Consider the following 56150-nt stretch of genomic DNA (forward strand, 5'->3'; position numbering starts at 1 on the left):
TGCCAAGGCCCGCGGCCCATCGTGCTTTATGCCCACGGGACCTGGTTCACACGCGAGTACACCTTCACCAAGCTCCTCGATTCGACGCAACCTGCAGCGGCAGAAGGCATGCTGGTGGCCGCAGTCTTTGCATCTCGCGGGTACATCGTGGTGGCGTCCAACTACGCGGGTTACGGAAAGTCGAATCTTCCATATCACCCGTATCTCAATGGCGACCAGCAGGGTAAAGACGTGGTCGATGCACTCACGGCCGCACGCAAGGCCTTGCCGCAGATCGGCGGCAAAGACTCCGGCAAGCTGTTGGTGACCGGTATCTCTCAAGGTGGCTATGTCGCGATGGCGGCGCATCGCGAGTTGCAGGCCACGGGTCAGTCGATCACGGCATCGGCGCCCATCTCGGCACCCTCTGCCATCAGCCTGTTGGTCGATCACAACTTTCAGGGGCTGACTTCCAATGGGGCGACCGCCTTCTTCCCGCTCCTGTCGACCCCTTGGCAGAAGCAGTTTGGCGATCTCTACGTCGATCCGAGAGAAATCTACGAAGCGCGATACGCCAGCGGCATCGAAGCGTTGATGCCGAGCAACGAGCCGCTGAACAGCCTGTTCACGAGCGGCAAGCTCCCCGTGACCGAGATGTTTCCGGAAAGCGACAAGCCGTCGGTTGCGAACCCGTGGTTCAAGCAAAGCGGTGACGCGAACTTGATCAAGAGCACCTACATCAAGGCCGCGCTGAAAGACATCAAATCCAACTCTTGCCCCGGCAACACAATGCCGCCCTTGGCAGAGCTTCCCGAACTGGCGGAAAGGAATGTGGACTACAGGCTCTCGGGCGCGAAGGACGTGGTCGATAGAGCCAAGTCCGTCGGTCTCGATCTGGCAGTACCCGGATTGATCGTTGAGTTGTCAAGCCAACGCCGGCTAATCGAGTGGGCGATTTCTCATATATATACGATTCCCGGCGAGGTATCCAAAGCCGCATCTGTCATCACGGAGGCCATTCTTCACCTGGATGCGGGAGAAAAATTCAAACTCCCAAGCGAAGAGGTGAACAAATATGCAACGACCCCTGGTGCAAAAAACCCGCTCGACTGCAAGCCTCAGAACGCATTTCGCAAAGCGGCAGTTGCGAACGACCTTCGCAATTGGACGCCACAACGTCCGGTGATGATGTGCGGCGGTGGTCTGGATCCGACCTTGAACTTTCGCAGCACGCTGGCAACCGCAGCCTACTTTCGTGCCAACGGAATGGCCGATGACAAGTTGAAGGTCATCGATCTGGAGACAACACCCGCTCCGGGCGATCCGTACGCTTTTGCCCACATTGGTTTCCGGATCATGTCGGCCGCCAGTTGGAAAATCTGGAGCCCCACTGCGTCTCGCGACAAGACACGCGACACCTTGCTTTCGTATCACCCAAGTCTTGTGAGCCCACCCTGCCTGCTCGCGGCCCGCAGCTTCTTCGAAAGCCACGCAGGCGAAAACTGAGTGCGAGAGCATCGGGCCACTTTCACTGCGGCCGCGCGTGCAGGCAATCGTCTGCTGCGCGAGCCGCACTGAACGACACCGGTCCGATCTCTCGGTCTTCGTCCTGGCGCACGCCGATGCGGTGCGTTACGGATCCGGCACACGGCCATTTGTCTGGGTGCCGTGCCTCACACCCCATGTGTGAATACCTTGTCGGTGAAGCTGCGGTGGCGTATAGGCTTGCCGCCGGGGACCGAAGCAATCCGGCGAAACGTCACGGCGATGCCGTCGCGTCCTGTGCAAGCCCCCATGCGACATGCTCGCGCACCAGTTCGCTCGGGTGCGAGGCGCGCGTCGCCAGCGCCTCCTTCGCGCCTCCCTCGCCCGCTCTCACCGCATTGCCAAGCGCCACTGCTATGTTGCGCAGCCATCGCTCATGCCCGATGCGGCGTATCGGGCTGCCCTCGGTGCGGCGAAGAAAGTCGTCCTCGGTCCACGCGAAGAGCTCGGCCAGTGTGCGGCCCGTGAGCCCTTCGCGCGCGTCGAAATCCGGCAGCGCGCTCTTCTTCGCAAATTTGTTCCAGGGGCAGATCAACTGGCAGTCGTCGCAGCCGTAGATGCGGTTGGCCATCAAGGGCCGCAGTTCCTCCGGGATGGGCCCGCCGTGTTCGATGGTGAGGTACGAGATGCAGCGCCGCGCATCGAGCCGCCGCGGCGCGACGATGGCCTGCGTCGGGCACACGTCGATGCAGGCACTGCAGCTGCCGCAATGCGCGGTGACGGGCTCGCTCTCGGGCAGCGCCATATCGACATAGATCTCGCCGAGAAAGAACATCGAGCCCGCGTCGCGGTCGAGCACCAGCGTGTGCTTGCCGCGCCAGCCTTGGCCGCTGCGCGATGCGAGCTCGGCTTCGAGCACCGGCGCCGAATCGGTGAAGGCGCGGTGGCCGAACGGGCCGACCTCCTCGGCGATCTTCTCGGCCAGTTTCGCGAGGCGATTGCGCAGCACCTTGTGATAGTCGCGGCCCCGCGCATAGACCGACACGATGGCCTCGCCGGGCCGCGCGAGGCGGTCGAACTCGATCGCTTGCCACTCGGGCGGCGTGTCGCGCGGCAGGTAGTCCATGCGCGCGGTGATCACGCTCACCGTGCCCGGCACCAGCTCGGCGGGACGCGCGCGGCGGGTGCCGTGCGTTTCCATGTATTGCATCTCGCCATGGAACCCATGGGCCAGCCATTGCATCAGACCGTCCTCGGCGCTCGATAAATCGACGCCCGCGATTCCGATTTGGGAGAATCCGAGTTCCCGGGCCAAAGCCTGAATACGAACAACGAGTGGATGGCTGACGATCACTTGCCGATTGTAGAAACGCCCAAGGGCACCCCACGCACCCGCGTCCTGCGCTGGGGCAGCGAAGCCGACACCGACGCCTTCGCGCAATCGCTCGCCGCCTCGCCCGCATTGCGCGATGCCTTCATCGCCCTCGAAGGCGATCTGGGCGCCGGCAAGACAACCTTCGTTCGCCACCTGCTGCGCGCCCTGGGCATCGAGGGCCGCATCAAGAGCCCCACCTATGCGGTGGTCGAGCCCCATGAGGCGCCCGACGGCCTGCAGATTTTCCATTTCGATTTCTACCGCTTCGCCGATCCGCGCGAGTGGGACGACGCCGGCTTCCGCGACATCTTCGCGGGGCCGGGCCTCAAGCTGGCCGAATGGCCGGAAAACGCCGCGGGCCGCACACCGATTGCGGACCTCGCTATTAAAATAGAAGCAATGACCGACGACACACGCAGCGTGACCCTCCTCGCGAACACCCCTCGCGGCAGCGATCTGCTGGCGCGCATTGCCGCATGAAGGCGGGTGGACTGAAACGGCGCGTGCTGCTGCAGGGCGGCAGCATCGCGCTGATGCTCGGCGTGCACCAGATCGCACGCGGCGCCACCATCCTCGCGGTTCGCGTCTGGCCCGCGGCCGACTACACCCGCGTGACCATCGAGTCCGATGCGCGCCTCACCTCGCAGCAACTCGTGGTGGGCAGTCCGCCGCGGCTGGCGGTGGACATCGAAGGCATCGAGCTCAACAGCGAACTGCGCGAACTGGTCGGCAAGATCAAGCCGGGTGATCCGTACATCAACGGCCTGCGCGTCGGGCAGAACGCACCGACGGTCGTGCGCATCGTGTTCGACCTGAAGCAGACGGTGCGCCCGCAGGTCTTCTCGCTCGCGCCCGTGGCGGCCTACAAGCACCGGCTGGTACTCGACCTGTATCCCGAGCAGGCCATCGATCCGATGGAAGCGCTGATTGCCGAGCGGCTGCGCGATGCGCCCAAGCCGGGCAGCGGCATCAACAATGGTTCGTCGGTGGCGGGCATTGCGCCCGCAGCGCCGGTGCGTCCCGCAATGCCCGCGGGCGATCCGCTGGGCGATCTCATGGCACAGCAGTCGATGCGGCCCGGCCCGGCGGCGCCCGCGCCGCCGGTAGTCGCAGGCGTCGACCGTCCTTCCGCACCGCCCGTGCTCGTGGCACCGGCACCGCTGCCGCCCGTGGTGGGCACCGCGCCGGTGAAGCCCGTGCCGCCGCCCGCCGCGGTCGCACGCGGCGGCGCCACCGCGAGCCGCACCGACCGCATCATCATCGTGGCGCTCGACCCCGGCCACGGCGGCGAAGACCCCGGCGCCACCGGCCCCAGCGGCACGCGCGAAAAAGACATCGTGCTGCAGGTCGCCTTTCGCCTGCGCGACCGCATCAACGCGGGCAGCGTCAACGGCAACCCGATGCGCGCCTTTCTCACGCGCGATGCCGACTTTTTCGTGCCTCTGGGCGTGCGCGTGCAGAAGGCGCGGCGCGTGCAGGCCGACCTGTTCGTGAGCATCCACGCCGACGCGTTCACCACGCCCGCCGCGCGCGGCGCCAGCGTGTTCGCGCTGAGCCAGAGCGGCGCATCGAGCAGCGCTGCGCGCTGGCTCGCCAACAAGGAAAACGACGCCGACAAGGTCGGCGGCGTGAACGTCGGCAACCACGAGGCGCAGGTGCAGCGCGCGCTGCTCGACATGAGCACGACGGCGCAGATCAACGACAGCCTGAAGCTCGGCGGCGCGATGCTCGGCGAGATCAAGGGCATCGGTGCGCGGCTGCACAAGGGCCAGGTCGAGCAGGCCGGCTTCGCGGTGCTGAAGGCGCCGGACATTCCGAGCGTGCTGGTGGAGACAGCCTTCATCAGCAACCCCGAGGAAGAAGCCAACCTGCGCCGCGTCGACTACCAGGAAAGCCTGGCCGATGCGCTGATGCGCGGCATCCAGCGTTACTTTGCGCAGAATCCGCCTTTGGCGCGCAGCCGGCAGCTCTGATCCCTCGGGTGCCGCGCTTTGTAAAGCCAAGGCACGCTTTTTTTGTCCCACGCAGACCGGCCCATCACACCGCACAGGCAGGCGCGGCAGGCTCCTACACGAGGCAGGCGGCACTTTTGCGGATGATGAATCCATCACTCCTCGAAAGGTGCACATCATGAAGACACGTCTCTGGATCGCTGCAGCTGCAGCCACTTCGGTCATGACCATTGCGGGCTGCGCGAGCGGCCCCAACCAGAACCTCGGTACTGGTGTCGGTGCGGTCGGCGGTGCGCTGGTGGGCAATGCCATCGGCGGCAACACGGCCAGCACGGTGGGTGGTGCGGCCATCGGCGGCATCATCGGGAATCAGGTCGGCCGCAATGCCGACGAGCGCAACTACAACCAGCAGCGCTATCCGCAGGGCAGCAACTACTACCCGAGCAACGGGCCGCGCTATTGAGCGGTTTCCAGCGATTGGCTGAATGAAAAAAGCGCGCCTCGGCGCGCTTTTTCCTGTCCGCTGAAACGCCTCAGGCCTGGGCGGCGGCCCTCGCCTTTTCGGCCTTCGACGCGCGCCACGCACCGAAGATGGCCAGCAACCCCGGCACGAAGATCAGCGCCCAGATGATCTTGTCCAGATGCTGCCGCACGAACGGCAGGTTGCCGAAGAAATAGCCGGCCGTCGCGATGCCCAGCACCCAGATCAGCGCACCCACCACGTTGTACATGGTGAACTTCGCGCGGCTCATCTCCGCCACGCCCGCCACGAACGGCGCAAACGTGCGAATGAACGGCATGAAGCGCGCGAGGATGATGGTGATGCCGCCATAGCGTTCGTAGAAGCTGTGGGCCTGGTCGAAGGCCTTGCGGTTGAAGAAGCGCGAGTTCTCCCACTGAAAGACCTTCGGCCCGAAGTAGCGGCCGATCGAATAGTTGGTCTGGTCCCCGAGGATAGCCGCCGCGATCAGGATGCCGCACGCCAGCGGAAAATTCATGAGCCCCGCGCCGCACAGCGCGCCGACGATGAAGAGCAATGAATCGCCCGGCAGGAACGGCATCACCACCGCACCGGTTTCCACGAAGACGATCAGGAAGAGCAGCGCATAGACCCAGGGGCCGTAGGCAATGACAAAGGCCTCGAGATGTTTGTCGACGTGAAGGATGAAGTCGACGAGAAAGCTGATGATTTCCATGGCCGCGGATTATCCTTGTTGAGGTCCCGCCTCCTTTTCGAATCCCCCCATGATCCACATACGTGAAGCCCTCGAGGCGGACTGGCCCGCCATCTGGGCCGTGCTCGAGCCGACCTTTCGCCGCGGCGACACCTACACCTTTGCCGCAGACGTGACCGAAGACGAGGCACGCCATGCATGGACGAAAGTTCCCACTGCCACCTTCATCGCGTGCGACGAGCAAGGCGCGGTGCTCGGCACCTACGTCATCAAGCCCAACCAGCCCGGTCAGGGCGCGCATGTGAGCAACTGCGGCTACGTGGTGTCCGAGGCGGCGCGCGGCCTGGGCGTCGCGTCGGCGCTGTGCGAACACTCGCAGCAGCAGGCACGGCGCATGGGCTTTCTGGCGATGCAGTTCAACTTCGTTGTGTCCACCAACGAGCGCGCGGTGCGGCTCTGGCAGAAGATGGGCTTCGACATCGTCGGCACCCTGCCCGGTGCGTTTCGGCATCCGCAGCATGGCTTCGTGGATGCCTTCGTCATGTACAAGCAGTTGTCATAGAGAACACGCCGGTACAGCTGCCGTCAAGTCCGCCGATGCCGCACCGAGCGGACCGGCAAGGGACTCTTCCGGTCAGGCCCGGGCCAGGATTGTTTGCACTTCTAAAATGCCCCGGTGAGCGCACTACCCTCCTCCATTTCCCCCTCTCCCCGCCGCCCAATCCGCGAGCTCCCCGACGAGCTGATCAGCCAGATTGCCGCCGGCGAAGTGGTCGAGCGGCCGGCCTCGGTGGTGCGCGAACTGCTCGACAACGCCCTGGATGCGGGCGCGAGCCAGGTCACGGTGCGGCTCGCCTCGGGCGGCGTGCGGTTGATCTCGGTGGAAGACGACGGGCTGGGTATTCCGCGCGAAGAACTCACGGTGGCGCTGCGCCGCCATGCCACCAGCAAGATCGCGAGCCTGGACGACCTGGAGACGGTCGGCACCATGGGCTTTCGCGGCGAGGCGCTCGCGGCGATCAATGCGATTGCCGAACTCAGCATCCTCTCGCGCTTCGGCGGCGCCGACAGCGCCTTCGCGCTCGATGGCCGCACCGGCGAGCTGCGCCCGGTGGCGCGCTCTGTAGGCACCACCGTCGAAGTGCGCGAACTCTTCTTCGCAACGCCCGCACGCCGCAAATTCCTCAAGACCGATGCCACCGAGCTGGCCCACTGCATCGAGGCCGTGCGCCGCCATGCGCTGGCGCGGCCCGAGGTCGGCTTTTCGGTGTGGCACGACGGCAAGCTGGTCGAGCAATGGCGCGCCGCCGACGCGCGCGAACAGCGGCTGGCCGATGCGCTCAGCGATGACTTCGTGGCCAAGAGCGTGGCCGTCGAACACCTGGGCGGCGTGGTGCGCGTGGTCGGCCGTGCCGGTATTCCCGATGCGGCGCGCTCTCGAGGCGACCAGCAGTTCTTCTACGTCAACGGCCGCTTCGTGCGCGACAAGGTGCTCTCGCACGCGGTGCGCAGCGCCTATGAAGACGTGCTGCACGGGCAGCGCCAGCCGATCTATGCGCTGTACCTTGAAATCGATCCGTCGCGCGTCGACGTGAACGTGCACCCGACCAAGATCGAGGTGCGTTTTCGCGATGGCCGCGAGGTGCACCAGGCGGTGCGCCACGCCATCGAGGACGCGCTGGCCGCGCCGCGCGCCGGGGATGCCGTGGCGCCGTCCGGTCCGCCGGAACCCTTTTTCAGGGAGACCAAGCTGCCCGAGAGCGCGAGCTGGTCGCAGCCGGCCATGAATTTCGTGGCGCGGGAGCGCGGTGCCGGCGATTTCGAGGCCATGTGGCCGCGCCGTACCGACGAACTCGGGCACGCGCCCGATTCCACACCCTCGCACTGGCCACTGACCGGTGCGGCACCGATGGCCTTCAGGGCGCCCGTCGGGCTGCCTCCGAGCCCCGCGGAAGACGCCTCGGCACCCGCCGCCACCAACGACGAGGCCTGGCCCCTCGGCCGCGCGCTGGCCCAGTTGCAGGGCATCTACATCCTGGCCGAGAACACCCAGGGACTGGTGGTGGTCGACATGCATGCGGCGCACGAGCGCATCGTCTACGAGCGGCTCAAGACGCAGCTCGACGGCGCCGCCATCACCAGCCAGCCGCTGCTGATTCCCGCGACCTTCGCGGCCACGCCGCAGGAAGTGGCCACGGCCGAGGCCTGTGCCGAGGTGTTGCCGACGCTGGGACTGGAAATCACCGCGTTTTCGGCACGCACGCTCGCGGTGCGCGCAGTGCCCGGCACGCTGGCGGATGGCGACCCGGTCGAGCTCGCGCGCAGCGTTCTGGCCGAACTGGGCCAGCACGACGCCAGCACCGTGGTGCAGCGCGCCCAGAACGAATTGCTGTCCACCATGGCCTGCCACGGCGCGGTGCGGGCCAACCGCAAGCTCACCATCGACGAGATGAACGCACTGTTACGCCAGATGGAAGCGACCGAGCGTTCGGACCAGTGCAACCACGGCAGGCCGACTTGGCGCCAGCTGTCGATTCGCGAGCTCGACACGCTGTTCATGCGCGGCAGATAGCCGAATCGGCGCCGTTTTCAGGGTTTTCGAGGATTTCCCGGGGTCATCCGGGGACCGGGCACGCACGTTGCATGGTCTAGCCAAAGCGCCGTCGAGCGCTGTTTCGGAGGGTTACCAGGGCGCAACGCCGGCGCGCCGTGGTGAAAGCGGATGAAACTTTCGGCCGGTATCGCTGTCCCTCAACCCCATGATGAAACGCTGGACCCTCCTCGCGTCTGTCCTCTCGCTGTGCGCCCTGCTCGCTGCCGGTTGCTCCACGTTCGACGAACAACAGCGCGAATGGATCTTTCAGCCCAGCGACCGCAGCTGGGGCAATACCGCCACCATGACCCAGGGCATGGAGGACGTCTGGATCGATTTCCAGTCGTCGATCACCGGCGAACCCGCGCGACTGCACGGCCTGTGGCTGGGCGGCGCCCCTGAAACCACCGAAACCCCCGTGCTGCTGTACCTGCACGGCGCGCGTTACAACGTGGCCGGCTCGGCGCCGCGCATCCAGCGCATGCACGAGCTGGGTTTCTCGGTGCTGGCCATCGACTACCGCGGCTTCGGCAAGAGCTCCAAGGGCCTGCCGTCCGAGGAATCGGCCCGCGAAGACGCCCGCGCCGCCTGGACCTGGCTGGCCGCGCGCCACCCCAAGCAGCACCGCTACATCTTCGGCCACTCGCTGGGCGGCGCCATCGGCATCGACCTGGCGGCGCATGTGAACGACGAGAGCGGCACCATCGTGGAGAGCACCTTCAGCTCCATCGCCGATGTGGTCAGCAGCTTCAAGTGGGGCTGGCTGCCGCTGGGCCCCTTCATCACGCAGCGCTTCGAGGCCATCAACACCGTCAAGGACATCGGCGCGCCGCTCTTGGTGGTGCATGGCACGGCCGACAGCCTGATCAACCCGACGCTGGGCCGCAAGCTCTATAACGCGGCCACGGTGCCCAAGCTGTTCGTGCTGGTCGAGGGCGGCTCGCACCACAACACCAATTCGATAGGCGAGGCGCAGTACCGCGCGGCGCTCACGCAGCTGTTCCGCATGAAGCCCGACAACATGGTGGCGCGCAACCAGCCGAAGCTGTCGCCGCCCGCACTGGCCCTGCCGCTGCCGCCCGCGGTGGCGCCGCAGGACGTGCGCGGCGAGGCGCGCGCGAGCAGCGTGCCCGCGGCGATCTGAAGCCCGATCCGCCAGCCCGCTCCGTTAACGCCGAGCCCCGCTCCGTTAACGCCGAGCCCCGCTCCGTTAACGCCGAGCCCCGTTCCGTTAACGCCGAGCCCCGTTCCGTCAACGCGGAGCTCCAATCCGTTCACGCTGAGCCTGTCGAAGCGCCGCGCGAGGCTTCGACAAGCTCAGCCCGAACGACCATGGCTCCGGCTCTGGTTTTTTCAGACCACAGAACCCAATAGCGCGCGTCAAGCCAGGTTGAAAGGCAGTTGCCGCAAAGGCTTGCCCGTCAATTGCGCAATCGCATTGGCGAACGCCGGCGCCAGCGGCGGCAGCCCCGGCTCTCCCATCCCCTTGGGCGCATCGGCGCTGGGCACGATGTGGATGTCGAACTCCGGCACCTGCGTGATGCGGGCCACCGTGAAATCGCCGAAGTTGCCCTGCTGCACGACACCGTCCTTCAACGTGATCGCGCTGCCTTGCAGGCAGGTCGACAACCCCATCACCGCCGCACCCTGCACCTGCGCTTCCACGCTGCGCGGGTTGACGGCCAGGTTGCAGTGCACGCCGCTGGTCACGCGGTGCAGCACCGGCTGGCCGTCCTTCACTGAAGCTTCCACCACATAGGCAACCACCGACTCGAAGGACTCGTGCACCGCCACGCCCCAGGCGCGGCCGTCCGCGAGCTTCTTCTTGCCGTAGCCGCTCTTGTCCACGGCCAGTTGCAGCGCAGCGCGATGGCGCGGGTGCTTGTCGCCGAAGAGCTGCATGCGGTAGGCCACCGGGTCCTGCTTCGTGCTGCGGGCGATCTCGTCGATCAGCGTCTCCATCACGAAGGCAGTGTGGGTCGAGCCCACGCTGCGCCACCACAGCACCGGCACGTTGACCTGCGGGTGGTGCACCGTGAGGCGCATGGGCACGGGGTACGGATCGCGCATGCCTTCGACCGCCGTGGCGTCGATGCCGTCCTTCACCATCATGCCGGCGAACACCGTGCCCGCGGTGATCGACTGGCCCACGATGACATGGTCCCACGCGAGGATCTTGCCGCGCTCGTCGAAGCCGATGCTGGCGCGGTGCAGGTGCATCGGGCGGTAGTAGCCGCCCTTCATGTCGTCCTCGCGGCTCCACAAGAGGCGCACGGGCGCATCGAGGCCGGCGGCGCGCGTGGCCTTGGCGATCTCGCAGGCCTCGACCACGAAGTCGCTCGAGCCCACGAAGCGACGGCCGAAGCCGCCGCCCGCCATCTGCACGTTCACCTTCACCTGCTCGGGCTTGAGCTTCAGCGTGCGTGCCGCGGCCTGGCCGTCGAGGTCGGCGGACTGGGTGCCGACCCACAGCTCGGCGCGGCCGTCCGACAGCTTCACCGTGCAGTTCAGCGGCTCCATCGGCGCGTGCGCCAGGTAGGGAAACACGAACTCGGCCTCGAGCTTGTGCGGCGCCTTGGCCAGCGGCGCCATGTCGGCGTCGAACTTGCGGTTGCCGGGACGGCCGGCCAGCTCGCGGTACTGGACCAGTTGCTTGTCGCTGTCGACCTTTTCCACGGCGGACGTGTTCCATTCCAGCTTGAGCGCGTCGCGGCCCAGCTTGGCTGGCCAGTAGCCATCGGCCACCACGGCCACGCCTTCGGCGCCGCGGTCCAGCGGAATGCGCACCACGGCCTTCACTCCCTTGACTGCGCGCGCGGCGCTGTCGTCCACCGAGGACAGACGCGCACCGAACACCGGTGGGTGCGCGACCACGGCCGTCAACTGGCCGGGTTGCTTCACGTCGATGCCGAAGTCCTGCCTCCCGCTGCTCTTGGCGCGCGCGTCCAGGCGCGTGGTCGCGCGGCCGATGATCCGGAAATCCTTCGGGTCTTTCAGCACGACCTTCTCGGGCACCGGCAAGGCCATGGCCGCTTCGGCCAGCTCGCCGTAGCTCAGCTTGCGGCCGCCGGGCCCGATCACCGTGCCCGCCTGCGTGCGCAGCGTGGCGACGTCGACCTTCCAGCGCGCCGCCGCGGCCGACATCAGCATCGCCCGGGCGCGGGCGCCCAGTTCGCGGTACTGCGTGAAGCTGTTCTTGATCGTGTTCGAGCCACCGGTCAGGTGGATGCCGAAGAGCGGATCGGCATATGCGGCATCGTTGGTGCCGCTGCGGCTGCGCACCAGGGCCCAGTCGGCGTCGAGTTCCTCGGCCAGGATCATCGGCAGGCCGGTCTGCACGCCCTGGCCGAATTCGAGGCGGTTGATGGTCACCATGACTTCGCCGTTGGGCGCGATCTGCACGAAGGCCGAAGGCTGCTGCGTCGGCTTCAAGCCGCCGGCCGCTGGCTTCGCGCCGTCGGCCTGTGCCATGGCCATGTGGGGAAAGGCGCCGAGCACGAGGCCGCCGGCGCCAGCCATCTTCAGGAAGCTGCGGCGAGGCAGCGTGGCGGCTTCGTCAGCCGAGGGTTGGGCCATCAGGCGCTGCAGCGCGCGCGGCAAGTCGTTGTAGTCGATGTTGGGCAACATGGTGGTGGCTCCTTAAGCGAGGGCGCGGGCCGCATCGGCCACGGCGGCGCGGATGCGCACATAGGTGCCGCAGCGGCAGATGTTGCCGGCCATGGCCGAATCGATCTCGTCCACGCTGGGCTGTTTGCCCTTGGGCAGCGATTTCAGGAACGCGGTCGCGCTCATGATCTGGCCGCTCTGGCAGTAGCCGCACTGCGCGACGTCGTGCTTGACCCACGCGGCGTGCACGGATGCGCCGACAGGGTCGCTGCCATCGGTGGCGGCTTCGATCGTGGTGATCTTCTTGCCCTCTGCGGCGGAGATCGGCGTGATGCACGAACGGATCGCCTGGCCGTCCAGGTGCACGGTGCAGGCGCCGCACAGCGCGGCGCCGCAGCCGAACTTGGTGCCGGTCATGCCCAGCGTGTCGCGCAGGGCCCAGAGGATGGGGGTGCCGGGATCGGCATCGACCGTGTGGTCACGGCCATTGACGTGGAGCGCAGTCATCTTCTTTTTCTCCGTGGGGTGGGTGAGTTGGGTGGAATCTCTGTTTACTTGGCGCCGTCGAGCAGCCACTGCGCGAGTGCCTGCAGATCGGCATCGGGGACCTGGGCCTGTGGCGGCATCGGCATCGGGCCCCATTTGCCGGAACTGCCGGCCTTGATGCTGGCGGCCAGTTGTGCAGCCGTGCCCTTGCCGTCGCCGTACTTCGCGCCGATGTCCTTCCACGACGGGCCCACCACCTTGGTGGCGGGCTGGTGGCATGCGACGCATGAGTACTTCTGCGCCAGCGCGAGACTCGCGCCGGCGTGCAGGGGCCATAGCGCGCTTGCGCCTAGCCCCAGGACCATGGCCAGGGAGGCGACGAGCGCGCGCGGCTGCTTTCGCGGGGAGTGGGTCGTTTCTGTTTTCATCGTGGCCTCGTGGGAAAGAGAGTTGTCTGAATCGACGGATGGCTCTCGGCGCATGACACCGCACGCGCGCCGGCACATCGCGGCCCAGTGTCGGGCGAAGGCCCGTCCGCCGTTTGCCCAATCCGCGCGTGTTCTTGCCTGAAACAACGAGACTGCGCCGAAAACGCGTGGCGCACGAGATGCGCCAGCTAGACTTTTTCGCTGGCGTCATTCGAAAGGATTCAGATGGAAGCGGCACAGCCGGCGAGGCAGGAAGAGTCGGGCGTCCTGAGCAAGCTGGCGCGGGCGGTCGAGCGCATTGCGCAAAGCGACGGCGACTACCTCACGGCCATTCCCGAGCTCTCGCTGCACCGCCGCAGCGCCACGACCGAACCGATGCATTGCCTCTACGGCTTCGGCGTGGGCATCACGGTGAGCGGGCAGAAGCGCGTGGCGCTCGGCGAGGAGGTGTTCGACTATTCGGCGGGCCAGTCGCTGCTGACGACCGCCGATCTGCCCGTGGTGACGCACATCACCCATGCGAGCCCCGCGCAGCCCTTCATGGGCCTCATGCTCCGGCTCGATCCGCGCACCGTGGTGCAGGCGGCTGCCGAGATGGCCCTGCCCCATCCGGGCAAGGACTCCAGCTACCGTGCCATGTCGCTCGGCGCCCTCGATGCGACGCTGCTGGGCGCGGTGACGCGGCTCGTCGAACTGATCGACGAGCCCCGGTTGCTGCCGCAGCTCGCGCCGCTCTTGCAGCGCGAAATCCTCGTGCGGCTGTTGGCCGGGCGCCACGGCCCGCAACTGCAGCGCCTCGTGGCGGTCGGCTCGCCGAGCCAGCAGGTGGTGCAGAGCATGGCCTGGCTGAAGGTGAACTTCACGCAGCCGGTGCTGGCGGACGACCTGGCCGCGTCCGTGCACATGAGCCCCTCGACGTTCAGGCAGCACTTCCGCGCCGTGGCGGGCATGAGCCCGATGCAGTACCTGAAGCAGTTGCGCCTGCAAGAAGCGCGGCAGTTGATGCTGAACCAGGGCATCGACGCCGGCACCGCGGGCGTGCGCGTGGGCTATGAGAGCGCCTCGCAATTCAGCCGCGAATACGCGCGCCTGTTCGGCGCGCCGCCGCTGCGCGATATACGGCGGATGCGCGAAACGACCTAGGGTCATCCGCGCCCTTCCTGCCGGCGGGCGCGCGCCATTTGCTACCCTCGGCGCACCATGTTTCCCCGCTACGCACCGGCCTCCGAGGCCGCACCTCCGGCATCGCTTGCCGCTGCGCCTTCCGGCTTGCCGCGCTATGTGGCGCTCGCCGGCCCTACGGCCTCGGGCAAGACAGCCGCAGCATTGGCCCTTGCACAGCGCCAGCCGGTCGAAATCATCTCGGTCGATTCCGCGCTCGTCTACCGCGGCATGGACATCGGCACGGCCAAGCCCACCGCGGCCGAGCAGGCTGCCGTGCCGCACCACCTGATCGACATCCTCGATGCACGCGAGAGCTACAGCGCCGCAGCCTTCGTGGCCGATGCGACGCGGCTCATCGACGAAATCCGCTCGCGCGGCGCGCTGCCGCTGCTGGTGGGCGGCACGATGCTGTATTTCAAGGCGCTGTTCGACGGCATCGACGCGATGCCCGCCGCCGATGCTGCGGTGCGCGCGCGCATCGACGCACAAGCCGCCGAACTGGGCTGGCCCGCAATGCACGCACGGCTCGCCGAGGTCGACCCCGTGACTGCCGCGCGCCTCGCCCCGCAAGACAGCCAACGGATCCAGCGCGCGCTCGAGGTGTGGGAAAGCAGCGGTCAGCCGCTCTCGAGCTTTCACGCGAGCGACAACAAGACGGCGAAAGCCGTGGACGGCGGCGTGCTTTTCTCGCTAGAACCCACCGACCGCGCGTGGCTCCATGCACGCATCGCCGATCGCTTCGACGCGATGCTCGCCGCCGGTTTTCTCGACGAAGTGAAAGCGCTGCGCGCGCGCGGCGATCTTTCAACCGACCTGCCCTCGATGCGCTGCGTCGGCTACCGGCAGGCGTGGGAAACGCTCGACGCCTGCGGCACCTCCGCTCCCGATGCCCGGGCCATGCAAGACCTGCGCGAGCGCGGCATCGCCGCCACGCGCCAACTCGCCAAGCGGCAGATCACCTGGCTGCGCAGCATGCCGCAGCGCACCGTGATCGCCTGCGACGCACCCGATGCGGTGCAGACCGCCGTTCAACTGATTGCCAAGACCACCCAAGCCGGATGACGCTGCGCATTTCCAACCTCGGCAAGCACTACGGCGAAGCGCCGGTCTTCGAAAACGTGACGCTGGATGTCCAGCCCGGCGAGTTCGTCGCCATCGTGGGCGAGTCGGGCGTGGGCAAGTCGACGCTGCTCAACTGCATGGCAGGCCTCGACAGCTGGGACCAGGGCACGGTGACGCACGACGGCACCGACATCGGCGCGCTCGACGGCGAGGCCTGCGCGCTCTGGCGACGCAAGCACGTCGGCTTCGTGTTCCAGGCCTTCCATGTGCTGCCGCATCTCGACGTGGCGCAGAACATATCGCTGCCGCTGATGCTGCTCGGCGAGAAGAAAAAAGACGATGGCCGCGTCGCGCACATGCTCGATGCGGTCGGCCTGCCCGGCATGGGTGCGCGGCTGCCGCAGACGCTTTCGGGTGGTCAGTTGCAGCGCGTGGCGATTGCGCGCGCGCTGGTGCACCGGCCCGCGCTGCTGCTCGCCGACGAGCCCACGGGCAACCTCGATCCGACCACGGCCGCGAAGGTGATGGAACTGCTGATCGGCCAGACCCGCGAGCACGGCGCCTCGCTGGTATTGGTGACGCACTCCGAAAGCGCCGCCGCCCGTGCGGACCGCCTGCTGCACCTGACGGCCGCAGGCATCCGCGCCTGATACGAGACTGCGTTCGATCTTGCAAACCCGTTCGATCTTCCAAACCCGTTCGATCTTGCAAACCCGTTCGATCTTGCAAACCCGTTCGATCTTGCAAACCCGTTCGATCTTGCAAACCCGTTCGATCTTCCAAACCCGTTCGGGCTGAGCTTGTCGAAGCCTCGCGCGGCGCTTCGACAAGCTCAGCGTGAACAGCCCCTTCCTTTCGAACGCAGGCCGGGATGAGGAACGCAGCAGGGAATGAGATTTAAGCGAGCAGCGCCGCGTAGCGCGACAGGTCGACGTTGCCGCCGCTGATCACGATACCCACGCGCTGACCCGCGATCGCCTTGCCTGCCGCAATGGCACCCGCGAAGGCAAGGCACCCCGTCGGCTCCACCACCATCTTCATGCGCTCGGCGAAGAAGCGCATCGCCTCGACGAGCTGATCGTCGGTCACCGTGAAGATGTCGTTCACATCGCGCTGGATGATCCCGAACGTGTACTGGCCCAGGTGCTGCGTCTGCGCGCCATCGGCGATGGTCTTGGGCGTTTCGATGTGCACGATCTTCCCCGTGCGAAACGACTGCTGCCCGTCGTTGCCCGCCTCGGGCTCCACGCCGCAGATCTTGCAATCGGGCGACAGCGCACGCGCCGACAGCGCCGAGCCAGACAGCAGCCCGCCGCCGCCCAGGCACACGAACAGATGGTCGAGCGGCCCCGTCTCCTCGATCAGTTCCTTCACCGCCGTGCCCTGCCCCGAGAGCACATCGGGGTGGTCGTACGGCGGAATCATCGTCATGCCGCGTTCCTGTGCGAGCTTCTTCGTGAGCGCCTCGCGGTCTTCGGTGAAGCGGTCGTACAGCACCACTTCGGCACCGTAGCCCTGCGTGGCCGCGACCTTGGCGGCCGGCGCGTCCTTGGGCATCACGATCACGGCGGGCATCGACAGGAGCCGCGCCGACAGCGCGATGGCCTGCGCGTGGTTGCCCGACGAGAAGGCGATGACGCCGCCCTTGCGCTGCTCGGCATCGAATTTGGAAAGCGCGTTGAACGCACCGCGGAACTTGAACGCGCCCATGCGCTGGAAGTTCTCGCACTTGAAGAAGAACTGCGCGCCCCAGCGCTCATTGGCGGTGGTCGATTGCAGCACCGGCGTGCGGTGGGCATGGCCTTCGAGCCGCGCGGCCGCGGCGGTGACGTCGTCGTAGGTAGGGAGTTGCATGGTTCGAGCTTAGCGGTGGCTTACGTTTTTTTGCAGCCCCCATGGGTAAAAACCCGGTTGGTGCGACGGCACAGAAGTTCGTACTCTGTATACAGAGTTCAAAGAAAGCCACCCCATGCCCGCCCAGCTCGTCAGCATCGAAGTCGCGCCCGACCTTGTCGACCAGGTCTATCGCGCCCTGCTCGGCGCCATCAGCAGCGGCTCGCTGGCGCCGGGCGAGCGCATCACGCAGGAAGACATCGCGCAGCGCCTCTCGGTGTCGCGCCAGCCGGTGCTGCAGGCGCTGCGCCTCCTGAAGAAAGACGGCTTCGTGCACGACGCGCCCGGCCGCGGCGTGCTGGTGGCGCCGCTCGATGCCGAGGGCATGCGCCACATCTACCAGGTGCGCGGCGTGCTCGACGTGCTGGCCGCGCGGCTCGCGGCGCAGCAGCGTTTTCGCATCGACCCCAAGCTCATCGAACGCGGCCGGCGCGCCGCGCGCGGGCGCAATGTCGAAGCCATGATCGATGCCGACGTGGCCTTTCACCGCGCGATCTACGACGCCTCGGGCAACCCGCTGATCGGCCAGAGCGCCGATCCGCACTGGCGGCACCTCCGCCGTGCGATGGGCGCAGTGCTGCAGGCCGAGCCCCAGCGCGAATCGCTGTGGGACGAGCACGAAGCCATCGCCGACGCCATCGCGGCAGGCAACCCAGACCGCGCCGCGCGCCTGAGCGAAGAGCACGTCGCGCAGGCCAGCGAGGCACTGGCCCGTCGCCTGACGCAACAGCAGGCCCGCAACGCAACCGACACCCCCACCCACAAAGCCCACAAAGGAGACAAGGCATGAAGCTGACCCCCGAGCAACGCGCGCAGTTCGAGCGCGACGGCTACCTGTTCTTCCCCGGCCATTTCTCGCCCGAAGAGACGAAGACGCTGACCGATGCGGTGCCCGATCTCTACAGCAAGCGCGAGGCCTTCAACGTGCGCGAGAAAGGCTCCGACGCCGTGCGCACGAACTTCGCCGCGCACCTCATCAGCGAGCCCTTCGCCAGGCTCGCGCGCCATCCGCGCATGGTCGGCCCGGTGATGGACCTCTTCGAGGAAGAGGTCTACATGCACCAGTTCAAGATCAACGGAAAGATGGCCTTCGAAGGCCAGGTCTGGCAGTGGCACCAGGACTACGGCACCTGGCTCAACGACGACCTGATGCCCACCGAGCGCGCGATGAACGTGGCGATTTTTCTGGACGACGTGAACGAGCACAACGGACCGCTGATGTTCATTCCGGGCAGCCACCGCAAGGGCGTGGTCGATGCGAAGCATGACCTCACGACGACGAGCTATCCGCTCTGGACCGTGGACAACGACCTGATCGCGCAACTCGTGGATCGAGCCGGCGGCAAGGAAGGCGGCATCGTCTCGCCCAAGGGCCCGGCCGGTTCGATGATCCTCTTCCACAGCTGCCTCGTGCATGCCTCGGGCAGCAACCTCTCGCCCTTCAACCGCGTGGCGGTGTACCTGAGCCTGTGCGCCGTCAGCAACCACATCCGTCGCCACAAGCGCCCCGAGTACATCGCGCATCGCGACTTCACGCCCATCGAGATGCTGCCCGACGACTGCCTGCTGAAGACCTACCCCGTCGATGTGCCCTGGAAGAACGGTCTGCCCGAGAGCGCCCTGCAGACCTCGCTCGAAGTCCTCGACACCGCGGAGGCCTGACCCATGAGCCTCCACACCCGCCTGCAGCAGCGCGCCGCCGAAGGCCGACCCATCCGCATCGGCCTGATCGGCGCCGGCAAATTCGGCTCGATGTACCTCGCGCAGATCCCGCGCACGCCCGGCGTGCAGCTCGTCGCGATTGCCGACCTGTCGCCCGATGCGGCCCGCGTGAACCTTGCGCGCGTCGGCTGGAAGCCCGAACGCACCGCCGCAGGCTCGGTACAGGAAGCCATCAAGACCGGCAACACCTGGATCACCGACAACTGGCAGGCCGTGACGCGCGAGCCTTCCATCGACATCGTGGTCGAGTGCACCGGCCACCCCATCGCCGCCGTCGATCACTGCCTCGATGCCTTCGCGCACGGCAAGCACGTGGTCAACGTGACGGTGGAAGCCGACGCCTTCTGCGGCCCGCTGCTCGCGCACAAGGCGCAGCAGGCCGGCGTGATCTATTCGCTGGCCTTCGGCGACCAGCCGGCGCTCATCTGCGACCTGGTCGACTGGGCCCGCACCTGCGGCTTTCCGGTGGTGGCGGCCGGTCGCGGCCACAAGTGGCTGCCGCACTTCACCGAATCCACGCCCGAGACGGTGTGGGGCAACTACGGCCTCACGCCCGAGCAGGCGCTGCGCGGCGGGCTCAACCCGAAGATGTTCAACAGCTTTCTCGATGGCTCCAAGCCCTCCATAGAAAGCTCGGCAGTGGCCAACGCCACCGGCCTCGGCGTGCCATCGGACGGTTTGCTCTACCCGCCCGCGAGCGTGGAAGACATTCCCTTCGTCACCCGCCCGAAGAGCGAAGGCGGCGTGCTGGAGCGCAAGGGCATGGTCGAGGTGATCTCCTCGCTCGAAGCCGACGGCAGAAAGATTCCCTACGACATCCGCATGGGCGTGTGGGTCACGGTCGAGGCCGAGACCGACTACATCAAGAACTGCTTCGAGGAATACAACGCCCACACCGACCCGAGCGGGCGCTACTTCACGCTCTACAAGCGCTGGCACCTCATCGGCCTGGAGGTCGGCATGTCGGTCGCGAGCGTGGCGCTGCGCGGCGAAGCGACCGGCGTGGCCACCTGCTGGAACGCCGACGTGGTCGCCACCGCCAAGCGCGACCTCGCCGCGGGCGAGATGCTCGACGGCGAAGGCGGCTACACCGTCTGGGGCAAGCTGCTGCCGGCCGAGCGGTCGCTGCGACTGGGCGGCCTGCCGCTCGGGCTGGCCCACAACGTCAAGCTCGTGCGGCCGGTGAAAAAGGGCCAGAGCCTGAGCTGGGCCGACGTGGCGATCGACACCTCGACCGCCGCCTACAAGCTGCGCAGCGAGATGGAAAGCATGTTCTCGGCGGCTGTCCAGACCCGGGCAGCCTAAAGGCGTACCAGCCGAAAGAAGTAGGTAGCGCAACCGTTGCGCCAAACGAATTTCGCGTAAAAAATAATCTGCACGACACGGAGCTTCCGTGTCGAAATGATCGGCGGCGGGCCGTCATTGTGGTGAGCGCTCTTGCTCAGCAAGCTTTTCCTTCACGGAGAGACACCATGCAGTACATGTTGATGTTCTATCAGCCCGCGGCCGAATTCGAACAGCGCGACGACGCCTCGTCCCAGGCCTATCGGTCCAGCTGGGTCGCGTATGCCGACGCGGTGCGCCAGTCGGGCGTCGCGCTCGGCGGCCACGGCCTCTTCCCGCCCATGACCGGCACCACCCTGCGCGTGCGCGGCGACAAGCGCCAGGTGCAGGACGGCCCTTTTGCCGACACCAAGGAGCAGCTCGGCGGCTACTTCGTGGTCGACGTGCCCGACCTCGATACCGCGCTCGAATGGGCCGCGCGCGCGCCCTGCGCCAGCAGCGGGGGCGTGGAGGTACGGCCGGTCTTCACGGCCACGGCAGCCACATCGTGAACGACCCGGCGGCTCATCAGGCCGCCGAGAAGGCGGCGCGCGAGTCGTACGGCCGGCTGCTGGCGATCTTGTCGGCGCGCACGCACGACATCGCCGCCTCCGAAGACGCGCTCGCCGACGCGTTCGCGCGCGCGCTCGAACGCTGGCCGGCCGACGGCATTCCGGACCAACCCGATGCGTGGCTCCTGAGCGTGGCGCGGCACCGCAAGCTCGACGCCTGGCGCCATTCGCGCGTGCAGGACCAGGCCACCCAGACCCTGCTGCTCCTGGCCGGCGAGATGGACGAGGCCAGCGCCGAAGGCACCGCCGTGCCCGACGAGCGGCTGCGCCTGCTCTTCGTCTGCGCGCACCCGGCTATCGACGTCGCGGCCCGCGCGCCGCTGATGCTGCAGACCGTGCTCGGCCTGGATGCGGCGCGCATGGCCGGCGCCTTTCTCACCGCGCCCTCCACGCTCGGCCAGCGGCTGGTGCGGGCCAAGGCGCGCATCCGTGCGGCGGGCATTCCCTTCGAATACCCGGAAGCGCGCGACCTGCCGCAGCGCCTGCAGGACGTGCTCGACGGCATCTACGCCGCCTACGGCACCGGCTGGGACGACGTCGATGGCGCCGATGCGCTGCCGCGCGGCCTCACGTCCGAAGCCATCGACCTGGGCCGCATCCTCTTCCACCTGATGCCCGACGAACCCGAACCGCTTGGCCTTCGCGCGCTGATGCTCTTCTGCGAAAGCCGCGCCGCCGCCCGGCGCAGCGAGACCGGGGCGTATGTGCCGCTCGACCAGCAGGACACCTTGCGCTGGGACCCGGACCTGCTCGCGGAAGCCGAGCGGTGCCTGCGGCTGGCATCGGAGATGAAGTCCCTCGGGGCGTACCAGTTGGAGGCGGCCATCCAGTCGGCCCATTGCGAACGGCGCGTGGGCGCGCCGGTGGCTCCCGAGGTGCTGGTGTCGCTGTACGAAGGCCTGCTGGCGCTGCGGCCCAGCATCGGCGCGCAGGTCAGCCGCGCCTGCGCGCTTGCGAATGCGCGCGGGCCAGAGATCGGGTTGCGGGCGCTGGAGGCGATTCCTGCGGACGAGGTGGCGAGCTACCAACCGTTCTGGGCGGCGCGTGCGCATCTGCTCGCGGCCGGTGGCGCGCGTGCAGCGGCGCGGCAGGCTTATGACCGCGCAATCGGGTTGAGTGCGAATGCGGCGGTGCGGGCGTATCTCAATGCGATGTCGCAGCGGCTTTGAGTAGCGCGTCTCTTCTTATTCCTGCTGCGGCACGGCGACCGCCTCGCCCACCCGCCGCCCCTCGAGCTGGCTGCCCCCTTGCGCCAGCGTCACCCCCACCACTGCATTGCCATCACCGCGCTGGAACACGATCTGCGCGCCGATGGTGGCCACCGCGAAACGGTCAGTCCCCGTCGGCACGAGCGCGTTGTACCCGCGCCCCGTCTCCCGCACCAGCAACCGCCCATTGCGCACCGTGAAGCCCAGCGCCTTCGTCTTGCTGATGCGGTACTCGCCCTTGTAGTCCTCCAGCCGCTTCGGATCGACCGGCACTTCGGTCGTCGACACCGGATAGCGGCTCTTGCCGATGGCCAGCATCACCGGCTGCAGCGGCGCGCGCGCGTTGCTGCTGAGCACGATGAGCGCTTCGCCGGTGTCCGGCGCGATCAGCCACAGCGTGCGATAGCCCTCGGTGAGGCCCGCGTGCCAATAAGTGCGGCGCCCGCCCTCGGGGCCGCGCACCATCACCGCATAGCCGATCTCGGCGCCCTCATAGTGCGCGAGCGGCGTGAGCATGCGTGCGGCGGCCGGGCCCAGCGGGCCGCTGGCGCCGGCGAGGACGGCTCGGCTGAAGGTCATCATGTCGGCCGCCGTCGAGCGCAGCGCGCTGGCCGGTGCGTAGGCCACCATGTCCAGCAGCGGCTGGCGGCGGTCGCCGGCGAAGGCCGGAGCCATGCGCGAAGCCTTGTCGCCGAGCGGGATCACGGTGTCGTTCATGCCCAGCGGCTCGGTGATGCGCGCGCGCACCAGCTCGCCCCACGAGGTGTTGTAGCGCTCGGCCAGCAACTGCCCGAGCAGCGCCATGCCGAAGTTGCTGTACGCGGCTTCGCACGGCGCCGCCGGCGCGGTGAGCTTGATGCGCGAGAGCGCGGCCCAGAACATCGGCCTGTCGAAAGTGCGCAGCTGCTCGGCCAGCGGTGCACCGCCCTTCACGCCGTCGGCCATCACGGGCATGCAGCCCGTGTGCGTGACGAGCTGCTTCAGCGTCACCGCGGCCGCCGCGGGCGGCACGCCCTGAACTTTGCCCGCGAGCACCTTGCCCACGGTGTCGTCGAGCTTGAGGTCGCCGCGCTCCACCGCCTGCGCCAGCAGGAGGCCGGTGAAGACCTTGGTGACCGAGCCGATCTCGAACATCGGCTGCTCGGCGCTGTTGGGCTCGATGGGGCGCGAGGGCGAGAGCGGCTCGGGGTTGTAGGCCGCGCCGTACGAGGCCTTGCCGTTGCGCAGCAGACCGACGACAAGCGTTCCGCGCTCGGCACCGAGCGCGGCCTTGGCCAGCACCGCCGGGTCGCTCGCCAAGGACAGCGGCGGCGGCAACTGCTGTGGCGGCTGCGGCGGCTGGAGCTGCGCGGCCGCGCTGCCGGCCAGCAGCGGGGCAAGAAGCCAGGCCGCGAACCAGCGGCGGCGCATCACCGGGAACATGTCTGTGGACAAGGCTGGGGGCAGGAGCCGCATCGTCGAATTCCTCGGGGCGTCATCGAAAGAGGCGCCATCGTGCCACGTCGATGTAACAAAGGCGTCCCGCGGCCACAATCGCTGAATGCGTGCATTGCTCACCACCTTCTCCTGGCAGGAACTGCGCCACCACCCCTGGCGCAACGCGGCGGCCGTGCTGGCCGTGATGCTGGGCGTGGCGCTCGCGTTCTCGGTGCAGCTCATCAACGCCTCGGCGCTCGATGAGTTCTCCAGCGCGGTGCGATCTGTCAACGGCCAGCCGGATCTCGAAGTGCGCGCGGTGCAAGGCGGCTTCGACGAAGCCGTGTTCGCGCAACTGGCGCGGCATCCGCAGGTGACGCTCGCGAGCCCGGTGCTCGAATTTCAGGGCCTGGCCCTCGCCAGCGGCGAACGGCAAGTGCCGATGCGCGTGATCGGCGTCGATGCATTGGTGCTCCCGACCATCGCGCCCGCGCTGATGCCGCAGCCCGCGGCCGGAGCGGACCGCTTCGCGCTCTTCGCGCCGGGTCATGTCTTCCTCAACGCCGCAGCGCGCAGCGTGCTCGGCCTGCCCGCGCAAGCCGGCGGCGACACCACCGAGACGGTGCAATTGCGCAGCGGCGCCACATGGCACCGCCTCGGCGTGGCAGGCCACGTCGCCGCCAGCGGCACGGCGCTCGCGGTGATAGACATCGCGGCCGCGCAGGACCTGTTCGACCAGGCCGGGCGCCTGAGCCGCATCGACCTGCGGCTCGCGCCAGGCACCGACCGCGCAGCCTTCATCGATGCGCTGCAGAAGTCCCCCGGCTGGCCCGCGGGCGTGCAGTTCGCGGAGCCCGGCGATGCGGCCGAGCGCGTGAGCAATCTGTCGCGCGCCTACCGCGTCAACCTCACGGTGCTGGCGCTGGTGGCGCTTTTTACAGGTGCGTTCCTCGTGTTCTCTGTGCTCGCGCTCAGCGTCGCCAAGCGGGCGCAGCAGTTCGCGCTGCTCGGCGTGCTCGGCCTCACGCCGCGCGAACGGCTGCGGCTGGTGCTCGCCGAATCACTGGTCCTCGGCGTGATCGGCAGTGCCGCGGGTCTTGCGCTCGGCACCGCGCTCGCGGCCTTCGCGCTGCGGGTGCTGGGCGGCGACCTGGGCGGTGGGTACTTCGAAGGCGTCGCGCCCAAGCTGCATTGGAGCGGCAGCGCGGCGTTGCTGTACGGCGGACTCGGCGTGGCGGCCGCGCTGGTGGGCGGCTGGTGGCCCGCGCGCGCCGCACAGGCGCTGCCCGAGGCGCAGACGCTCAAGGGCCTGGGCGCCGCGCCCACGCAGAGCCGCAGCCATTGGCTCGCGCTCGGGCTGATCGCGCTCAGTGCGGCGCTGGCGAACATCCCGGCCATCGGCGGCATTCCAGTGGCGGCGTACCTCTCGGTGGCGTGCCTGCTGGTGGGCGGCATCACCGCCCTGCCCTGGCTGATCGCATTGCTGTATGACCGCATCGCGCCCGCGTTCGCCGAGCGCGTGCTGCCGATGCTCGCCATCGAGCGCGCGCGGCGCATGCGCGGCACGGCGGCCGTGGCGGTGAGCGGCGTGGTCGCGAGCCTGAGCCTCGCGGTCGCGCTCACGGTGATGGTCGCGAGCTTTCGCGATTCGGTGACGCACTGGCTCGACGTGGTGCTGCCCGCCGACCTGTACGTGCGCGCCACCTCGGGCGGCCGCGGCGGCAACAGTGGCGGCACCAGCAGCACCGACACCGCAACCTTTCCGCCCGCGTTCGTGCAGGCGCTGGCGCAACTGCCCGGCGTGGCGCGCACGGGCACGTTGCGCACGCAGTCGCTGCAGCTCGATGCCGCGCAGCCCGCCGTGACGCTGATCGCGCGCAGCCTGGAAGGCAGCGCATCGCAATCGCTGCCGCTGGTGGGGCCGGCATTGCCCGTGCCCTCGGGGCAGATCGGCATCTACGTGAGCGAGCCGATGGTGGAGCTCTACGGCGCGAAGCCGGGCACGGCCTTCGCGCCGCTGGCCGTCGCGCTGTCGGCCAGCGCGCTCCCGACGAAAGCCACGCACACCTATTTCGTGGCCGGCGTGTGGCGCGACTACGCGCGGCAGTTCGGCGCGATCACGATGGATGCGCGCGACTACGAGCGCATCACCGGCCAGCGCGACGTGAGCGACATCTCGCTGTGGCTCGCACCGGGCGCATCAGAAGGCGAAACGCAGACCGCCGTGCGCGCGCTTGCGGCGCGCCAGGCAGACGGGTCACCCGATTCAGTCGAGATCGCCTCGGTCGGGCAGATCAGAGCGACATCGCTGCGCATCTTCGACCGCAGCTTCGCCGTGACCTACTGGCTGCAGGCCGTGGCCATCGCCATCGGCCTGTTCGGCATCGCCGCGAGCTTCAGCGCGCAGGTGCTCGCGCGGCGCAAGGAATTCGGCCTGCTTGCGCACCTCGGGTTCACGCGGCGGCAAGTGCTGGCGGTGGTAGCGGGCGAAGGCGCCGCATGGACCGCCATCGGCGCCGTCGCCGGGCTGGTGCTCGGGCTCGCGGTGTCGGTGGTGCTCGTGAAGGTGGTGAATCCGCAGAGCTTCCACTGGACGATGGACCTGCTCGTGCCGTGGGCGCGGTTGATCGCGCTGTGCGGTGCGGTGGTCGTGGCCGGCACCGTCACCGCGTGGCTGGCGGGGCGGGCCGCCGCGGGCAAGGATGTGGTGCTGGCGGTGAAAGAGGACTGGTAGCCCCTCCTCTTTCACGGCTCAGAGATCGGACGTTCCGTTCCAGTCGATGAGGCCGGTGCCGCTCCAGTGGCCGAAGGATGTCAGGTCCAACTTGGGCTGCGCGACGCGGCGCCAGATGTCGATCATGTTCACCACGCGGATGTCGTCGAACACGACCACGACATTGCGCGACAGATTCAACGTGCTCAGATTGACGAGGATGTCCGCTTCGGTCCGCCCGTCCTTCGGCCCATCGACAAAGATCAGGTCGGCCGACTCGAACAGCGCGCGATGCGGCTCGATGCCGCCGGGCGTGGAGATGTCATGCAGCACCTGACGCACGCGGCCTTCCGAGAAATCCGCAGGTGCGAGCCAGGTGTCGGCGAAGCTGTTCCACGCCAGCAGATCGAAGGTGGTCAGCGTGCCCGAAGGCTGCAGGTCCTGCGCAAGCGCCAGCGTGCCCATGCCGGTGAAGGTACCGATCTCGATCACCGTCTTCGGCTTCAGCGTGCGCACCAGCGCGGCCAGCAACCGGTAGTGCTCGCCGGGCCAGGTGTCGAACCAGTGCGGCTCCTTCGACGCGCGGCCTTCGTAGATGGGCAGTGCCACATCGATCGCCACCGAAACCGCCTGGAGAGCGATGTCCATCAGGCGCCGGCTGGGCCGGGCGGGCTCGTCATCCATGCTCGCGATGATCGAGACCTCCTTGTGGCGCGCGGGGACTTCGGCAAATTTCCGGTTGAGTTCGTCGAGGGTCATGCCGCTTATTTTGCGGGCGTGAGCTGGATGCGTTCGACCGTTTCCTTCTCCACCGCTCCGCGGCTGTAGACCAGCGGCACGTACTTGCCTTCGAGCCACAGCGGCGCAAGGTCGCGGTAGTTCGGGCTGTCCGGGTTGCCCGACTGGCCCGGCGTGTTGATGACGCGCGAGGCGTCCCAGTTGCCCACGTCGAGCACCATGCGGAACGACGCGCCCGAAGTCAGCTTGTAGTCGCTGGCCCGGTAGGTCGCGGCCATCGGCGTGAAGCTGGAGCCCGACATCGGCCAGTCGCCCACGTCGAGCTTCTTGCGCGTGGCGGCATCGACCACGCCGGCCAGCGGATGGCGGAACTCCGCGCGGTGCAGCGTGCCCCACTTCCAGGCCGTCGTGTCCGGCCCGAGCTTGGCGGTGAGCTCCTGCATCGCGGGCGGCAGCGTCTGCAGCAGCAAGGCGTCGCGCTGTGCATCGGAGACCCAGCCAAACGGGTTTTCAAGCAGCAGCACCATGCGCGTGTTGTCACCGGGCGCAGCCAACGTGGCCCCCACCTCGCCCGCGCCAGCCTTGAGCACCGCTGCGCGCAAGGTCTTGCCGCTCCACACCTCGTAGAGCGCGGCTGCGGCGCTGTCGCGGTCCATCGTGCCGTCCCAGTTCTGCAGGAGGCGCAGGCCGGCTGCGGTTTGCGCGTCGTCGCTGCGCAGGCCCGCCAGCAGCTTCAGGAGCCGCTGCGCGGGCGTCGCGACGATGTCGTTCTGCATGCGCTCGGAGTCCTCGATGGTGAAGCGCGAACCCGCCGCCACCTTCGCGGCGAACAGCTCTTTCAAACGCCGTGCGCGGGCCGCATCGCTCCACTCGTAGCCGATGCCTTTCTTCGCGGCCGGATGGTCGGGCGGAATGTTGTTCTCGTTCGCGGTCACCACGTAGCCGCGCGCGGGGTTGAACTCCGAAGGCAGTTCGTCGCCGTTGCGAAAGCCCGACCACTCGTAGCGGCCGTCGCCCGGCACGGGCATGAGCCCGTCCCAGTTGGGCCGGATCGGCGTGAGCCCGCCCGGAATCCAGCCGACGTTGCCGCTGCTGTCGGCATACACCTGGTTCTCGCCCGGCGCGCCCCAGCGGTTCATCGCGGCGCGGAACTGGTCCCAGTTGCGCGCGCGCATGTAGTCCATCGAACCGAAGTACGGCGCCATGCCGGGCTCCAGCCAGGCGGCGCGCAATGCATACGCGCGGCGCTTGCCGGGCTCGGACAGCAGCACGGGGCCGTGGCGCGTGAAGGTGTTGACCACCTCGCGCGGCGCGCTCTCGCCGCGCACCGCGATGCGCTCGGTCACGCGGGTCATCGGCTCCCAGCGGCCCTGGTAGCGGTACTCGTTGAGGTTCTTCGGGTTGAGCTGGTACACGTACAGGTCTTCCTGGTCCATGTAGAAGCGCGTGAGGCCGAAGGCGATGGTGCCGTTGTGGCCGATCGACAGGCCCGGCAGGAAAGGCTCGCCCGCGCCGATGGCGTCCATGCCGGGTGCGCTCAGGTGCGTCATGTAGCGCAGGCTCGGCGCGCCGTGCGAGCGGTGCGGATCGTTCGCGAGGATGGGCCGGCCCGTGGACGTGAGCTTCGGCGAGATGACCCAGTTGTTGCTGCCGTACGCGCCCGTGGGGTCGCCCTGCAGGGCTTGTTGTTGCGCCTCGTCCTGCTCGGCCTTTGCGGCGATGGACTCGGCGCTGCCGGGCAACAAGGCAACTGGCGCGGTAGGTGCGCCCGCATTCATGCCGACCCGCGTGTTCTCTTTGGTGAAGCGCGGCGAATCGGTCGCCCGCAGGTAGGCCGCGCGCAGTTCCGCCGCCGGGATGGTGCAGGGGTCGAACCCCACGGGCACCTTGGGCGTGACCGGCGGATCGAGTTCGCGGCGCAGCCAGTCGGCCTTGACGCCCGGGCCGCCGGCGCAGAAGGCGCGTGCGCGGTCGACCTCTGAAGTGAAATTGAGCGTGAGCCCGTGGTGCCGGATGCGCACCACATCCTCGGGCGACCACATCGCCGGCTGGTAGCCCAGCAATGCGAATTCGGTGGGCAGCAGCGCGGGCTGCGCGCGAACCTGCGCGACATAGGCATTGACGCCGGCCGTGAAAGCCTCGGCCACGCGCTTGGCGTCCGACCCGTAGGCCAGCCACTCGCGGTACATGTCGCCGCGGTAGAGCACGGCGCGCGCGGCGCGGTCGCTCTCGACCCAGGCGGGGCCGAAGTCTTTCGCCATTTCGCCGAGGCCGCGCTTGCGCCACAGGTCCATCTGCCAGAGCCGGTCGCGCGCGGCGATGAAGCCCTGCGCCACGAAGGCGTCGTAGAGCGTGCCGGCATAGAGATGAGGCACGCCCCAGCGGTCGACCAGCACCTCGGCGGGCTTCTCGAGGCCGGGGACGGCGAAGGATGAGGAGGGGCGGCTGGGTGTGTCGCTGACCGAAGGACCGGACGCACAACCTGCGAGTGCGATGGCGGCAAGTGCGCCGATGAGGGAAAGCCGATGGTTCGGCATGCGTCGCGCGGCGAGGCGCGGGCTCGTTCTTTTCATGGGTCTCGTCTCCTGCCTTGTGGATGGCAACGCACAGTATCCCGATTTCCACCGGTGGCCCGGTTACAAGGCATGACTTGTAGACTGGCGCGCTATGCAGCCCACCCCCACATCTCCTTCCTGCAGCGGCTGGCTCGGCAGTGCCATCCGCCGCATCGAAGCCGACTACCAGCGCAGCGCCGACACGCACCTGATTCCGCTCCCCCTGCCCGCACTCGCGGCAGCGGGCATCGACCTGTACCTGAAGGACGAATCCACCCACCCGACCGGCAGCCTCAAGCACCGGCTCGCGCGCTCGCTCTTTCTCTACGCGCTGTGCAACGGCTGGGTGCGCGAGGGCACGACCATCGTCGAGGCCTCAAGCGGTTCGACGGCGGTGAGCGAGGCCTACTTCGCGCGGCTGCTGGGCCTGCCCTTCATCGCGGTGATGCCGCGCAGCACCTCGCCCGAGAAGGTCGCGCAGATCGCCTTCTACGGCGCGAGCTGCCACTTCGTGGACCATGCGGCAGAGGTGTACGAGGAAGCCCGCGCGCTTGCCGAGCGCACCGGCGGCCACTACATGGACCAGTTCACCTACGCCGAGCGCGCGACCGACTGGCGCGGCAACAACAACATCGCCGAGAGCATGTTCCAGCAGATGGCGCGCGAGCGGCATCCGATACCGGAATGGATCGTGGTGGGCGCGGGCACCGGCGGCACCAGCGCGACCATCGGCCGGTACCTGCGCTACCGCTGCCACGACACGCAGGTGTGCGTGCCCGACCCCGAAGGCTCGGTGTTCTCGGCCTATCACCGCACGGGCGATACGACGCTGACGGCCGTGGGCTCGCGCATCGAAGGCATCGGGCGGCCACGCGTGGAGCCGAGCTTCATCCGCACGCTGGTCGATCGCATGATCGAGGTGCCCAATCTCGATTCGGTGGCGGCGATGCATGCGCTCTCGGCGCTGCTCGGGCGCAAGGTGGGTCCGTCGACGGGCACCAACTTCATCGGCATGCTGGCCGTGGCCGATGAAATGCGCGCGGCCGGGCGGCAAGGCTCGATCCTGTCGCTGCTGTGCGATTCGGGCGAGCGCTACCTGCCGAGCTACCACGATGCGGCGTGGGTGAAGAACGCGTTCGGCGACATCGGGCCTGCGCAGCAGCGCGTCGATGCGCTGGTGGCGGGGTGATGCCTTCGCCTTCCGGTGCTTTCGGTCTCTCTCGGCGCAGCCTGCTGCTCGCCGCGCTGGCCGCAGTGCCCGCAAGCTGGGCATTGCCTCCGCGCACGCTGCAATTCCCGCGCGACTTCGGCAGCCATCCCGACCTGCAAACCGAGTGGTGGTACATCACCGGCCACGCGAAGAACGCAGCGGGGCGCGAGTTCGGCTTTCAGGTGACCTTCTTCCGCTCGCGCATCGACGCGACGCAGAACATGCGCTCGGCCTTTGCCGCGAAGAACCTGGTGTTCGCGCATGCGGCCGTCACCGACCTCGAAGGCCGCGTGCTGCTGCACGACCAGCGCATCGCGCGCGCGGGTTTCGGCGTCGCCTCGGCCAGCGAGGCCGACACCGAGGTGCGGCTGCGCGACTGGTCGCTGGTGCGCAAGGACGGCAGCTATGCGGCGCGCATTCCGGCCGGGGAGTTCGCGCTCGACCTGCGCTTCGTGCCGACGCAGCCGGTGCTGCTGCAAGGCAACGCAGGTCTCTCGCGCAAGGGGCCCGACGAAGCCCAGGCGAGCTACTACTACAGCGAGCCGCAGCTCAAGACGCAGGGCAAGCTCACGCTCAAGGGCCAGGCTTTCGAGGTCGATGGCACCGCCTGGCTCGACCACGAATGGAGCGAGGCGTTGATGCACCCCGAGGCCGTGGGCTGGGACTGGATCGGCATGAACCTCGACGACGGAAGTGCGCTCACGGCCTTTCATTTGCGCCGCAAGGATGGCAGCGCTCTCTGGGGTGGCGGCTCGTTCCGCACGCGCGACGGTGTTCTTCGCGTCTTCAAGAACGACGAAGTGCGCTTCGAAAGCCTCAACGCCTGGAGCAGTCCGCGCACGCAGGCGAAGTACCCGACGCAATGGCGCGTGCAGACGTCCTCTGGCAACTTCGAGGTGCGCGCCCTGCTCGACGACCAGGAGTTGGACAGCCGGGGTTCGACCGGCGGCGTGTACTGGGAGGGGCTCAGCGATCTGCTCGATCCACAGGGGAAGCGCGTGGGTCGGGGCTATCTGGAGATGACGGGATACGCTGCGCCGCTGCGGCTGTAGTTTCTATTCGGGTGCATGCGCAGGCCATCGGGTACTGGCGCAAGGCCTGACAACCGGCGGTGCCCCGCATGCGTTGGCGGTTTGCACACCCACGAAAACTGGAGGATCCATGAAGATTCGATTCGCCGCGCTCGGCCTGGCCAGCGCTTTTGCATTGCTGGCCGCGCCTCTTGGCGCGAACGCACAGGTCTCGGTGAACATCAACGTTCCCGGGTTGGTCATGGTGGCGCCGCCACCTCCACGCTACGAGGCACCACCGCCACCGCGCGGCGGCTATGTCTGGGTGCCGGGCCGCTGGGCCTGGGACGGCCGCGCGTATGCGTGGCGACGCGGCGACTGGCGGCCCGCGCGGGCAGGCTACGCCTACGCCCCGGGCCGCTGGGTCGAAGACCGTGGCGGCTGGCGCTGGACCGAAGGCGATTGGCGCCGCCGCGAGGCCCGTCGCGAAGCCCGCCGCGACTGGGGCGACGGCCCTCGGCGGCACGATCGCGACGACCGCGGCCATGGCCATGGCCATCGCGGGCACGACCGCGACCGAGGCGATTTCTGCCCGCCCGGCCAGGCGAAAAAAGGCAACTGCTGATCAACGGCAATAAAAAAGGGAGCTTCGAAAAGCTCCCTTTTTTTGGCGTTGCCCGGTGCCGCTACTTCGCGCGTCGCCGGTCGATGAACGCAATGATCTCGCCCATGATCCCCTTGCGGAACGCCAGCACGCAGATCACGAAGATCAGGCCCGTGACCATGGTCACCGACTCGCCCAGCGTGTTGAACCAGTCCACCGTCGTGATGCGTGCGAGGAAGTTGCCGAGTTCGCCGATCTTGTTCTCCAGCAGCACCACCACCGCCGAACCCACGATGGGGCCCGAGAGCGTGCCGAGGCCGCCCACCAGCGTCATCAGGATGACCTGGCCCGAAGCGGTCCAGTGCACGTCCGACAGCGTCGCGAAACCCAGCACCAGCGTCTTGAGCGAACCCGCCAGGCCCGAGAGCGCGGCCGAGATCACGAAGGCCAGCAGCTTGAAGCGGCTCACGTCGTAGCCCAGCGAGAGCGCGCGCGGCTCGTTTTCCTTGATGCCCTTCAACACCTGCCCGAACGGCGAATGGATGGTGCGCACGATCAAGAGGAAGGCCAGCACGACGACGACCAGCGCGACGTAGTACATCGTGAGGTCGTTCGACAGATCGATGACGCCGAAGAGCTTGCCGCGAGGCACGCCCTGCAGGCCGTCTTCGCCGCCGGTGAACTTGGCCTGCAGCGCGACGAAGAACATCATCTGCGCGAGCGCCAGCGTGATCATCGCGAAGTAGATGCCCTGCCGGCGGATGGCCAGGATGCCGAAGATCCAGCCGAGGAAGGCGCCGCTCAAAGTGCCGGCGATGAGGCCGAGTTCCGGGGTGAGGCCCCAGACCTTGATGGCATGGCCCGCCACATACGCGGAGCCGCCCAGGAAAGCCGCGTGCCCGAAGGACAGCAGACCCGTGAAACCCAGGAGCAGGTTGAAGGCCGCGGCGAACAACGCGAAGCACATGAGCTTCATCACGAACACCGGGTAGGCGCCGAAGAACGGCGCGGCGATGAGCGCGACCAGCAGCAGCGCGTAGACGACGGTGGAGATCTTTTTCATGTTCATGCCGTCCGCCTTATTTCTCTTTGCCGAACAGGCCGGCGGGGCGGATGAGCAGCACGATGACCATGATCACGAACACAACCGTAGACGATGCCTCTGGATAGAAAACCTTGGTGAGCCCTTCGATCACGCCGAGGCCCAGGCCCGTGAGGATGGCGCCCATGATCGAGCCCATGCCGCCGATCACGACCACCGCGAACACCACGATGATGAGGTTCTGCCCCATCAGCGGCGAGACCTGCATCACCGGTGCGGCCAGCACGCCCGCGAAGGCCGCGAGCGCGCAGCCGAAGGCGTAGGTCAGCGTGATCATCAGCGGCACGTTGACGCCGAAGGCTTCCACCAGGCGCGGGTTCTCGGTGCCGGCGCGCAGATACGCACCCAGGCGCGTCTTCTCGATCACGTACCAGGTGGCAAAGCAGATCACCAGCGAGGCGACGACCACCCAGGCGCGGTAGTTGGGCAGCACCATGAAGCCGAGGTCGGTGGCGCTGGAGAGCGCGTCGGGCGCGTCGTACGGCAGGCCCGAGACGCCGTAGACCGAGCGGAACACGCCTTCGATCAGGAGCGTGAGCCCGAGCGTCAACAGCAAGCCGTAGAGATGGTCCAGCTTGTAGATCCAGCGCAGCAGCAGCCGCTCGATCACCACGCCGAAGAGGCCGATGACGATGGGTGCCGCGATCAGCATCACCCAGTAGTTGATGCCGAAATACTCCATGGCCATCCAGGTCAGGACGGCCCCCAGCATGAACAGCGCGCCGTGCGCGAAGTTGATGACGTTGAGCAAACCGAAGATCACCGCCAGCCCGAGACTCAGGATGGCGTAGAACGAGCCGTTGACCAGCCCCAGAAGGAGCTGGCTCAACAAGGCGGGGAGGGAAATGTTCATAAGCGTTTCAACGAACCCGGGCGCCGCAAAGGCGCCCGCGGGAGATCACTTCCAGAGGGCGCACTTGCTCTCGGCCTTGGTCGTGAAGACGTCCTCGCCCTTGAGCTTCTGGACCACCTTGTAGTAATCCCAAGGCTGCTTCGACTCGGCCGGCGACTTCACCTGCACCAGGTACATGTCGTGCACGAAGCGGCCGTCGGCGCGGATGTTGCCCTTGGCATAGAAGTCGTCGATGGGCGTGGACTTGAGCGTTTCCATCACCTTGTCGGCATCGACCGTCTTGGCGGCCTGCACGGCCTTGAGATACGTCATGGTGGCCGAGTAGTCGGCCGCCTGGATGTCGGTGGGCATGCGCTTGGTCTTCTCGAAGAAGCGCTTGCCGAAGGCGCGCGTCTTGTCGTCGAGGTTCCAGTCCCAGCTGGTGGTGAGCAGGAGGCCTTCGGTGTTCTTCAGTCCCAGGCTGTGCACGTCGGTCACGAACACCAGCAGGCCCACCATCTTCATCGACTTGGTGATGCCGAATTCCTTGGCAGCCTTGATCGAATTGATGGTGTCGCCGCCGGCATTGGCGAGCGCCAGCACCTGCGCCTTGGAGTTCTGCGCCTGCAACAGGAACGAAGAGAAGTCCGACGTGTTGAGCGGATGCTTCACGCTGCCCACCACGGTGCCGCCCTTTTCCTTCACGACCTTGGAGGCATCGGCTTCCAGGGCCTGGCCGAAGGCGTAGTCGGCGGTGAGGAAATACCAGCTCTTGTCGCCGCGCGCGATCACCGCGCTGCCGGTGCCCTTGGCGAGCGCCACGGTGTCGTAGGCGTAGTGCACGGTGTAGGGCGAGCACTGTTCGTTTGTGAGCGCCGAGCTGCCCGCGCCGTTGACGATGAAGACGCGCTTCTTCTCCTGCGCCACCTTCGCCATCGCGAGGCCGGTGCCCGAACTCGTGCCGCCGAACAGCATCGTCAGGCCCTGCGTGTCGATCCACTCGCGCGCCTTCGAGGCGGCGATGTCGGCCTTGTTCTGGTGGTCGGCCGACAGCAGTTCGATGGGCATGCCGTTGACCTTGCCGCCGAAGTCGTCGATCGCCATCTGGATCGCCAGGGCGCCGTTCTTGCCCTCCACGTCCGCATAGAGGCTCGACATGTCGGTGATGAACCCGATCTTGACCTTGTCCTGCGCCTGGGCAGCGCCCGCGGCCACGAGACAGGTGGCCAGCAGGCAGGCGGAAGCGATGAGCGTGCGTTTCATGGGAGGGTCCTCGTTGACTTCGGTGGGTGAATCGCGAAAGGCGTCAGCGCGCTACTGCGTTATTTCCAGGCGGCGCATTTCGTTTCGGCCTTCGTGGTGAAGACCTGGTCACCCGGCAGCACCTTCAGCACCTTCAGGTAGTCCCACGGCTTCTTCGATTCGGCGGGCGACTTCGCTTCGACAAGGTACATGTCGTGGATGAAGCTGCCGTCGGCGCGGATCTGGCCCTTGCCGTAGAAGTCGTCGATCTTCATGCTCTTGAGCTGCGCCATCACCTTGTCGGAATCGGTGGTCTTGGCGGCCGCCACGGCCTTCAGGTAGGTGGTGGTGGCCGAGTAGTCGGCGGCCTGCACGTCGGTGGGCATGCGCTTGGTCTTCTCGAAGAAGCGGTTGGCGAACTTGCGCGTGTCGTCGTTCAGGTCCCAGTACCAGCTGGTGGTGTGCAGCAGGCCTTCGGTGTTCTTCAGGCCCAGGCTGTGGATGTCGCTCAAAAAGACCAGCAGGCCCGCGGTCTTCATGGTCTTGTTGATGCCGAATTCCTTCGACGCCTTGATCGCGTTGATGGTGTCGCCGCCCGCGTTCGCCAGGCCCAGGATCTGCGCCTTGGAGTTCTGCGCCTGCAGCAGGAAAGAGGAGAAGTCCGATGCGTTCAGCGGATGGCGCACCGCGCCCACCACCGTGCCGCCCTTTTCCTTCACCACCTTGGTGGTGTCGGATTCGAGTGCGTGGCCGAAGGCGTAGTCGGCGGTCAGGAAGAACCAGCTCTTGCCGCCACGGTCCACGACCGCCGCGCCGGTGCCCTTGGCCAGCGCCACGGTGTCGTAGGCGTAGTGCACGGTGTAGGGCGAGCACTGCTCGTTGGTGAGCACCGAGCTGCCGGCGCCGTTGTTGAAGTACACGCGCTTCTTCTCTTCGGCCACCTTGGCGGTCGCGAGCGCGGTGCCCGAATTGGTGCCGCCGAAGATCATGGTCACGCCGGCGGTGTCGACCCACTCGCGGGCCTTGGAGGCGGCGATGTCGGCCTTGTTCTGGTGGTCTGCAACCAGCAGTTCGATGGGCTGGCCCAGCACCTTGCCGCCGAAGTCGTCGATGGCCATCTGGATGGCGGTGGCGCCGCCCTTGCCTTCGAGGTCGGCGTACAGGCTCGACAGGTCGGTGACGAAGCCGATCTTCACTTTCTCTTGAGCCTGTGCGGCGCCCGCGCCCATGGCGAGGACAGCGACGGCGGTGGCGATGAGGCCGAGTTTCTTGTTCATGGTGTTTGTCTCCTGAAAAATCTTTGGGTGTTTGCTTGAGAGGGGTTCAGACGCCGAGCAGCTCGGTGAGCACCGGCATCTTGGCTTCGAGCTCGGCGGCGCCGAACTTCTCCACGATGCGGCCGTGCTCCATCACGTAGAAGCGGTCGGCCAGCGGCGCGGCGAAGCGGAAGTTCTGCTCCACCATCACGATGGTGTAGCCCTTGGCGCGCAGCGTGGTGATCATGCGGGCCAGCGCCTGCACGATGACGGGTGCGAGGCCTTCGGAAATCTCGTCGAGCAAGAGCAGCTTGGCGCCCGTGCGCAGGATGCGCGCCACCGCCAGCATCTGCTGCTCGCCGCCCGACAGGCGCGTGCCCTGGCTGTGGCGGCGCTCGGCCAGGTTGGGGAACATCGCGTAGATCTCTTCGACAGACATGCCCGGGCCCGCGCCCTTGAGTTCGGGCGGCAGCAGCAGGTTTTCTTCGCACGAGAGGCTCGCGAAGATGCCGCGCTCTTCCGGGCAGTAGCCGATTCCGAGGTGGGCGATGCGGTGCGTCGGCATCGCGATCGTTTCCTTGCCGTTGACTTCGATGCTGCCCTTGCGTGCGCCCGTGAGGCCCATGATGGCGCGCAGCGTGGTGGTGCGGCCCGCGCCGTTGCGGCCCAGCAGCGTGACCACTTCGCCGGGCTGCACGACCATGTCCACGCCATGCAGCACGTGCGATTCGCCGTACCACGCTTGAAGGCCCTTGATCTCCAATGCAGCGGTCATGTCAGTGAGCCCCCTGCATTTCGCCGTCCGTCGTGCCCATGTAGGCCTCCATCACCTGCGGGTTCTTCGAGACTTCGGCGTAGGGGCCTTCGGCCAGTACGGCGCCGCGTTGCAGCACGGTGATGGTGTCGGCAATCGTGGAGACCACGCTCATGTTGTGTTCGACCATCAGGATGGTGCGTCCGGCCGACACGCGCTTGATGAGCTCGGCCACGCGGTGCACGTCTTCGTGGCCCATGCCTTGGGTGGGCTCATCGAGCAGCATGAGCTCGGGTTCCATCGCCAGCGTGGTGGCGATCTCGAGCGCCCGCTTGCGGCCGTAAGGCAGGTTCACGGTCTGTTCGTCGGCCAGTTCCTCCAGGCCGACTTCAGCCAGCAGCTCGCGGGCTCTGGCATCCAGAGGCTTGAGCGATTTCTCGCTCTTCCAGAAGTGGTACGAGGTGCCCAGGCGCCGCTGCAGGCCGAGGCGCACGTTCTCCAGCAACGTCAGGTGCGGGAACACGGCCGATATCTGGAACGAGCGGATGATGCCGCGCCGTGCGATCTGCGCGGGGCGTTCGCCGGTGATGTCCTGCCCGTTGAACAGGATCGTGCCCGTGGTCGGTTCCAGGAATTTCGTGAGCAGGTTGAAGCAGGTGGTCTTGCCGGCACCGTTGGGGCCGATGAGTGCGTGGATCGAGCCGCGCACCACCGAGAGGTTGACCTTGCTGACCGCGGTGAACCCCTTGAATTCCTTGGTGAGCTGGCGTGTTTCGAGGATGACGTCGCTCATCTCGCGAGGTCGCCCGGGTTCGGAAAAAAGAAGTCGGTCATGCGGTCCATCTTGGCGCGCCACCATGAGCGCGGACCGATTGTTGGTGGGCGACCCGTACTTGCATACTGGGGCAAATGCCTATGCTGCAGTGCAACCTGCGCAAGAAGGAGAAGTTATGCACGATCACGACTGTCGTCCCAATGACAATGGCGTCGCCCGCGACACTCACACCCTCAGCGCCATGCCCGACTTCCGCTCACCCGAATTCCTCATCGACCACATCCGGCACACGCTGGACTTCTACGCGCCGCGCGACCTCGATCCGTCCGGCGGCTTCTTTCATTTCTTCAAGGACGACGGTGCGGTCTACGACCGCCGCACGCGCCATCTGGTGAGCAGCACGCGCTTCGTGTTCAACCACGCGAACGCGTACCGCCGCTTCGGAAACGCCGTGGACCTCGACGCCGTACGGCACGGCCTCGCCTTCCTGCGACACGCGCATGCGCTGCCCGGCGGCGGCTACGCATGGCAGATCGACTGGCACGACGGCCGCGCCACGGTGCTGGACGGCACGCAGCACTGCTACGGCCTGGCCTTCGTGCTGCTCGCGCATGCGCACGCGCTGATGGCCGGCGTGAGCGAGGCGCGCGAAGGACTTGAACATGCGTGGGACCTGATGGAGCAGCACTTCTGGGAACCGCGCCACCACCTGTATGCCGACGAAGCCACGGCCGACTGGCGCGTGTCGCCCTATCGCGGCCAGAACGCCAACATGCATGCCTGCGAGGCGATGATGGCCGCCTTCGAGGCCACGCACGAGGCGCGCTACCTCGACCGCGCGCTCGCACTCGCCGAGGCCGTGACGGGCCGGCAGGCCGCGCTGGCCGATGGCCTCGTGTGGGAGCACTACCGCACCGACTGGTCGGTCGACTGGGACTTCAACCGCGGCGACCGCAGCGACATCTTCAAGCCCTGGGGTTTCCAGACCGGCCACCTGACCGAGTGGGCCAAGCTGTTGCTGCAACTGGAACGCCTCTTGAATGCCCAAGGCACCGAAGCCGACTGGATCGTGCCGCGCGCCCGTCACTTCTTCGACACCGCGATGTTCCGCGGCTGGGATGGGGACAACGGCGGACTGGCCTACGGCTTCGCGCCCGACGGCTCGATGTACGACGGCGACAAGTATTTCTGGGTGCAGGCCGAGAGCTTCGCCGCCGCCGCCCTGCTCGCGGTGCGCACCGGCGATGCGAGCTATTGGAACTGGTACGACAGCATCTGGGCGTACGCGTGGGAGCACTTCATCGACCACACGCACGGCGCGTGGTACCGCATCCTCACGCCGCAGAACCGGAAGATCAGCGACGAAAAAAGCCCGGCCGGCAAGACCGATTACCACACGATGGGCGCCTGCTACGACGTGCTGAAGGCGCTGGGCAAGTAAAAACCCCCAGGGTCCCGAAGGAGCCTGGGGGTGATGGTGATCACGGGTGACGGGGTGACAACCGCGTGTGTCGTCAGTGCGCACCCGCCGCGGCGTCGCCACCGGCGCCGCCCTTCTGCGGCTTGGCCAGCCACACCAGGGGGATCAGCAGCAGGAACAGGATCGCCGAGGCATAGAAGATGTCGTTCGTCGCGAGCATGTAGGCCTGCTGGTCGACGATGCGGTTGATCTGTCCCATCACCTGCTCGGTGCTGAGGCCGCTGCCGGTGAGCCCGGACATCGCAGCGGTGGCCGCGTTGTTGCCCTGGTTGATGGTCTCGGCAAGCTGCGCGTGGTGCAGCGTCGCGCGGTTGTCCCACAGCGTGGTGGTGAGCGAGGTGCCCATGGCACCGGCCGTGATCCGCAGGAAATTCGACAACCCCGAGGCGGCCGGAATGCGGTCGGGCGTGAGGCCCGACAGCGTGATCGTCACCAGCGGAATGAAGAAGAACGCCATCGCGATGCCCTGGATCACCGTCGGAATGATGATGGTGACGAAGTCGGCCTGCGTGTTGAAGTTCGACCGCATCCACAGCACCAGCGCGAACACCAGGAACGAGAACGTGGCATAGCGGCGCGGATCGATCTTGGACACGGTGAGCCCGACCACCGGCGAGAAGAAGATCGCCAGCAACCCCACCGGCGCCATGATCATCCCCGCCTGCGTCGCGGTGTAGCCCATCCACTGCTGCAGCCACAGCGGCAGCAGCACCACGTTGCCGAAGAAGAGGCCGTAGGCCACGGCCGTTGCCACGGCGCCCGACCAGAAGTTGCGGCGCTTGAAGAGCGACAGGTCGACCACCGGGTGCTTGTCGGTCAGCTCCCAGATCAGGAAGAACGCGAAGCCGACCACGGCCACCACCGCCATCGTGACGATCTGCGGCGAGTGGAACCAGTCGAGCTCCTTGCCCTTGTCGAGCATGAGCTGCATCGAGCCGACCCACAGCACCAGCAGCGCGAGGCCGATGGCGTCGATGGGCACCTTGTGCGTGTTGCTCTCGCGCTTGCGATAGAGCGCCCAGGTGATGGAAGCCGCAACGATGCCCACGGGGATGTTGATGTAGAAGATCCACGGCCACGAGATGTTGTCGGTGATCCAGCCGCCCAGGAGCGGCCCCATCACCGGCGCGACCAGCGTGGTCATCGACCACATCGCCATCGCAAGGCCCGCCTTGGCCTTCGGATAGCTGGACAAGAGCAGCGTCTGCGACAGCGGAATCATCGGACCCGCGACGAAGCCCTGCAGCGCGCGGAACAGGATGAGCGTGGTCATGTTCGGTGCGAGGCCGCACAGGAGCGAGCTGATCATGAACAGGATCACGCTCGCCATGAACAGGCGCACCTGGCCGAAGCGCTGGGTCATGAAACCCGTGAGCGGCACCGCGATGGCATTGGCCACCGCGAAGCTGGTGATGACCCAGGTGCCCTGCGTGGTGCTCACGCCCAGGTCGCCCGAGATGGCAGGCAACGACACGTTCGCGATCGACGAATCGAGCACGTTCATGAAGGTTGCCGCAGACAGCGCGATCGTGCCCCACACGCGGGCGGAACCCTCGAGCGGTGCGTGCGCTATGTAAGCGGGAGCGGCGGTGGCCATTGCGCGTGCTTTTTCAGTTCAAGCGAAGCGGGCAACGATCAACCGGGCTGGCCCTGCACGGCCACCTGCGCGCCGGTACCCGGCGTCGCGGACGGATGCTTCGCGGGCGCGCTCGTGGCGCCCGCAGCGTTCGCGGCATTGGCCGAAGCGCTGCGGCCGAGGTTGGCCGCGACGATGCGGTCCACTTCGGCATCGGCGCCGCGGTCGAGCTGGCTGTAGACCTGCGTCTGCGTGAGCGCGGTGCCGCGCGGCGCGTCGGCGAGCATCTTGCCGCTCTTGGACGTGATGTCGATCTCGGCATCCATCGACAGGCCGATGCGCAGCGGGTTGGCCTTGAGCTGCTCGGCGTCGAGCGCGATGCGCACGGGCACGCGCTGCACCACCTTGATCCAGTTGCCGGTGGCGTTCTGCGCGGGCAGCAGCGCAAACGCGCTGCCGGTGCCCACACCGAGGCCGGCGACCTTGCCGTCGTACTCGACCTTCTTGCCGTAGACGTCGGCCGTGAGCTTCACGGGCTGGCCGATGCGGATGTTGCGCAGCTGCACTTCCTTGAAGTTGGCATCGACCCACAGCTGGTTGAGCGGCACGATCGACATCATCGGCGTGCCGGCGGCCACACGCTGGCCGAGCTGCACGGTGCGCTTGGCGACGTAGCCGTCGACGGGCGCGGGCATCGCGACGCGCTGCGTGGCGAGGTAGGCCTCGCGCACCTTGGCGGCGGCGGCCAGCACGCTGGGGTGCTGCGCAACGCTGGTCCCTTCGGTCAGCGACTGGTTGCTCACCAGCGCTTCCTTGGCGGCGACAACGCCGGCCTGCGCGGCGGCGAGCTGGCTCTTGGCCGTGTCGAGCTGCGTTTCGGCGTGGTTCAGTTCTTCCTTCGACACCGCGCCGTTGCCCGAGAGCGCGCGGCGACGTTGCAGGTCGTCCTGGGCCTTGGCGATGTCGCTCTGGGCCTTGACGATGTCCGACTGGCGCAGCGTGACCTGCGCGGCCAGCGAACCGTTGTTGGCGTAGAGCGTGCGCGTCTGGCGCACGGTCTGGGCCAGCGCGGCCTCGGCCTGTTCGAGCGAGACCTTGGCATCGGCCGGGTCGAGCTGCACCAGCGGCTGGCCGGCCTTCACGAAGTCGGTGTCGTCGGCGTTGATGGCCATGACGGTGCCGCCGATCTGCGGCGTGATCTGGATGACGTTGCCCTGCACGTAGGCGTTGTCGGTGTCTTCGTAATGGCTGGCGACCAGCCATTCGTAGAGACCCCAGCCGCCGCCGGCGACGATCACCACGGCTGCCAATGCGGTCAGCGCGCGGCGGCGCTTGCCGTTGCCGGCGGGCGCTTCGGGTGCAACAGGGGCTGCGGAAGCAGCGGACGTCGGAGTGTTGTTGTCGCTCATGATGAATTTCTTTCCGAAGACGAGGGAGTCGAGTCAGTTCAGTTCACTGCGGCCGTCGGGGCCGATGCGGTGGCGGTAGTCGGAGGCTGCCAGCCGCCGCCGAGGGCACGCGCCAGGCCCACTTGCGTGTCGAGCGCGCGCGCGGCCAGATCGACGGCCAGCCGGCGCTGCGCCAGCACCGAGGTTTCGGCCGTCAGCACGTTGAGGTAGTTGCCAAGGCCTGCGCGGTAGCGCTGCACGGCGATGTCGTAGGCACCTTCGGCGGCCGTTTGCGCGGCGCGCTGTTCGGCCTGCTGGCGGGTGATCGACTGGGCGCTGGAGACCTGGTCGGCCGCATCGCGCACGGCGTCGAGCACCGTTGCGTTGTAGCTTTCGACCGCCACGTCCAGGTCGGCCGACTTGCCGCGCAGGTTGGCGCGCAGCCGCCCGCCTTCGAAGATCGGCAGGCTGATGGCCGGACCCACGCCCCACTGCTCGCTGCCCGACTTGAGCAGCTTGCCTAGCCCCAAGCTCTGGAAGCCGACGAAGGCCGTGAGGTTCACGTTGGGATAGAACTGGGTCTTGGCATTGGCCACGTCGCTCGTCGCGGCCTCGACGCGCCAGCGCGCGGCGGCGATGTCGGCGCGGCGGCCCAGCAGGTCGGCCGGGATGTTGGCCTGCAGCGCCATCGGCTTGACGCCGGCGAGCACCGGCGGCTTGAGCGAGGCCGACACGTTGGGCTGACCGACGAGCGCGTCGAGCGCATGTTGCTGCAGCGCGATCTGCTCGTTGAGCGCTTCGATCTGCTGGCGCGCTTCGGGCAGGCCGCCTTCGCTCTGGCGCAGTTCGAGGCGGGTGTCCAGGCCGGCGGAAACGCGGTCGCGCACGAGCTTCAGGGTTTCGTCGCGCTGGGCCAGCGTGCGCTGCGCCACGGTGAGCTGGTCGTTCAGGCGCGCCCATTGGAAGTAGCTGCGCGCGACGTTGCTGGCGAGCAGCACACGGGCGGCATCGGCATCGGCCGCGGCGGCGTTGGCGGCGCCGATGGCAGTGTCGAGCGCGGTGCGGTTCTTGCCGAAGAAGTCGAGTTCCCAGCTGGCGCCGAGCTGCAGCAGACCGATGTTCTGCGTCGAGCCGCCGAGCGGTGCGGGGTAGATGTAGTTGCTGTTGAACTTCTGGCGGTTCAGGTCGAGATCGCCCTTCACTTGCGGCTTGAGCGCCGCGCCGGCGATGTCCGCCGAGGCCTGCGCACGCGCGAGGCGGGCCTGCGCGACCTGCAGGTTCGGGTTGCCGGCCACGGCCTGGTCGATCAGCGTGTTGAGCTGCGTGTCGCCGAAAGCGAGCCACCATTGGCGGTCGAGCCGGGAGACGGGAGTTGCGGCACTGTCGGGTGCGATGCCCAGCGACGACGCATCGCGCAGTTTGGCCTGCGAGCCGATGCCGGACATGTCGGCACAACCGGCCAGCGCCACCAGCAGCAACGCGGCTGCAACGATCGGAATACGGCGCATGGCGCCTGCAGCGGGAGTGCGACGCACAGCGCGCACGGCGAGGGAATCATTCATTTTTATCTCCACGGGCCGCGAGGGCCTGCGCGTTGTCGAGGATGCGGCGGAGGTAGCCCTTGAGCTGCTCCCACTCCTCGGTGGTGAAACCTGCCAGGTGCTCGTTCTGCACGCGGCTGAGCACGTAAGGCACTTCCTTGGCGGCGGCACGGCCTTCGTCGGTGAGCTCGATGTTGACCACGCGGCGGTCTTCCAGCGAACGCACCCGGCGGCACAGGCCCTTGGCTTCGAGGCGGTCGAGCAGTCGCGTCATGGCGCCGGTGTCGAGTTCGCAGGCGCGTGCCAGTTCGGCCACCGTGGTCGCCGCGCCGGTGTGCAGCTTGTACAGCGGCACCCATTGCGGAAAGGTCGGGCCGCCGGGCTCGCACATGCGGGTTTCCACTGACTGGGCCACCGCCGAGACGATGCGGCGCATCAGGTAGCCGATGCTTTCCTCGGCGCGATAGTCCTCCGCCCGATAGAAGACAGGGGGCCGACGCACAGCGTCATCGGGGACCGACGAGGCCTTGGGAATGTTCGCATCGCTCATGGGTCGAAATATTAGCTGCCGCGGCAATTATTGTCAAGGCTGCCTTTGTAGCGGCAGCGGTCGGTAGAATCCGCGCCCATGGCTTCCTCCCCACCGTCTTCCATGGCCAAGGGCTCGCCCCGGTCGCTGTCGGGCCTGAGCCCCTTCCTCCGCCCCTACCGCGTGCAGATCGTGCTGGCGGCGGTTTTCCTGGTGATGGCGGCCATCACGACGCTGGCCTTTCCGCTGGCACTGCGCAGCCTGATCGACGGCGGGCTGATCAACCCCGACAAGGGCGCCCAGACCATGGCGCTGCGCGAGCACTTCGGCGCCCTCTTCGCAGTGGCCGTGGCGCTGGGGCTCTTCTCGGCCGCGCGCTTCTATACGGTGAGCTGGCTGGGCGAACGGGTCACGGCGGACCTGCGCAACGCGGTCTACGGCCATGTGCTGCACCAGAGCCCCGCCTTCTTCGAGACCACGCAGACAGGCGAGGTGCTCTCGCGCCTCACGGCCGACACGACGCTGGTGCAGACGGTTGTCGGCTCGTCGCTGAGCATGGGCCTGCGCAACGCGGTGATGGGCGTGGGCGCGCTGGCGGTGCTGGTCTGGACCAATCCTTATGTGATGGTGCAGGTGCTCGGCATCCTGGTGCTGGTGGTGCTGCCGAGCATGTGGTTCGGCCGGCGGGTGCGCAAGCTCTCGCGTGCAAGCCAGGACCGCGTGGCCGATTCGAGCGCCATCGCCGCCGAAGTGCTGAATGCGATTCCGGTGGTGCAAAGCTACACCGCCGAATCGCGCGAGGCAGCCCGCTTCGATGCCTCGACCGAGAACGCATTCCGCACCGCCGTGCGCCGCACCAAGGCGCGCTCGGTGCTGGTGGCTTTCATCATCATCGCGACCTCGGCGGCGTTGCTCTGGGGCCTGTACCAAGGCACGCAGGCCGTGCTGCGCGGCGACATCACTGCCGGCCATCTCGGCCAGACCGTGGTCTACGTGGCGATCCTCGCGAGCGCGACAGCAGTGCTCGGCGAGGTGTATGGCGACCTGCTGCGCGCAGCCGGCGCCACCGAGCGCCTGATGGAGCTGCTGCATGCGCCGGCTGTCATCACTTCTCCCGCGAGTCCGGCGGTCACGCCGATCCCGGCCGCGGGCAGCGCGATCAAGCTCGACGCGGTGACCTTCCACTACCCATCGCGGCCCGGCACGCCGGCATTGCGCGATTTCAGCCTCGACATCGCGCCCGGCGAGACGGTGGCACTGGTCGGCTCCAGTGGCGCCGGCAAGAGCACGGTGTTCCAGTTGCTGCTGCGCTACTACGACCCGCAATCGGGCCAGTTGCTGCTCGACGGCGCGCCGCTCGCATCGCTCGCCCTGCCCGACCTGCGCACCCGCATCGGGCTCGTGCCGCAGGACGCGGTGATCTTCTCGGCCAGCGCGTTCGAGAACATTCGCTACGGCCGGCCTGAAGCGACTGCCGACGAGGTGCATGCAGCCGCCCGCGCCGCCTTTGCGCACGACTTCCTGACGGCATTGCCAGAGGGCTACGACACCTTCCTCGGCGAGCGCGGCGTGCGGTTGTCGGGCGGGCAACGCCAGCGCATCGCCATCGCGCGCGCCATCCTCAAGAACCCGCCGCTGCTGCTGCTCGACGAGGCCACCAGCGCCCTCGACGCTGAAAGCGAGCGCATGGTTCAGGCCGCGCTCGAGTCGGCGATGGAAGGCCGCACGACGCTGGTCATCGCGCACCGCCTGGCGACCGTGCAGAAGGCCGACCGCATCATCGTGCTGGACCACGGCGGCATCGTCGAACAGGGAACGCACGCGGCACTGGTGGCGCAGGGCGGGGTCTACGCCCGCCTGGCCGCGCTTCAGTTCACGGCCTGAGCCCAGGCCGCAGCAGAGTTACTGCAGCGTCTCTTTGAGCGCTGCGGGCATCGGCAGCGGCATCACCGCAATGCCTTCGTCGAGCAGCGCTTCGGTCTGCTCGGGCGTCGCCTGACCACGTATACCGCGCTCTTCGGCTTCGCCGTAGTGCATCTTGCGAGCCTCTTCGGCGAAACGATCACCGACATCTTCGGTCTTCGCAATGACCTCGCGCACGGCGCGCATCCAGCGAGCTTCGGGGGAAAGTTGAGCCGGCACCTGCGAGGCCGCGGCGGGCGCCGCTTCTGCTGCCGGCGCCTTGGCGTTGCCAAGATTGAGACGCGGCGCGCTCAGCAGCTTGACGATGGCGGTGTCGCCGCAGACCGGGCATTCGACCAACCCAGACGAGAGCTGGGTCTCGAAAGCCTCGTTGGACGCGAACCAGCCCTCGAAGCCGTGGCCGTGCGTGCAGCGGAGATCGAGAACCTTCATGCGCGGATTATCCCGCGCCGCCTTGCGACGCAGCCGCTTTCCAGTCGAGTGCCCATGCGCCCGAAAGGACGTTCTGCATCCACAGGGTGCAGGTCAATGACTTGGCGTCGGTGACTGTGCCATCGCTGCACCAGCCGACCATTTCTTCGGGCGTGGCGGTGAACACATCGAGGAATTCGCCGTGGTCGAGCTTGCGCTCGCCCAGCGAGAGGCCGCGTGCGAAGTAGATGTGGATGATCTCCGTCGAGTACGCCACGGCCAGGTGCATCGCACCGGCATGGGCCCATTCGCGCGCGGTGTAGCCGGTTTCCTCGAGCAGTTCGCGCTGACCGCAGACCAGCGGGTCCTCGCCCGGATCGAGCTTGCCGGCCGGAAACTCCACCATCACATGGCCGACCGGATAGCGATATTGCCGCTCCAGCACCACGCGGCCATCGTCGAGCAGCGGAATCACCACCACCGCGCCGGGATGCACCACGTACTCGCGCGTGGCGTTGTGGCCGTCGGGCAGGCGGATGGTGTCGCGCTTGGCGTGCAGGAAGCGGCCCTTGAAGAGCTCTTCGCTGCTGACGAGTTCTTCCTTCAGGTGCGAGTCGGCAATGGGTGACGTCATGTGAATCAATGCCTGTGCTTCATCAAGTAGCGCCAGGTGAAACCTGGAAAGGCCAGCACGATGAAGAGCGCGCCGGTCACCGCGTAGAACTCCCAACCTTGCGGCGAGATCTGCCCTGCCCTGCGTTCGAACAAGAGGCCGATGCCGCCGGCAATGAAGTACAGCACCACCAGCTCGGCAAAGCGGATCGCGAGCGACTTGCGCTTTGCCGGCAGCGGCACGACGCCGAACAGGCGCTCGTTGAAAAACGGCAGGTTGGCGGCCAACAGGGCCACCAGCAGCACGACCCAGACCGACGCGGTTTGCGACACCGTGGGCCGGCCGCGTCAGTGGGCTAGCGTGGCCGCGATGGCCTCGTAGCACAGCGTCATCAGGCCGCCGGGCAGCACGCCGAGAATCAGGATCAGTGCGCCGTTGATCGCGAGCACGGTGCGCACGTCGAACGATGCCGACACGGTGGTAGCCGTGACCGGTGCGTCGAAGTACATGACCTTGACTACGCGCAGGTAGTAGAAGGCGCCGACCAGCGACATCATCACGGCGAACACCGCCAGACCGATGTAGATGGCTTGGCCCGAGGCGATCAGCGCCTGCAGCACCGCCAGCTTCGCGTAGAAGCCGACCAGCGGCGGCAGACCCGCCAACGAGAACATCGCGATGGCCATCACGCCGGCGTACAGCGGGCTGCGCTGGTTGAGGCCGGCGAGGTCTGTGATCTCTTCGCTCTCGAAGCCTTCGCGCGCCAGCAGCAGGATGATGCCGAAGCTCGCCAGCGTGGTGAGCACGTAGGTCACGATGTAGAACATCGAAGCGCTGTAAGCCGCCTGCGCGTTCTGCGTGCCCGACAGGTCCGAACCGGCGACCAGGCCCAGCAACATGAAACCCATCTGCGAGATGGTCGAGTAGGCCAGCATCCGCTTGAGGTTGCTCTGCGCAATGGCCGCGAGGTTACCGATCAACAGCGACGCAATGGCCAGCACGGCCAGCATCTGCTGCCAGTCGATCGCGAGCGGCTGCAATCCATCCACCAGCAGGCGAATGATGATGCCGAAGGCGGCCAACTCGGGCGCTGCGCCGATCAGCAGCGTGACGGCCGTGGGCGCGCCCTGGTAGACGTCGGGCACCCACATGTGGAAAGGCGCCGCGCCCACCTTGAATGCCAGGCCAGCCACGATGAACACGAGGCCGAACACCAGCACCTGGTGGTTGACCTTGCCGGTCGAGATGGCCTTGAACACTTCGTTCAGGTCGAGCGAGCCGGTCGCGCCGTACATCATCGAGAGGCCATACAGCAGGAAGCCGCTGGCCATCGCGCCGAGCACGAAGTACTTCATCGCCGCTTCGCTGGCGACCGCGTTGTCGCGGCGCAGCGCCACGAGCGCGTAGCTCGAGAGCGTGAGCAGTTCCAGGCCCAGGTAGATCAAGAGGAAGTTGCTGCCCGAGATCATCACGAACATGCCCAGCAGCGCGAACATGCTGATGGTGAACAGTTCGCCGCCGCGCAGCATCTCTCGGTCGGCCGCATAGGGACGGCCATAGATCAGGGTGACCATCAGGGCGATGGTGGAGAAGCACTTGAGCCAGTTGCCCATCGAGTCGCTCACGACCATGCCGCCGAAGCCGTATATGGTTTTGCCGTCGAGCGCGGCCATGCCGGTGAGCACAGCCACCACCAGCAGCGTGAGCAGCGTCAGCACATAGGTGCGGGTGCGGCGCGGGCTCGTGTCCGACAGGTCGACCAGCGCAATGATGCAGGCCATGACCAGCAACACGATTTCGGGGTAGATCGTGACCCAGCTGAGTTTGTCAATCATCTCGTTCTCTTGTCTTCAGCGTGGCATCAGGAGGGCAGCTTCGAAACTGCCACGTGGCGCAGCAGCTCGGTCACCGAGGCATCCATCGCATCGGTGAAGGGCTTCGGATACAGGCCCATCCACAACACGGCGATCGCCAGCAGCGACAGCATCAGGAACTCGCGGGCGTTGATGTCTGTGAGCTCCTTGACGTGGTCGTTGCCGACCGGGCCGAGGTACACGCGCTTGTACATCCAGAGGGTGTAGGCGGCGCCGAAGATCAGTGCGGTGGCTGCGCCCGCGCCGATCCAGAAGTTGGCCTTCACGGCACCCAGGATCACCATCCACTCGCCCACGAAACCGGCAGTGCCCGGCAGGCCGCAATTGGCCATGGCGAACAGCAGCGCGAACGCGGCGAACTTGGGCATGGTGTTCACCACGCCGCCGTAGTCGGCGATCTGGCGCGAGTGCACGCGGTCGTACAGCACGCCGATGCCCAGGAACATGGCACCCGAGACGAAACCGTGCGCAATCATCTGCACGATGCCGCCGGACACGCCCAACTCGTTGAAGATGAAGAAGCCCAGTGTCACGAAGCCCATGTGGGCGACCGACGAATAAGCCACCAGCTTCTTCATGTCCTGCTGCACCAGTGCGACCAAGCCCACGTAGATCACCGCGATCAGCGACAGCGCGATCATGAGCCAGGCCCACTCGTGCGACGCATCGGGAGCGATGGGCATGGAGAAGCGCAGGAAGCCGTAGGCACCCAGCTTCAGCATGATCGCAGCCAGCACGGCCGAGCCGCCGGTGGGCGCCTCGACGTGCACGTCCGGCAACCACGTGTGGACCGGCCACATCGGCACCTTGACGGCGAAGGCCGCGAAGAACGCGAAGAACAGGAAGGTCTGCGCGGTCGATCCCAGCGGCAGCTTGTGCCAGGCCAGGATGTCGAAGCTGCCGCCCGACTTGTTGTACAGGAAGATCAGCGCCACCAGCATCAGCAGCGAGCCGAGCAAGGTGTAGAGGAAGAACTTGAACGCCGCGTAGATCTTGTTAGGGCCGCCCCAGATGCCGATGATCAGGTACATCGGGATCAGCGTGGCTTCGAAGAACACGTAGAACAGGATGCCGTCGAGCGCGGAGAACACGCCGATCATGAAACCCGACAGGATCAGGAACGCGCCCATGTACTGGTTCACGCGTTCGGTGATCACTTCCCAGGCCGAGATGACGACCACGACCGTGATGAACGAGGTCAGCAGCACCATCCACAGCGACAGGCCGTCAAGACCGATGTGGTAGTTGACGTTGAAGCGGGAGATCCAGCTCGTCTTCTCGACGAACTGCATGGCGGCGGTTCCGTTCTGGAAGCGCGTGAACAGCGGCACCGTGACCAGGAAGCTCACGATGGCACCGACGAGCGCGACCCAGCGCACGCCCTTGGCATGCTCTTCGCGGCCAAACGCCAGCAGCACGGCGCCGAATGCGATCGGCACCCAGATGGCAAGGCTCAACAAACCCATTTTTCTTTTTCTCCAGCGTTCGGGCTCAGCGTTTGAACCAGACGAAGTACGTCATCAGGATGAAGATGCCGAGCAGCATCGCGAAGGCATAGTGATAGATGTAGCCCGACTGCACCCAGCGCACCACGCTGGAGATACGGCCGATCACTTTCCACGAACCATTGACCATGGCACCGTCGATCAGGGCCTGGTCGCCGCCCTTCCACAGGCCCGTGCCGAGCAGGCGCGCACCGCGGGCGAGGATGTTCTCGTTGATCCAGTCGAGGTAGTACTTGTTCTCGAGCAGGTTGTAGATCGGGCTGCATGCGCGCTTGATCGCCGCCGGAACCGCCGGGAACTGCATGTACATCAGGTAGGAGGTCACCACACCTGCCAGCGCCAGCCAGAACGGCGCGGTCTGCAGGCCGTGGATCGCCATGGCGACAGGGCCGTGGAAAGCCTCTTCCAGCTCCTTCATCGCATGGTGCTTGGTGCCGTCGACGAAGATCGCGCCTTTGAAGAACTCGCCGAACAGCATCGGATCGATGGTGTAAAAGCCAATCAGCGCCGACGGGATCGCCAGCAGCACCAGCGGCAGCCAGACCACCCAGGGCGATTCGTGCGGCTTGTGAGCGTCATGGCCGTGGGTATCGTGCGCATGGTCGTCGTGGTGAGCGTCAGGGTTCTGGTCGTAGCGTTCCTTGCCGTGGAAGACCAGGAAGTACATGCGGAACGAATAGAAGGCCGTGACGAACACGCCGATCAGCACCGCGTAGTAGGCGAAGTTTGCGCCCCACAGGTGGCTTTCGTGCACCGCCTCGATGATGCTGTCCTTCGAGTAGAAGCCCGAGAACAGCGGCGTGCCGATCAGCGCGAGCGAACCGATCAGAGAAGTGATCCAGGTGATCGGCATGTACTTGCGCACGCCGCCCATCCAGCGGATGTCCTGGTTGTGATGCATGCCGATGATCACCGAGCCCGCCCCGAGGAACAACAGCGCCTTGAAGAACGCGTGCGTCATCAGGTGGAACACCGCGACCGAGTAGGCCGAGGCACCGAGCGCCACCGTCATGTAGCCCAGCTGCGAGAGCGTGGAGTACGCGACCACGCGCTTGATGTCGTTCTGGATGATGCCGAGGAAACCCATGAAGAGCGCGGTGATGGCGCCGATCACGAGAATGAAGCTCAGGGCTGTGTCGCTGAGTTCGAACAGCGGCGACATGCGCGCCACCATGAAGATGCCGGCCGTCACCATCGTCGCTGCGTGGATCAGCGCGGAGATGGGCGTCGGGCCTTCCATGGAATCAGGCAGCCACACGTGCAGCGGGAACTGCGCGCTCTTGCCCATTGCACCGATGAAGAGGCAAATGCAGATCACGGTGATCAGCATCCACTCGGTGCCCGGGAAGGTAATGCCGGCCAACGTGTTCGCCTTGGCGAAAGCTTCGCCATAGTTCAGCGTGCCGGCATAGGCGGCGATGAGGCCGATGCCCAGGATGAAGCCGAAGTCACCCACGCGGTTGACCAGGAAGGCCTTCATGTTCGCGAAGATGGCCGTGGGCTTGTTGAACCAGAAGCCGATCAGCAGGTACGACACCAGGCCCACCGCTTCCCAGCCGAAGAACAGCTGGAGCATGTTGTTGCTCATGACGAGCATGAGCATCGAGAAGGTGAACAGCGAGATGTACGAGAAGAAGCGGTTGTAGCCGTCGTCTTCTTCCATGTAGCCGATGGTGTAGATGTGCACCATCAGCGACACGAAGGTCACCACGCACATCATCATGGCCGTGAGGCCGTCGACCAGGAAGCCGACTTCCATCTTCAGGCCGCCGACGATCATCCATTCGTAGAGCGTGGCGTTGAAGCGGGCACCGTCGACCACCACGCTCTTGAGCGTCATGGCCGAGATGATGAAGGCGACGAGAACGCCCAGGATGGTCAGCGAATGCGTGACCTTGCGGCCGATGTGATTGCCGCCGAACTTGGTGCCGAAGACGCCCGCGAGGGCGGCGCCGACCAGGGGTGCCAGCGGCACGGCCAGCAATGTGGATGCGGAAAGGGTTGCGCTCATGTTGATTTCAACCCTTGAGCGAGTTGAGCTCGTCGACGTTGATGTTCGACTTGTTGCGGAACAGCAGGACCAGGAGGGCCAGGCCGATGGCCGACTCGGCAGCAGCCACCGTCAGGATGAAGAACACGAAGATCTGTCCGTGCATGTCGCCCAGGTAGTGCGAGAACGCCACGAAGTTCATGTTGACCGCCAGCAGCATCAGCTCGATGGCCATCAGCAGCACGATCAGGTTCTTGCGGTTCAGGAAGATGCCGATCACCGACAGCGCGAAGAGCATCGCGCCGAGCGAGAGGAAGTGTCCGAGCGTGAGCGTCATGCCTTGTTTTCCTTTGCCGCCTCAGCCGATGCTGCCGGTGCTGCTTCCGCCACGGGTTCGGCCGCGCGCGTCACGGGCATCTGCACGATGCGCACGCGGTCGCGCGCCTTCACGCGCACCTGGTCCGACGGGTTGGTGTACTTGCTGTCCTTGCGGGTGCGCAGCGTCAGTGCAATGGCGGCGATGATGGCCACGAGCAGGATGACCGCGGCGATTTCCAGCGGATAGAGGTACTCGGAATAGAGCAGCTTGCCCAGTTCCATCGTGTTCGAGGTGTTGGGCGAGGTGACCGCCATGGCGCGCGGTGCTTCGCCGAGGCGGAAGCCGCCCATGAGCACGGCCGCCATTTCGAGCGCGATCAGCGCGCCCACGCCCGCCGCGAGCGGGAAGTGCTTCCAGAAGCCCTGCCGCAAGCTATCGACGTTGATGTCCAGCATCATCACGACGAAGAGGAACAGCACCATCACGGCACCGACATACACCAGCACGAGCGAGATCGCGAGGAACTCGGCACGCAGCAGCAGCCAGATGGCCGAAGCCTGGAAGAAGGCCAGCACCAGGTACAGCGCGGCGTACACGGGGTTGCGGGCGGTGATGACGCGGAAGGCTGCAAACAGCAGCACCGCGGCAAACAGATAGAACAGACCGGTCTTGACGTCCATTGGAATTCGAGTGGGTACGGGTTTCGGGCTGGACAGATCAGCGGTACTTGGCGTCGGCCGCCTTGTTCGCTGCAATTTCTTTTTCGTAGCGGTCGCCCACGGCCAGCAGCATGTCCTTCGTGAAGTACAGGTCGCCGCGCTTTTCGCCGTGGTATTCGAAGATGTGGGTCTCCACGATCGAGTCGACCGGGCAGCTCTCTTCGCAGAAGCCGCAGAAGATGCACTTGGTCAGGTCGATGTCGTAGCGCGTGGTGCGGCGCGAGCCGTCGTCGCGCACATCGGATTCGATGGTGATCGCCAGCGCCGGGCAAACGGCTTCGCAAAGTTTGCAGGCGATGCAGCGCTCTTCGCCGTTCTCATAGCGACGCAGCGCGTGCAAGCCGCGGAAACGCGGCGACAGCGGCGTCTTCTCTTCGGGGAACTGCACCGTGATCTTGCGGGCGAAGGCGTACTTGCCCGTGATCGCCAGGCCCTTGAACAGTTCGAACAGCATGAAGCTGCCCAAAAAATCCTTGAGCGAGAACGGCGCGGAAGCCAGCTTGGACGGGCGCGAGAGTCCGCCCGCGGTATGTGAAGCAGTCATGATGTGGGCGCTTCCAGTTATTTCCAGATGTTGAACGGCGTTTGCATCCAGCCGCCCACAACGACCAGCCACACGAGGGTGACGGGAATGAAGATCTTCCAGCCCAGACGCATGATCTGGTCATAGCGGAAGCGCGGGAACGTCGAGCGCACCCACAGGAACATGGTGACCACGCAGAAGGTCTTGAGGCCCAGCCAGATCCAGCCCGGGATGAAGCTCAGGAACTCGAACGGTGGCAGCCAGCCGCCGAGGAACAGCACCACGGTGAGGATCGAGACCAGCCACATATTGGCGTACTCGGCCAGGAAGAACATCGCGAAGCTCATGCCCGAGTACTCGATCATGTGGCCCGCAACGATTTCCGACTCGCCTTCCACCACGTCGAACGGGTGGCGGTTGGTTTCGGCGAGACCCGAGATGAAGTAGACGACGAAGATCGGCAGCAGCGGCAGCCAGTTCCACGACAGGAACCCGACGCCCATGTCATGGAACATGCCCTTGCCCTGGACCGTGACGATCTCGCTCATGTTCAAGCTGCCGGTGACCATCAGCACCACGACGAAGCAGAAACCCATCGCGATTTCGTAGCTCACCATTTGCGCCGAGGCGCGCAGCGCACCGAGGAACGCGTATTTCGAGTTCGATGCCCAGCCGGCAATGATCACGCCGTACACCTCGAGCGAGGTGATGGCCATCACGAACAACAGGCCTGCGTTGATATTGGCCAGCGCCACGTCGGGGCCGAAGGGAATCACGGCCCATGCGGCGAGCGCCGGCATGATGGTCATGATCGGGCCGAGCAGGAACAGACCCTTGTTGGCGACCGTCGGAATGATGATTTCCTTGGTCATCAGCTTGAGCGCGTCGGCGATCGGCTGGAGAAGACCCAGCGGTCCGATGCGGTTGGGGCCGATGCGGATCTGCGTGAAGCCGATGGCCTTGCGTTCCCACAGCGTGAGGTACGCCACGGCGCCCATCAGCGGGATCACGACCACGATGATCTTGATCAGCGTCCAGATCACGGGCCATGCCAAGGCCGTCCACCAGCCTGCGGCGATCAGCCCCTGGCCGAAGCCATGAATCGCGTCGATCATGCCAATGCCTCCTCGGCTTGACCCGATGCGACCGGTGCGGTCGATGCGTTGCGCGCATCGGCCGTCAGTTGCAGCGACGGGGCGCGGCGCACGATGGAGTCGAGCTGATAGATGCTCGCGACCACCGGTGCCGGCGCAGCGCCATTGGAGGCGACGGCGCTGGCGGCCGTTGCGTTGTTCAGGGCGCTGGCCGGTACGGTACCGCCCTCCTCCAACGCCTGCACCGTCTTGAGCACTTCAGCGGTCGATTCGAACGCGAAGCCGGGCAGGCCCAGCAGGTTCGCCAGCACGCGCATCACCTTCCACGCCGGACGCGCTTCGCCTTGCGGCTTCACGACGGCATGGAAACTTTGCAGGCGGCCTTCGGCATTGACGAAGGTGCCGGGGGTTTCGGTGAACGGGGCGATCGGCAGC

The 56150-nt window shown here is 66.7% G+C and carries 51 protein-coding genes (2 of these 51 cut by a window edge); 21 read left to right on the top strand and 30 right to left on the bottom strand.

All coding sequences use genetic code 11. From position 1 onward, the window contains the following. Positions 1-1485 carry the 3' portion of an alpha/beta hydrolase family protein gene (locus VARPA_RS30280; RefSeq protein WP_080559404.1) on the top strand. 447 nt of this gene lie to the left of the window's left edge, so only the last 1485 of its 1932 coding nucleotides appear in the window; its start codon lies off the left edge, out of view; the stop codon is at positions 1483-1485. Between the two features lie 253 nt (positions 1486-1738). On the opposite strand, the gene queG is transcribed toward VARPA_RS30280, so the two are convergent. Continuing rightward, positions 1739-2818, bottom strand: a complete 1080-nt coding sequence (gene queG / locus VARPA_RS19805) for a tRNA epoxyqueuosine(34) reductase QueG (protein WP_013542359.1) — start codon at positions 2816-2818, stop codon at positions 1739-1741. On the opposite strand from queG, the gene tsaE reads away from it, so the two are divergent. The 3 genes from tsaE to VARPA_RS19820 all read left to right on the top strand — a co-directional run bounded on the left by tsaE (position 2804) and on the right by VARPA_RS19820 (position 5254). After that, positions 2804-3319, top strand: a complete 516-nt coding sequence (gene tsaE, locus VARPA_RS19810; RefSeq protein ID WP_041942966.1) for a tRNA (adenosine(37)-N6)-threonylcarbamoyltransferase complex ATPase subunit type 1 TsaE — start codon at positions 2804-2806, stop codon at positions 3317-3319. The genes queG and tsaE overlap by 15 nt on opposite strands. Further along, positions 3316-4812 (top strand): N-acetylmuramoyl-L-alanine amidase, encoded by a 1497-nt coding sequence (locus VARPA_RS19815; RefSeq protein ID WP_013542361.1) that lies wholly within the window; start codon positions 3316-3318, stop codon positions 4810-4812. Before tsaE ends, VARPA_RS19815 begins: the two co-directional genes overlap by 4 nt. A 157-nt stretch (positions 4813-4969) precedes the next feature. After that, a complete protein-coding gene (locus VARPA_RS19820) occupies positions 4970-5254 on the top strand; it encodes a glycine zipper domain-containing protein (protein WP_041942967.1) in 285 nt (94 codons plus the stop codon). 70 nt (positions 5255-5324) lie between these two features. Here the strand turns inward: VARPA_RS19820 and VARPA_RS19825 are convergent, their stop codons facing one another. Continuing rightward, positions 5325-5987, bottom strand: a complete 663-nt coding sequence (locus tag VARPA_RS19825; protein ID WP_013542363.1) for a DedA family protein — start codon at positions 5985-5987, stop codon at positions 5325-5327. Between the two features lie 49 nt (positions 5988-6036). Between VARPA_RS19825 and VARPA_RS19830 the strand changes: the two genes are divergently transcribed. The 3 genes from VARPA_RS19830 to VARPA_RS19840 all read left to right on the top strand — a co-directional run bounded on the left by VARPA_RS19830 (position 6037) and on the right by VARPA_RS19840 (position 9703). Continuing rightward, positions 6037-6528: a GNAT family N-acetyltransferase gene (locus VARPA_RS19830; RefSeq protein ID WP_013542364.1), complete on the top strand. Its 492-nt coding sequence runs from the start codon at positions 6037-6039 to the stop codon at positions 6526-6528. 114 nt (positions 6529-6642) lie between these two features. Further along, positions 6643-8538 carry a DNA mismatch repair endonuclease MutL gene (mutL, locus tag VARPA_RS19835; RefSeq protein ID WP_013542365.1) on the top strand — a complete coding sequence of 632 codons (1896 nt, stop codon included), beginning with the start codon at positions 6643-6645 and terminating at the stop codon, positions 8536-8538. 187 nt (positions 8539-8725) lie between these two features. After that, positions 8726-9703 carry an alpha/beta hydrolase gene (locus tag VARPA_RS19840; protein WP_013542366.1) on the top strand — a complete coding sequence of 326 codons (978 nt, stop codon included), beginning with the start codon at positions 8726-8728 and terminating at the stop codon, positions 9701-9703. A gap of 236 nt (positions 9704-9939) precedes the next feature. Here the strand turns inward: VARPA_RS19840 and VARPA_RS19845 are convergent, their stop codons facing one another. Genes VARPA_RS19845 through VARPA_RS19855 form a run of 3 tightly spaced genes read right to left on the bottom strand, consistent with a single transcriptional unit; the run spans position 9940 to position 13079 of the window. Continuing rightward, positions 9940-12186: a xanthine dehydrogenase family protein molybdopterin-binding subunit gene (locus VARPA_RS19845; RefSeq protein WP_013542367.1), complete on the bottom strand. Its 2247-nt coding sequence runs from the start codon at positions 12184-12186 to the stop codon at positions 9940-9942. A gap of 12 nt (positions 12187-12198) precedes the next feature. Then, positions 12199-12672 (bottom strand): (2Fe-2S)-binding protein, encoded by a 474-nt coding sequence (locus tag VARPA_RS19850; protein WP_013542368.1) that lies wholly within the window; start codon positions 12670-12672, stop codon positions 12199-12201. A gap of 44 nt (positions 12673-12716) precedes the next feature. Further along, the gene (locus tag VARPA_RS19855; RefSeq protein WP_013542369.1) at positions 12717-13079 is read right to left on the bottom strand and encodes a c-type cytochrome; all 363 of its coding nucleotides are present in this window, start codon (positions 13077-13079) and stop codon (positions 12717-12719) included. Positions 13080-13304: 225 nt separating this feature from the next. Here VARPA_RS19855 and VARPA_RS19860 point away from each other — a divergent pair, with 225 nt between their 5' ends. Genes VARPA_RS19860 through VARPA_RS19870 form a run of 3 tightly spaced genes read left to right on the top strand, consistent with a single transcriptional unit; the run spans position 13305 to position 15955 of the window. Further along, positions 13305-14222: an AraC family transcriptional regulator gene (locus VARPA_RS19860; protein ID WP_013542370.1), complete on the top strand. Its 918-nt coding sequence runs from the start codon at positions 13305-13307 to the stop codon at positions 14220-14222. 57 nt (positions 14223-14279) lie between these two features. Next, positions 14280-15305, top strand: coding sequence for a tRNA (adenosine(37)-N6)-dimethylallyltransferase MiaA (gene miaA / locus VARPA_RS19865; RefSeq protein WP_013542371.1), 1026 nt, complete (start codon positions 14280-14282; stop codon positions 15303-15305). Then, positions 15302-15955 (top strand): ABC transporter ATP-binding protein, encoded by a 654-nt coding sequence (locus VARPA_RS19870; protein WP_013542372.1) that lies wholly within the window; start codon positions 15302-15304, stop codon positions 15953-15955. The genes miaA and VARPA_RS19870 overlap by 4 nt, the downstream gene beginning before the upstream one ends. A gap of 247 nt (positions 15956-16202) precedes the next feature. Here the strand turns inward: VARPA_RS19870 and VARPA_RS19875 are convergent, their stop codons facing one another. Then, on the bottom strand, positions 16203-17159 hold the full coding sequence (locus VARPA_RS19875; RefSeq protein WP_013542373.1) for a threo-3-hydroxy-L-aspartate ammonia-lyase: 957 nt from the start codon (positions 17157-17159) through the stop codon (positions 16203-16205). Between the two features lie 115 nt (positions 17160-17274). On the opposite strand from VARPA_RS19875, the gene VARPA_RS19880 reads away from it, so the two are divergent. The 5 genes from VARPA_RS19880 to VARPA_RS19900 all read left to right on the top strand — a co-directional run bounded on the left by VARPA_RS19880 (position 17275) and on the right by VARPA_RS19900 (position 21984). Then, positions 17275-17988 carry a GntR family transcriptional regulator gene (locus VARPA_RS19880; RefSeq protein WP_013542374.1) on the top strand — a complete coding sequence of 238 codons (714 nt, stop codon included), beginning with the start codon at positions 17275-17277 and terminating at the stop codon, positions 17986-17988. Continuing rightward, positions 17985-18860 carry a phytanoyl-CoA dioxygenase family protein gene (locus VARPA_RS19885; protein ID WP_013542375.1) on the top strand — a complete coding sequence of 292 codons (876 nt, stop codon included), beginning with the start codon at positions 17985-17987 and terminating at the stop codon, positions 18858-18860. Before VARPA_RS19880 ends, VARPA_RS19885 begins: the two co-directional genes overlap by 4 nt. 3 nt (positions 18861-18863) lie before the next feature. After that, complete coding sequence (locus tag VARPA_RS19890; protein WP_013542376.1) at positions 18864-20225, top strand: NAD(P)H-dependent oxidoreductase; 1362 nt, start codon at positions 18864-18866, stop codon at positions 20223-20225. A 167-nt stretch (positions 20226-20392) separates the two neighbouring features. After that, the gene (locus VARPA_RS19895) at positions 20393-20755 is read left to right on the top strand and encodes a YciI family protein (protein WP_013542377.1); all 363 of its coding nucleotides are present in this window, start codon (positions 20393-20395) and stop codon (positions 20753-20755) included. Further along, positions 20752-21984 (top strand): RNA polymerase sigma factor, encoded by a 1233-nt coding sequence (locus VARPA_RS19900; RefSeq protein WP_013542378.1) that lies wholly within the window; start codon positions 20752-20754, stop codon positions 21982-21984. Before VARPA_RS19895 ends, VARPA_RS19900 begins: the two co-directional genes overlap by 4 nt. Before the next feature lie 15 nt (positions 21985-21999). On the opposite strand, the gene VARPA_RS19905 is transcribed toward VARPA_RS19900, so the two are convergent. After that, positions 22000-23478 carry a serine hydrolase domain-containing protein gene (locus VARPA_RS19905; RefSeq protein WP_013542379.1) on the bottom strand — a complete coding sequence of 493 codons (1479 nt, stop codon included), beginning with the start codon at positions 23476-23478 and terminating at the stop codon, positions 22000-22002. 85 nt (positions 23479-23563) lie between these two features. Here VARPA_RS19905 and VARPA_RS19910 point away from each other — a divergent pair, with 85 nt between their 5' ends. Then, the gene (locus tag VARPA_RS19910; protein WP_013542380.1) at positions 23564-26173 is read left to right on the top strand and encodes an FtsX-like permease family protein; all 2610 of its coding nucleotides are present in this window, start codon (positions 23564-23566) and stop codon (positions 26171-26173) included. An 18-nt stretch (positions 26174-26191) separates the two neighbouring features. Here VARPA_RS19910 and VARPA_RS19915 read toward each other — a convergent pair whose 3' ends face one another. Next, on the bottom strand, positions 26192-26911 hold the full coding sequence (locus VARPA_RS19915; protein WP_013542381.1) for an O-methyltransferase: 720 nt from the start codon (positions 26909-26911) through the stop codon (positions 26192-26194). Between the two features lie 5 nt (positions 26912-26916). Then, positions 26917-29463, bottom strand: a complete 2547-nt coding sequence (locus tag VARPA_RS19920; protein WP_013542382.1) for a penicillin acylase family protein — start codon at positions 29461-29463, stop codon at positions 26917-26919. A gap of 94 nt (positions 29464-29557) precedes the next feature. On the opposite strand from VARPA_RS19920, the gene VARPA_RS19925 reads away from it, so the two are divergent. The 3 genes from VARPA_RS19925 (at position 29558) to VARPA_RS19935 (ending at position 32290) form a co-directional block, all read left to right on the top strand. After that, the gene (locus VARPA_RS19925) at positions 29558-30634 is read left to right on the top strand and encodes a PLP-dependent cysteine synthase family protein (protein ID WP_013542383.1); all 1077 of its coding nucleotides are present in this window, start codon (positions 29558-29560) and stop codon (positions 30632-30634) included. Then, positions 30634-31707 carry a lipocalin-like domain-containing protein gene (locus tag VARPA_RS19930; protein ID WP_013542384.1) on the top strand — a complete coding sequence of 358 codons (1074 nt, stop codon included), beginning with the start codon at positions 30634-30636 and terminating at the stop codon, positions 31705-31707. Before VARPA_RS19925 ends, VARPA_RS19930 begins: the two co-directional genes overlap by 1 nt. A 109-nt stretch (positions 31708-31816) precedes the next feature. Beyond that, entirely contained in the window at positions 31817-32290 is a 474-nt protein-coding gene (locus VARPA_RS19935; RefSeq protein ID WP_013542385.1) for a YXWGXW repeat-containing protein, read from the top strand. Between the two features lie 61 nt (positions 32291-32351). Here the strand turns inward: VARPA_RS19935 and VARPA_RS19940 are convergent, their stop codons facing one another. From VARPA_RS19940 to VARPA_RS19965, 6 genes are all read right to left on the bottom strand, one after another. Further along, on the bottom strand, positions 32352-33338 hold the full coding sequence (locus tag VARPA_RS19940) for a branched-chain amino acid ABC transporter permease (RefSeq protein WP_013542386.1): 987 nt from the start codon (positions 33336-33338) through the stop codon (positions 32352-32354). A 10-nt stretch (positions 33339-33348) separates the two neighbouring features. Continuing rightward, positions 33349-34224 carry a branched-chain amino acid ABC transporter permease gene (locus VARPA_RS19945; RefSeq protein WP_013542387.1) on the bottom strand — a complete coding sequence of 292 codons (876 nt, stop codon included), beginning with the start codon at positions 34222-34224 and terminating at the stop codon, positions 33349-33351. Positions 34225-34269: 45 nt separating this feature from the next. Next, positions 34270-35466 carry an ABC transporter substrate-binding protein gene (locus tag VARPA_RS19950; protein WP_013542388.1) on the bottom strand — a complete coding sequence of 399 codons (1197 nt, stop codon included), beginning with the start codon at positions 35464-35466 and terminating at the stop codon, positions 34270-34272. Between the two features lie 59 nt (positions 35467-35525). Further along, the gene (locus VARPA_RS19955) at positions 35526-36674 is read right to left on the bottom strand and encodes an ABC transporter substrate-binding protein (protein WP_234975106.1); all 1149 of its coding nucleotides are present in this window, start codon (positions 36672-36674) and stop codon (positions 35526-35528) included. Between the two features lie 94 nt (positions 36675-36768). Then, positions 36769-37476 carry an ABC transporter ATP-binding protein gene (locus VARPA_RS19960; protein ID WP_013542390.1) on the bottom strand — a complete coding sequence of 236 codons (708 nt, stop codon included), beginning with the start codon at positions 37474-37476 and terminating at the stop codon, positions 36769-36771. Position 37477: 1 nt separating this feature from the next. Beyond that, positions 37478-38248, bottom strand: coding sequence for an ABC transporter ATP-binding protein (locus tag VARPA_RS19965; RefSeq protein ID WP_013542391.1), 771 nt, complete (start codon positions 38246-38248; stop codon positions 37478-37480). A 223-nt stretch (positions 38249-38471) separates the two neighbouring features. On the opposite strand from VARPA_RS19965, the gene VARPA_RS19970 reads away from it, so the two are divergent. Next, positions 38472-39671, top strand: a complete 1200-nt coding sequence (locus VARPA_RS19970) for an AGE family epimerase/isomerase (RefSeq protein WP_041943879.1) — start codon at positions 38472-38474, stop codon at positions 39669-39671. 73 nt (positions 39672-39744) lie between these two features. On the opposite strand, the gene VARPA_RS19975 is transcribed toward VARPA_RS19970, so the two are convergent. The 4 genes from VARPA_RS19975 to VARPA_RS19990 are packed head-to-tail and all read right to left on the bottom strand — an operon-like array spanning position 39745 to position 44765. Continuing rightward, positions 39745-41307: a DHA2 family efflux MFS transporter permease subunit gene (locus tag VARPA_RS19975; protein WP_013542393.1), complete on the bottom strand. Its 1563-nt coding sequence runs from the start codon at positions 41305-41307 to the stop codon at positions 39745-39747. Positions 41308-41345: 38 nt separating this feature from the next. After that, a complete protein-coding gene (locus VARPA_RS19980; protein ID WP_013542394.1) occupies positions 41346-42695 on the bottom strand; it encodes an efflux RND transporter periplasmic adaptor subunit in 1350 nt (449 codons plus the stop codon). 38 nt (positions 42696-42733) lie between these two features. Further along, on the bottom strand, positions 42734-44236 hold the full coding sequence (locus VARPA_RS19985) for an efflux transporter outer membrane subunit (RefSeq protein ID WP_013542395.1): 1503 nt from the start codon (positions 44234-44236) through the stop codon (positions 42734-42736). Then, positions 44229-44765 (bottom strand): MarR family winged helix-turn-helix transcriptional regulator, encoded by a 537-nt coding sequence (locus VARPA_RS19990; protein WP_013542396.1) that lies wholly within the window; start codon positions 44763-44765, stop codon positions 44229-44231. The genes VARPA_RS19985 and VARPA_RS19990 overlap by 8 nt, the downstream gene beginning before the upstream one ends. 78 nt (positions 44766-44843) lie before the next feature. Here VARPA_RS19990 and VARPA_RS19995 point away from each other — a divergent pair, with 78 nt between their 5' ends. Next, positions 44844-46628 carry an ABC transporter transmembrane domain-containing protein gene (locus VARPA_RS19995; protein WP_041942968.1) on the top strand — a complete coding sequence of 595 codons (1785 nt, stop codon included), beginning with the start codon at positions 44844-44846 and terminating at the stop codon, positions 46626-46628. 18 nt (positions 46629-46646) lie between these two features. Here VARPA_RS19995 and VARPA_RS20000 read toward each other — a convergent pair whose 3' ends face one another. The 11 genes in view from VARPA_RS20000 to nuoG are tightly spaced (at most 37 nt apart) and all read right to left on the bottom strand, a layout consistent with a single transcriptional unit that may run on beyond the window. Beyond that, positions 46647-47099, bottom strand: a complete 453-nt coding sequence (locus VARPA_RS20000; RefSeq protein WP_013542398.1) for a DUF1178 family protein — start codon at positions 47097-47099, stop codon at positions 46647-46649. Positions 47100-47106: 7 nt separating this feature from the next. After that, positions 47107-47712 carry an NUDIX domain-containing protein gene (locus tag VARPA_RS20005; RefSeq protein WP_013542399.1) on the bottom strand — a complete coding sequence of 202 codons (606 nt, stop codon included), beginning with the start codon at positions 47710-47712 and terminating at the stop codon, positions 47107-47109. 5 nt (positions 47713-47717) lie between these two features. Beyond that, positions 47718-48023: a DUF2818 family protein gene (locus VARPA_RS20010; protein WP_013542400.1), complete on the bottom strand. Its 306-nt coding sequence runs from the start codon at positions 48021-48023 to the stop codon at positions 47718-47720. A 15-nt stretch (positions 48024-48038) separates the two neighbouring features. Further along, the gene (gene nuoN / locus VARPA_RS20015; protein WP_013542401.1) at positions 48039-49526 is read right to left on the bottom strand and encodes an NADH-quinone oxidoreductase subunit NuoN; all 1488 of its coding nucleotides are present in this window, start codon (positions 49524-49526) and stop codon (positions 48039-48041) included. Positions 49527-49552: 26 nt separating this feature from the next. Further along, a complete protein-coding gene (locus tag VARPA_RS20020; protein ID WP_013542402.1) occupies positions 49553-51031 on the bottom strand; it encodes an NADH-quinone oxidoreductase subunit M in 1479 nt (492 codons plus the stop codon). A 25-nt stretch (positions 51032-51056) separates the two neighbouring features. Then, positions 51057-53081, bottom strand: a complete 2025-nt coding sequence (gene nuoL, locus VARPA_RS20025; protein WP_013542403.1) for an NADH-quinone oxidoreductase subunit L — start codon at positions 53079-53081, stop codon at positions 51057-51059. Between the two features lie 7 nt (positions 53082-53088). Next, positions 53089-53397: an NADH-quinone oxidoreductase subunit NuoK gene (nuoK, locus tag VARPA_RS20030; RefSeq protein WP_007837741.1), complete on the bottom strand. Its 309-nt coding sequence runs from the start codon at positions 53395-53397 to the stop codon at positions 53089-53091. Further along, positions 53394-54059: an NADH-quinone oxidoreductase subunit J gene (locus VARPA_RS20035; RefSeq protein ID WP_013542404.1), complete on the bottom strand. Its 666-nt coding sequence runs from the start codon at positions 54057-54059 to the stop codon at positions 53394-53396. The genes nuoK and VARPA_RS20035 overlap by 4 nt, the downstream gene beginning before the upstream one ends. 37 nt (positions 54060-54096) lie before the next feature. After that, positions 54097-54642, bottom strand: coding sequence for an NADH-quinone oxidoreductase subunit NuoI (gene nuoI, locus VARPA_RS20040; protein WP_013542405.1), 546 nt, complete (start codon positions 54640-54642; stop codon positions 54097-54099). Positions 54643-54659: 17 nt separating this feature from the next. Beyond that, positions 54660-55736, bottom strand: a complete 1077-nt coding sequence (gene nuoH, locus VARPA_RS20045; RefSeq protein WP_013542406.1) for an NADH-quinone oxidoreductase subunit NuoH — start codon at positions 55734-55736, stop codon at positions 54660-54662. Then, positions 55733-56150: the end of an NADH-quinone oxidoreductase subunit NuoG gene (gene nuoG / locus VARPA_RS20050; protein WP_013542407.1), read on the bottom strand. It continues 1763 nt past the right edge of the window; 418 of the gene's 2181 nt are visible here — the last part of the coding sequence; its start codon lies beyond the right edge, outside the window; the stop codon is at positions 55733-55735. Before nuoG ends, nuoH begins: the two co-directional genes overlap by 4 nt.

It is taken from the genome of Variovorax paradoxus EPS (genome assembly GCF_000184745.1).
Taxonomy (GTDB): domain Bacteria; phylum Pseudomonadota; class Gammaproteobacteria; order Burkholderiales; family Burkholderiaceae_C; genus Variovorax; species Variovorax paradoxus_C.

Coding starts and splice junctions, on each gene's coding strand:
- tsaE (WP_041942966.1), top strand. CDS start 2,804: ATGGCTGACGATCACTTGCCGATTGTAGAAACGCCCAAGGGCACCCCA.
- VARPA_RS19815 (WP_013542361.1), top strand. CDS start 3,316: ATGAAGGCGGGTGGACTGAAACGGCGCGTGCTGCTGCAGGGCGGCAGC.
- VARPA_RS19820 (WP_041942967.1), top strand. CDS start 4,970: ATGAAGACACGTCTCTGGATCGCTGCAGCTGCAGCCACTTCGGTCATG.
- VARPA_RS19825 (WP_013542363.1), bottom strand. CDS start 5,987: ATGGAAATCATCAGCTTTCTCGTCGACTTCATCCTTCACGTCGACAAA.
- VARPA_RS19830 (WP_013542364.1), top strand. CDS start 6,037: ATGATCCACATACGTGAAGCCCTCGAGGCGGACTGGCCCGCCATCTGG.
- VARPA_RS19840 (WP_013542366.1), top strand. CDS start 8,726: ATGATGAAACGCTGGACCCTCCTCGCGTCTGTCCTCTCGCTGTGCGCC.
- VARPA_RS19845 (WP_013542367.1), bottom strand. CDS start 12,186: ATGTTGCCCAACATCGACTACAACGACTTGCCGCGCGCGCTGCAGCGC.
- VARPA_RS19850 (WP_013542368.1), bottom strand. CDS start 12,672: ATGACTGCGCTCCACGTCAATGGCCGTGACCACACGGTCGATGCCGAT.
- VARPA_RS19855 (WP_013542369.1), bottom strand. CDS start 13,079: ATGAAAACAGAAACGACCCACTCCCCGCGAAAGCAGCCGCGCGCGCTC.
- VARPA_RS19860 (WP_013542370.1), top strand. CDS start 13,305: ATGGAAGCGGCACAGCCGGCGAGGCAGGAAGAGTCGGGCGTCCTGAGC.
- miaA (WP_013542371.1), top strand. CDS start 14,280: ATGTTTCCCCGCTACGCACCGGCCTCCGAGGCCGCACCTCCGGCATCG.
- VARPA_RS19870 (WP_013542372.1), top strand. CDS start 15,302: ATGACGCTGCGCATTTCCAACCTCGGCAAGCACTACGGCGAAGCGCCG.
- VARPA_RS19875 (WP_013542373.1), bottom strand. CDS start 17,159: ATGCAACTCCCTACCTACGACGACGTCACCGCCGCGGCCGCGCGGCTC.
- VARPA_RS19880 (WP_013542374.1), top strand. CDS start 17,275: ATGCCCGCCCAGCTCGTCAGCATCGAAGTCGCGCCCGACCTTGTCGAC.
- VARPA_RS19885 (WP_013542375.1), top strand. CDS start 17,985: ATGAAGCTGACCCCCGAGCAACGCGCGCAGTTCGAGCGCGACGGCTAC.
- VARPA_RS19890 (WP_013542376.1), top strand. CDS start 18,864: ATGAGCCTCCACACCCGCCTGCAGCAGCGCGCCGCCGAAGGCCGACCC.
- VARPA_RS19895 (WP_013542377.1), top strand. CDS start 20,393: ATGCAGTACATGTTGATGTTCTATCAGCCCGCGGCCGAATTCGAACAG.
- VARPA_RS19905 (WP_013542379.1), bottom strand. CDS start 23,478: ATGCGGCTCCTGCCCCCAGCCTTGTCCACAGACATGTTCCCGGTGATG.
- VARPA_RS19910 (WP_013542380.1), top strand. CDS start 23,564: ATGCGTGCATTGCTCACCACCTTCTCCTGGCAGGAACTGCGCCACCAC.
- VARPA_RS19915 (WP_013542381.1), bottom strand. CDS start 26,911: ATGACCCTCGACGAACTCAACCGGAAATTTGCCGAAGTCCCCGCGCGC.
- VARPA_RS19920 (WP_013542382.1), bottom strand. CDS start 29,463: ATGAAAAGAACGAGCCCGCGCCTCGCCGCGCGACGCATGCCGAACCAT.
- VARPA_RS19925 (WP_013542383.1), top strand. CDS start 29,558: ATGCAGCCCACCCCCACATCTCCTTCCTGCAGCGGCTGGCTCGGCAGT.
- VARPA_RS19930 (WP_013542384.1), top strand. CDS start 30,634: ATGCCTTCGCCTTCCGGTGCTTTCGGTCTCTCTCGGCGCAGCCTGCTG.
- VARPA_RS19935 (WP_013542385.1), top strand. CDS start 31,817: ATGAAGATTCGATTCGCCGCGCTCGGCCTGGCCAGCGCTTTTGCATTG.
- VARPA_RS19940 (WP_013542386.1), bottom strand. CDS start 33,338: ATGAACATGAAAAAGATCTCCACCGTCGTCTACGCGCTGCTGCTGGTC.
- VARPA_RS19945 (WP_013542387.1), bottom strand. CDS start 34,224: ATGAACATTTCCCTCCCCGCCTTGTTGAGCCAGCTCCTTCTGGGGCTG.
- VARPA_RS19950 (WP_013542388.1), bottom strand. CDS start 35,466: ATGAAACGCACGCTCATCGCTTCCGCCTGCCTGCTGGCCACCTGTCTC.
- VARPA_RS19955 (WP_234975106.1), bottom strand. CDS start 36,674: ATGGGCGCGGGCGCCGCACAGGCTCAAGAGAAAGTGAAGATCGGCTTC.
- VARPA_RS19960 (WP_013542390.1), bottom strand. CDS start 37,476: ATGACCGCTGCATTGGAGATCAAGGGCCTTCAAGCGTGGTACGGCGAA.
- VARPA_RS19965 (WP_013542391.1), bottom strand. CDS start 38,248: ATGAGCGACGTCATCCTCGAAACACGCCAGCTCACCAAGGAATTCAAG.
- VARPA_RS19970 (WP_041943879.1), top strand. CDS start 38,472: ATGCCCGACTTCCGCTCACCCGAATTCCTCATCGACCACATCCGGCAC.
- VARPA_RS19975 (WP_013542393.1), bottom strand. CDS start 41,307: ATGGCCACCGCCGCTCCCGCTTACATAGCGCACGCACCGCTCGAGGGT.
- VARPA_RS19980 (WP_013542394.1), bottom strand. CDS start 42,695: ATGAGCGACAACAACACTCCGACGTCCGCTGCTTCCGCAGCCCCTGTT.
- VARPA_RS19985 (WP_013542395.1), bottom strand. CDS start 44,236: ATGAATGATTCCCTCGCCGTGCGCGCTGTGCGTCGCACTCCCGCTGCA.
- VARPA_RS19990 (WP_013542396.1), bottom strand. CDS start 44,765: ATGAGCGATGCGAACATTCCCAAGGCCTCGTCGGTCCCCGATGACGCT.
- VARPA_RS19995 (WP_041942968.1), top strand. CDS start 44,844: ATGGCTTCCTCCCCACCGTCTTCCATGGCCAAGGGCTCGCCCCGGTCG.
- VARPA_RS20000 (WP_013542398.1), bottom strand. CDS start 47,099: ATGAAGGTTCTCGATCTCCGCTGCACGCACGGCCACGGCTTCGAGGGC.
- VARPA_RS20005 (WP_013542399.1), bottom strand. CDS start 47,712: ATGACGTCACCCATTGCCGACTCGCACCTGAAGGAAGAACTCGTCAGC.
- nuoN (WP_013542401.1), bottom strand. CDS start 49,526: ATGATTGACAAACTCAGCTGGGTCACGATCTACCCCGAAATCGTGTTG.
- VARPA_RS20020 (WP_013542402.1), bottom strand. CDS start 51,031: ATGGGTTTGTTGAGCCTTGCCATCTGGGTGCCGATCGCATTCGGCGCC.
- nuoL (WP_013542403.1), bottom strand. CDS start 53,081: ATGAGCGCAACCCTTTCCGCATCCACATTGCTGGCCGTGCCGCTGGCA.
- nuoK (WP_007837741.1), bottom strand. CDS start 53,397: ATGACGCTCACGCTCGGACACTTCCTCTCGCTCGGCGCGATGCTCTTC.
- VARPA_RS20035 (WP_013542404.1), bottom strand. CDS start 54,059: ATGGACGTCAAGACCGGTCTGTTCTATCTGTTTGCCGCGGTGCTGCTG.
- nuoI (WP_013542405.1), bottom strand. CDS start 54,642: ATGACTGCTTCACATACCGCGGGCGGACTCTCGCGCCCGTCCAAGCTG.
- nuoH (WP_013542406.1), bottom strand. CDS start 55,736: ATGATCGACGCGATTCATGGCTTCGGCCAGGGGCTGATCGCCGCAGGC.